Genomic DNA, 57,671 nt, shown 5'->3' with positions numbered 1-57,671 from the left:
CGGAATTCATGAAGCCCGCCTTCGTCGTGGTCTGCGCCTGGCTGTTTGCCGAACATGCGCGCCAGCCGGAGATCCCCGGCAATCTCTTTGCGATCATCCTGTTCGGCATCGTTGCGGCACTTCTTATCGCGCAGCCGGACCTCGGCCAGACCATCCTGACCACGGCCGTCTGGGGCGGGATGTTCTTCATGGCCGGCATGCCATGGATCTGGATCATGCTGCTCGGTATCGGCGGCGCCGGTGGCCTGCTCAGCGCCTATTACGTCTTCCCGCACGTCGCCGGCCGAATAGACAAGTTCATGACCGGCGAGGGTGATACTTTCCAGATCGACACCGCGCGCGAGGCGATCATCCGCGGCAGCTGGTTCGGCCAGGGACCGGGTGAGGGTATCGTCAAGCGCATCATCCCGGATGCGCATACCGACTTCATCTTCTCGGTCGCTGCCGAAGAATTCGGGATCGTCTTCTGCATGGCGCTCGTTGCGCTGTTTACCGTGCTGGTGCTGCGCGGCCTCTCGCATGCCTATCGCGAGCGCAACGACTTCAATCGCTTCGCCGTCGCCGGCCTCGTGCTGCAGATGGGCATCCAGTCGATCATCAATATCGGCGTCAATCTCGAACTGCTGCCGGCGAAGGGCATGACGCTGCCGCTGATTTCCTATGGTGGCTCGTCCATGGTGGCGATCTGCGTCACCGCCGGCTTCATCCTGGCGCTGACGCGGCATCGACCGGAAAAACGCGCGCAGGACCGGAGCCTCTTCCGCGTCCCGCACGGCATGCCGGCGGAGTAGAAGACTATGAGCAAAGGCATCGTGCTGCTTGCCGCCGGGGGAACCGGCGGCCATGTGTTCCCGGCGGAGGCTCTGGCCTTCAAGCTGAAGGAGCGCGGCTATTCGGTGCATCTCGTCACGGACAGCCGAGCCGAGCGTTATGCCGGAAAGTTCCCGGCCGAGGAGATCCATGTCGTGCCGTCGGCGACGATCGGCTCGAAGAACCCGGTTGCCGTGGCCCGCTCGCTGTGGACGCTCTGGAGCGGCATGCGGGCGGCAAAGAAACTGATCCAGCGGCTGCAGCCGGTCATCGTCGTCGGTTTCGGCGGTTATCCCACCGTGCCGCCGCTGCTTGCCGCTACCCGGCTCGGCGTGGCCTCGATGATCCACGAGCAGAACGCCGTGATGGGCCGCGCCAACAAGGCCTTAGCAACCCGTGTGCAGGCCATCGCCGGCGGTTTCTTGCCGGAGGGCGGTGCCGCCTTTCCAGACAAGACGGTGACGACGGGTAATCCCGTGCGCCCGGCGATCATTGCCGCGGCCGAGGTGCCTTACACGCCGTCGCATCCGGGTGAGGCCTTCAACCTTGTCGTCTTCGGTGGCAGCCAGGGCGCGCAATATTTTTCCAAGGCGCTGCCGACGGCGATCAGCCTGCTCGACGACGCGCTTCGCGTGCGGCTGCGCATCACCCAGCAGGTGCGTCCCGAGGACATGGAGATGGTCAGCGGCTGCGTCGCCAAGCTGGAGATGGGGGCCGATATCGCACCCTTCTTTACCGACATGGCCGAGAGGCTGGCCAGGGCGCATCTCGTCATCTGCCGTTCGGGCGCCTCGACGGTTTCGGAAATCTCCGTCATCGGGCGGCCTGCCGTGCTCGTGCCTTACCCGCACGCTCTCGATCACGACCAGGCGGCGAATGCCGCGGCACTCGCTGCGACCGGCGGGGCGAAGGTGATCGCCCAGTCGGAGCTTTCACCGGAGAAGATCGCGGCGATCCTGACGGCTGTCATGAACGATCCGGAAAAGCTTTCGCACATGGCCGCGGCGGCGAAACTCGCTGGGAAACCCGACGCCGCAAACTTGCTTGCCGACATGGTTGAGGCTATTGCCGCCGGACGGACAATTGCGGAATTCAAGAGGACACGCGCATGAAACTGCCGAAGACGATCGGTCTCGTCCATTTCATCGGCATTGGCGGCATCGGCATGAGCGGTATCGCCGAGGTGCTGCATAATCTCGGCCACAAGGTGCAGGGATCGGACCAGGCCGACAGTGCCAATGTCCAGCGCCTGCGCGACAAGGGCATCGAGGTGTTCGTCGGTCACCGAGCCGAAAACCTGGGTGAGGCCGAAGTCGTGGTCGTCTCGACGGCGATCAAGAAGAGCAATCCGGAGCTCATCGCCGCGCGCGAAAAGCTGCTGCCGGTGGTGCGCCGTGCTGAAATGCTGGCCGAGTTGATGCGCTTCCGCAATGCGATCGCCATCGGCGGCACGCATGGCAAGACGACGACCACCTCGCTGGTCGCCACACTGCTCGAAGCCGGCGGGCTTGACCCGACCGTCATCAATGGCGGCATCATCAATGCCTACGGCACCAACGCCCGCATGGGCGAGGGCGAGTGGATGGTGGTCGAGGCCGACGAATCCGACGGCACCTTCCTCAAGCTTCCGGCCGATGTCGCCGTCATCACCAATATCGACCCGGAACATCTCGACCATTACGGCAATTTCGACGCCGTGCGCGCCGCCTTCCGGCAGTTCGTCGAGAACGTGCCGTTTTACGGCTTCGGCGTCATGTGCCTCGACCATCCCGAGGTGCAGTCGCTGGTCGGCCGCATCGAGGACCGCAAGATCATCACCTATGGCGAGAACCCGCAGGCCGACGTGCGCTTCAAGAATGTCCGCATCGACGGCACGCGCTCGATCTTCGACGTCGAAATCCGCCGCCGCCGCACCGGCCAGGTGATTGAGCTCAAGGGGCTGGTCATGCCGATGCCCGGACGGCATAATATCTCCAACGCGACGGCGGCGATTGCCGTTGCCAACCGGCTCGGCATATCGAGCGCCGATATCGCCAAGGGGCTTGCTTCCTTCGGCGGCGTCAAGCGGCGCTTCACGCTGACCGGCGAATGGAACGGGGTGCAGATCTTCGACGATTACGGTCACCATCCCGTCGAGATCAAGGCGGTGCTGCGCGCTGCCCGCGAATCCTGCAAGGGGCGCATCATCGCGGTCCACCAGCCGCACCGCTATAGTCGTCTTGCGAGCCTGTTCGAGGAATTCGCCGCCTGCTTCAACGATGCCGACAGCATCTTCCTGGCACCTGTCTATGCAGCGGGGGAGGATCCGATCGAGGGTATCGATTCCGTGTCGCTGGTTTCGCGCATAAAATCCGGCGGCCATCGCGACGCCCGCTTTCTCACCTCGGCGGAGCTTTTGCCGCAGATGGTCGCGGAGGTTGCAAAGCCTGGCGATTTCGTGGTTCTGTTGGGGGCTGGGAGCATCACATCCTGGGCAGCGGCGCTGCCCAAGCAACTGGAAGGCCTATCGGGAAAGTCCGTATGAAACAGGTGAATGGGGAAAAGCTTCTCGCGTCTCTCGGAGAGGGTGTAAAGGATATCCGCGGCCGTATCACGCCGGATGCGCCGATGGACCGTGTCACCTGGTTCAGGGCCGGCGGCCTGGCCGAGCTGATGTTCCAGCCGCATGACATCGACGATCTCATCGCCTTCCTGAAGATATTGCCGGAAGAGGTACCGCTGACGGTGGTCGGCGTCGGCTCCAACATCCTGGTACGCGATGGCGGCATTCCCGGCGTCGTGCTGCGCCTGTCGGCCAAGGGGTTCGGCTTCGTCGAGCTCGCCGGCGAAAACCGCATCCTGGCCGGCGCCATCTGCCCTGATAAACATGTGGCGGCGATGGCGATGGACAACGGCATCGGCGGCTTCCATTTCTTCTACGGCATTCCCGGCGGCATCGGTGGCGCGGCGCGCATGAATGCCGGGGCCAATGGCGTGGAGACGCGCGAGCGGCTGATCGAAGTCCATGCGGTCGACCGCAAGGGCGACAAGCATGTGCTTTCCAATGCCGAGATGGGCTATTCCTACCGGCATTCGACCGCATCGACAGATCTGATCTTCACCTCCGTGCTGTTCGAGGGCTATCCGGAAGAGCGCGCGCAGATCCGCGCCGAGATGGACGCCGTGCGCAATCATCGCGAGACGGTGCAGCCGGTGCGTGAAAAGACCGGCGGGTCGACCTTCAAGAACCCCGCCGGCCATTCGGCCTGGAAACTGATCGACGAGGCAGGCTGCCGCGGCCTCGTCATCGGCGGAGCGCAGATGTCGTCGCTGCACTGCAATTTCATGATCAACATGGGGCAGGCGACCGGCTACGACCTCGAATATCTCGGCGAACAGGTGCGCCGCGAGGTCTTCGAAAAAGACGGCATCAAGCTCGAATGGGAAATCAAACGTCTCGGCGTCTTCATGCCCGGCCGTGAGGTGCACCCGTTTCAGGGTGTGACGAGCGAGTAACGGTTACTTCACCGCAAGCTTCAGGCCTTCGCGCGGCGTGACCAGGGGCGACCAGCCAAGCACGTCGCGGGCACGGGATATGTCGACCTGGAGGGAGCCACAAAGACGTTGGTAGACGGCGTCCTTTCTCGTGACTCTCGCGCCCATCTGCAACAAGGCGGGGGGAAAGGGGAGCAGCATCGGTTTGACACCCAGCCCTGCGGCAATCCCTTCGATAAGCCCCGGAGTCGAAAGATCTTCTCCATCGCCTGCGAGAAAGGTCTCGCCGGCTGCCCCGGGATGCTTCATCGCGGTGATGATCAGATCGACGAGATTTGGAAGCGCGACCAGTGTTCGGCGGTTCTTCAGCGACGCGAAGGGGAGCGGTATCCTCTTCCGGACAAGTCCGACGAGCAGGGAAAAATTGCCCCTCGCGCCGGGTCCATAGACGAGCGGCGGGCGAATGACGACGACCTCCATGCCTGTTCGAGCGGCGATTTCATGCAGCCCGATTTCAGTTTCCAGCTTCGAGATGCCATAGGGGTCGATCGGCATTGGCGTATCGTCGTGTCGGAAGGGCCTTTCGTTCTCCTCACCATTGACCTTGATGCTGCTAATGAAGACGAACCTCTTTACCCCCGCGCGGGCGGCCTGCTCGGCGAGGTTCAACGTGGCGGCGGTGTTGATCCGACGAAATTCCGCGAGCGGATCGGCTGCGCGGTCGTTCATGATGTGAACACGAGCGGCGAGATGGACAATGACATCAACACCTTCGAGAACTGCCGCCCAATCGGTTTCGCTTGTTATCTCGATGGGGAAATGCCGCACAGATGTCGGGAAGCTGGCGGTTGCAGATCGCGTCGTCACCACAAGCTCGCATATCCGCTCTCCGTGCAGTCTTTCGACGAGAGGCCCACCGACAAAGCCGGCTGCGCCGGTAATGAGGCATCGCATGATCTGTTCCCCGTTTTGCCGTGAGTGTTCCGGTTAACCGGAAGTGCTCACGGCATCAATAAAAAAGCCGCGACGGTGGCCGTCGCGGCTTGTTGTTGACTTGCTACTCGAGGTTCAGACTTCCTCGCGGCCCGACAGCCGGATGCAGACCAGCGAAATCACCGCCGAGGCGGCGAGGTAGTAGCCGACATAATCGAGGCTGTAATGGGTGGCGAGCCAGGTGGCGATATAAGGAGCAAGTGAAGCGCCGAAGATGCCGCCGAGGTTGAAGGTCATCGAGGCGCCGGTGTAGCGCACCATGGTCGGGAAGGGCGCGGCAAGGGCAGCGCCGATCGGACCGTAGGTGAAGCCCATCAAGGCGAGGCCGATGATCGAGCATAGGAAGGCGCCTGTGAGACCGCTGGTCAACAGCGTGGCGTAGAAGAAGCCGAAGATCGCGATGGCAATCGTCGTCAGCGTCAGGATGGTACGGCGCGAATAGAGATCGGAGAGCCAGCCGGAGAGCGGGATCGTCAGGCCGAAGAAGACGACGCCGACAAGCTGGACGACCAGAAACTGTTCTCTCGTATAACCGAGCCCACCCTTTTCCAAGGGTGTCGTGCCCCAGGAGAGCGTGAAGACTGTCATGAGGTAGAACAGCACGAAGGTCGCGACGGCAATGAAGGTGCCGAGGATCAGGCTGCGCAGATGACCGCGGAAGACCACCTCGATCGGCACGGCGACGCGCTCGTGCTTTTCGACGGCTTTGCGGAATTCCGGTGTCTCGGCAATCTTCAGGCGGACATAGAGGCCGACGGCGACGAGGGCGAGGCTGGCGATGAAGGGAATGCGCCATCCATAGTCGAGGAAATCCTCGTTGCTCATCGTTTCCGCCAGGATGAGGAAGAAGCCGGAGGAAAGGATGAAGCCGATCGGCGCGCCGAGCTGCGGGAACATGGCGTACCAGCTGCGCTTGCCGGGAGGAGCGTTTTCGGTGGCAAGCAGGACGGCGCCGCCCCATTCGCCGCCGAGGCCGAGGCCCTGACCGAAGCGGCAAAGCGCCAGCAATAGCGGCGCGGCGATGCCGATCGCATCATAGCCTGGCAGCATGCCGATCAAGACGGTCGAAAGCCCCATCGTCATCAGCGCGGCGACGAGCGTCGCCTTACGGCCGATGCGATCGCCGAAATGACCGAACACCACGGCGCCGATGGGGCGGGCGAAGAAGGCGATCGAGAAAGTGACGAGCGACTGCAGCGTTGCGGCGTTCGAATCGCTTGCCGGGAAGAAGAGATGCGGGAAGACGAGGACGGCTGCCGTCGCATAGACGTAGAAGTCAAAGAATTCGATGGTGGTGCCGACAAGGCTGGCGATGAGGACGCGAGCCGGGGAATTGACTTGCGCGCTGTTCGAGGCAGGAGTCGGCGATGCGGAGATCGCGTCTGTCATTTTCAATCCAATCAGTATTTTTATGAATCGCCTTGGGAGGCCGGCGGGTCTTAACGCAATTTCAGGCCTGAGAAAACGTCTCCTTGCGCCGCAGGTACCGCACGCATCTCCACCCGCTTCTCGATCCTTGCGTGAAGCTTGCCGCGGCAATGTCCGCGCGCTTGACCGGAATCGAATTGTAACGGATTCACTTAAACTCTTGGTTGAGGTTAAGGAGGCGCGCATGCAAAAGAGTTTAGTTGCCGAGTTTCTCGGCACGTTCTGGCTGGTCTTCGGCGGATGCGGCAGCGCCGTGCTGGCCGCGGCCTATCCCGAGCTGGGGATCGGTTTTGTCGGCGTGGCCTTTGCGTTCGGTCTGACCGTGCTCACCATGGCCTATGCCGTGGGCGGCATCTCAGGCGGTCATTTCAATCCCGCCGTCTCCCTCGGCCTAACTGTTGCCGGACGGTTTCCCGCGGCGCGCCTCGTTCCCTATGTCGTCGCGCAGGTTGTCGGCGCCATCGCCGCGGCGGCGCTGCTTTATCTCATCGCCAGCGGCAAGGCGGGTTTCGAACTCGGCGGCTTTGCCGCCAACGGATATGGCGATCATTCTCCGGGCGGTTATTCACTGCTTTCGGCGCTGCTGATCGAAGTGCTGCTGACCATGTTCTTCCTGATCATCATCCTGGGATCGACCAGCAGCCGGGTGCCTGCCGGCTTCGCGCCGCTTGCGATCGGCCTCGGACTGACGCTGATCCATCTCGCTTCTATCCCCGTGACGAACACCTCGGTCAATCCGGCGCGTTCCACCGGCCAGGCGCTTTTCGTCGGCGGCTGGGCGCTGCAGCAGCTCTGGCTGTTCTGGATTGCGCCGCTTGCGGGTGGGGCGCTTGGCGGACTCGTCTGGAAATTCCTCGACGACGCCGACTGACTACAGGACATCGAACTATCCCATTGAGCCCGCGCGGTTTTTCCGCGCGGGCTCTTCTGTTTCCACGGATCGGCGGGCACCTTCGCTCCGACACTCCCGAAGACGCGAAGGTTAAAAAATCATGGGCGCGGCAATATGGAGTTAACGAAAGTAAACACTTCATTAACCATAATGATGCTCTAATGCACCCAGGTCGGACAAAGGCCTGAAACGGCGCAGACAGCTTCGCGCAAGCGTCGATTTCGAAAATGAAAGTTATTTTTGGGGGTGTTGATGAGTCGCAAGCATGTCGCTGTCCTGATGGGCGGATTTTCCTCGGAAAGGCCCGTCAGCCTTTCCTCGGGAAAGGCTTGCGCAGAAGCCCTCGAGGCGGAAGGCTTCGACGTGACGCGCATCGACGTGGCGCGTGACGTTTCCGAGAAACTTGCCGCGCTGAAACCCGATGTCGTCTTCAATGCCCTTCACGGCCCGTTCGGCGAGGACGGCACCATTCAGGGCATCCTCGAATATCTCGAAATCCCTTATACGCATTCGGGCGTGCTTGCCTCGGCGCTGGCGATGGACAAGGCCAAGGCGAAGCGTGTCGCTGCCGCCGCCGGCATTCCGGTCGCCGAATCGCAGGTGGTCAACCGTTTCGCCTTTCCCTCGACGCATCCGATGAGGCCGCCCTATGTGGTGAAGCCCGTCCGCGAGGGGTCGAGTTTCGGCGTCGTCATCGTCACGGAAGATCAGGCGCATCCGCCGCAGATCGTCAGCTCGCCTGAGTGGCGTTACGGCGAGGAGGTGATCGTCGAGCGCTATGTTTACGGTCGCGAGCTCACCTGCGGTGTCATGGGCGAAACGCCGCTCGGCGTCACGGAAGTGGTGCCGCAGGGACACAATTTTTATGATTACGACTCCAAGTATGCGGCGGGCGGTTCAAAACACGTCATCCCCGCGAAAATTTCACCGAATATTTACCAAAAAATACAAACATTGTCCCTAAGGGCGCATCAGGCAATCGGTTGTCGCGGCGTCAGTCGGTCGGACTTTCGTTACGACGATCGTTTCTCCGAAGACGGCGAAATCATCTGGCTGGAGGTCAATACCCAGCCAGGTATGACCCCAACCTCGCTCGTGCCCGAAATGGCCGGTCATGCCGGCTATTCGTTTGGTCAGTTTCTCCGGTGGATGGTGGAGGACGCGTCTTGTTTGCGTTGACAGTCAAGAGGATTGGGCGCCCCAGCCATCATGCCGTGCTTCCGATCATGGAAGCCGAAGAGCGGTTCGTGCTGCCGCGTCCACTGCGCCGCGTCACGCGCTTCCTGATCAGCCTCTGCAGCGGCCGTATCCATATTCCTGTTCATACGGGCACGGTCTCGGCGCTCGCCTTCCTGGCTGCGACGGGGTTTTACGGTATGTCGCTTGGCGGTCACACCGAAGCTGTCGCGCAGGCGACGACGACGGCGGCGGGTTTTGCGATTGAGGACGTCAAGGTCTCCGGCAATTCGGAGACCTCCGAAATCGAGATCCTGCAGCTGATCGGCCTTGACGGCACGACCTCGCTGGTGGCCCTCGACGTCGATGCCGCCCGCCGGAAGATCGCGCATCTTCCCTGGGTCGAAAGTGTCGAGGTCCGCAAGATCTATCCGAAAACGATCGAGGTGAAGCTCAAGGAGCGCCAGGCCTATGCGATCTGGCAGCACGGGCAGGAGCTTTCCCTGATCGAGAAGAACGGCAGCGTCATTGCGCCGCTGCGCGACAACAAGTTTTCGGCGCTGCCGCTCGTCGTCGGCCGCGATGCCGAAACGGCAGCGGCTTCGCTCGACGACGCCTTCTCGAAGTGGCCCGACGTGAAGGCCCGCGTGAAGGCCTATGTCTGGATATCAGGCCGTCGCTGGGACCTGCACATGGACAATGGCGTCGTCGTCAAGCTGCCGGAAGATGGCATCGACCAGGCACTGGCGACGCTTTCGAAGTTCGACAAGGAGCACCAACTCCTGGAGCGGGACATTGCCGCAGTCGATCTCCGACTGTCCGACAGAACCGCCATCCAGCTGACGCCGGAGGCGGCGGTCCGCAGGCAGACGGCAGTGACGGAGCGTACGAAAGAATTGAAGAAGGCGGGGCAGAATATATGAGCTTGTTCGGTTCATCCCATTTCGGATTACCGCGCCTGAAGCCGCTTTCGTCGAAGCGGTCACATGTCGTTTCGGTGCTCGACATCGGCTCGACCAAAGTCGTCTGCATGATCGGCCGGCTGACGCCGCGCGAGGAAAGCCAGATCCTGCCGGGTCGCACGCACAATATCGAGATCATCGGCATCGGCCACCAGCGTTCCCGCGGCATCAAGACCGGCGTGATTGCCGATCTCGACGCGCTGGAAGGCGTCATCCGCCTTGCAGTCGACGCGGCGGAGCGCATGGCGGGACTGACCGTCGAGAGCCTGATCGTCAACCTGACGGCTGGCCGGCTCGGCAGCGACATCTACACCGCGACGATTGATCTCGGCGGCCAGGAAGTAGAGCTCAACGATCTGAAGAAGGTGCTGTCGGCCGCTTGCCAGCAGTCGCTGCGCCAGGACCGTTCGGTGCTGCATTCGCTGGCGACCGGCTTCTCGCTCGACGGCGAGCGCGGCATCCGCGATCCGCTGGCGATGTATGGCGATGCGCTCGGCGTCGACATGCATGTGGTGACGGCGGAGCGCTCGGCGCTGAAGAACCTCGAACTCAGCGTCAATCGTGCGCATCTGTCGGTCGAGGGCATCGTCGCCACGCCCTATGCATCGGGTCTTGCAGCTCTCGTCGACGACGAGGTCGAACTCGGCTGCGCGGCGATCGACATGGGCGGCGGCACGACGACGATCTCGGTCTTTGCCGAAGGCAAGCTCGTTCATACGGACGCCGTCGGCCTCGGCGGCCATCACGTCACCACCGACCTGGCGCGCGGCCTTTCGACCCGCATCGAGGATGCGGAGCGGCTGAAGGTCGTGCATGCCTCGGCACTTTCGAATTCCTCCGACGAGCGCGAGCTGATCTCGATCCCGCCGATCGGCGAGGACGATCGCGACCAGCCGTCGCAGGTGCCGCGGGCACTGGTTTCGCGCATCGTATCGGCCCGAATCGAGGAGACGATGGAACTGATCCGCGACCGTATCCAGCGCTCAGGCTTCAGCCCGATCGTCGGCAAGCGTGTCGTGCTGACCGGCGGGGCGAGCCAGTTGACCGGCCTTGCCGACGTGGCGCGGCGCATCCTTGCCCGCAACGTCCGCATCGGCCGTCCGATGGGCGTCTCGGGGCTGCCGACGGCTGCCAAGGGTCCGGCCTTTTCGACGGCCGTCGGCCTGATGATTTATCCGCAGGTCGCGGACATGGAGACACATGCGTCACAGAGCGGTCTGCTCATGTCGCTTGGAGGAAATAACAGCCGCATAGCCCGCATGGGCCAGTGGCTGAAGGAAAGTTTCTGAAATTGAGTAATTGGCCGGCGTGGCGATGCGGCCAGAGAGAGAAGGAACAGGTACCATGACCATCAAGCTGCAAAAGCCTGACATCACAGAGCTGAAGCCGCGCATCACCGTGTTCGGCGTTGGCGGCGGTGGCGGCAATGCCGTCAACAACATGATCACCGCCGGCCTCCAGGGCGTCGACTTCGTCGTCGCCAACACGGATGCGCAGGCGCTGACGATGACGAAGGCTGAGCGCATCATCCAGCTCGGCGTCAACGTCACCGAAGGCCTCGGTGCCGGCTCGCAGCCGGAAGTCGGCCGCGCGGCCGCCGAGGAGTGCATCGACGAGATCGTCGATCACCTGAACGGCACGCATATGTGCTTCGTCACCGCCGGCATGGGCGGCGGCACCGGCACGGGCGCTGCGCCCGTTGTCGCGCAGGCGGCCCGCAACAAGGGCATCCTGACGGTCGGCGTCGTCACCAAGCCGTTCCATTTCGAAGGCGGGCGCCGCATGCGTCTGGCCGAGATGGGCATCCAGGAACTGCAGAAGTCTGTCGATACGCTGATCGTCATTCCGAACCAGAACCTCTTCCGCATTGCCAACGACAAGACGACCTTCGCCGATGCCTTCGCCATGGCCGACCAGGTTCTCTATTCGGGCGTTGCCTGCATCACCGACCTGATGGTTAAGGAAGGCCTGATCAACCTCGACTTCGCCGACGTCCGCTCGGTGATGCGCGAAATGGGCCGCGCGATGATGGGCACCGGCGAAGCCTCCGGCTCCGGCCGAGCGCTGCAGGCAGCAGAGGCTGCGATTGCCAACCCGCTGCTCGACGAAACCTCGATGAAGGGCGCCCAAGGGTTGCTGATCTCGATCACCGGCGGTCGCGACCTCACCCTCTTCGAAGTCGACGAAGCCGCGACCCGCATCCGCGAGGAAGTCGATCCTGACGCCAACATCATCCTCGGCGCCACCTTCGACGAATCGCTCGAAGGCATCATCCGTGTCTCGGTCGTCGCAACCGGCATCGACCGGGCGATGAACGAAGCCGCCGAGCGGAACCTCCAGCCGGCAGCAAGGCCCGCTATCCGTCCCTCCGCGGCTGTTGCTCCGGCAGCGGCCGCAGTTCAGCCTGCCCCTGTGATGCAGGCACCGAAGGCCATGGATCCGATCGCGCAGACCATCCGCGAAGCCGAGATGGAACGCGAGCTCGAAATTCCGGCCCCGCGTGCTGCCGCACCGCTGCAGCAGCCCGTAGTACAGCAGGAAACCTTCCGTCCGCAGAGCAAGATCTTCGCGCCTGCACCGGAAGCTCCGGCAATGCGTCCGGCCCCGGTGCAGCAGCAGGCTCCGGCGCCTGTCATGAGCCAGCCTGTCATAAGCCAGCCGGTTCAGCAGCAGCCGGTCCGGCAGGAGCCGACCATCCGCCAGGCGCCCGAACCGGTGCGCATGCCGAAGGTCGAGGATTTCCCGCCGGTCGTCCAGGCCGAACTCGACCACCGCACGCAGCCGGCTTCCGCGCATGCGGCGGAGGAGCGCGGTCCGATGGGCCTGCTCAAGCGAATCACCAATTCGCTTGGCCGCCGCGACGACGACGCCGTTGCCGCCGATATGACCGCCGCACCGCCGGCCGCTTCGCAGCAACGCCGTCCGCTGTCGCCTGAGGCAAGCCTCTACGCGCCGCGTCGCGGCAATCTCGACGACCAAGGCCGGGCAGTTCCGCAGGCCCGGATGATGCAGGAAGACGACCAGCTGGAAATCCCGGCATTCCTGCGTCGCCAGTCGAATTGAGTGCGTGCTTCGGCACCGTTCATGCCCGGGATCAAGGTCCCGGGCATTGCTGTTTTTCAGCCCGTGATTCGCGAGCAATTTCAATTGCGTGACTTCGTAACAAAGCGAAAGAAACAGTGATTTGGATTGGAGCGCCGGCGCACGTAAGTATGGTGCAAGGAAACTGCACTAGGAGACCTTTCGACAGGCTCCTTGTGCAGAATGAACGATGACCGTGCCGATCGGACAGACCGCCGGTACGGAAGAATAAAGGCAGAATTTATGGCAATTGGCTTGCTGGGTTTCCAAACGACGGTATCGCGTCCGGTGACGCTTTCGGGCATCGGGGTGCATTCGGGCGATAACGTCTCGATCACCCTGAACCCGGCCGAATCGGACACCGGCGTCATTTTCCAGCGCCTGCATGACAATGGCGACATCACCGAACTGAAGGCCGTCTCCTCGCAGGTCGGCAATACCGACCTCTGCACCGTGCTCGGCTTCTCTCCCGCCCATTCGGTCGCGACGATCGAGCATGTCATGGCCGCCGTCTATGCGCTCGGCCTCGACAATGTGGTGATCGAAGTGCAGGGCTCCGAAATGCCGATCATGGATGGCAGCTCGCTGCCCTTCGTCGAGGCGATCGAGCAGGTCGGTCTCGTCTCGCTCGGCGTCAAGCGCCGCTATATCCGTATCACCAAGCCGGTGCGGATCGAGCATGGCGGCTCCTGGAGCGAATTCCGCCCCTATGACGGTACGCGCTTCGAAGTCGAGATCGATTTCGACTGCCCGCTGATCGGCCGGCAGAAGTGGGCCGGTGACATGACCGCCGCCGTCTTCAAGGCCGAGCTTTCCCGCGCCCGCACCTTCGGGTTCATGCGCGATGTCGAGCGCCTCTGGGCGTCGGGCCATGCGCTCGGCTCCTCGCTTGAAAATTCCGTCGTCATCTCGGACGACAACACCGTCATCAACGTCGAAGGGCTGCGTTACGCCAAGGATGAATTCGTCCGCCACAAGACGCTCGATGCCGTCGGCGATCTGTCGCTTGCCGGTGTCCAGTTCATCGGTTGCTACCGTTCCTATCGCGGCGGTCACAAGATGAATGCCAATGCGCTGAAGGCGCTGCTCGCCGATCCCTCCGCCTACGAGGTTGTGGAGACGTCGACGCCGCGCCAGCGTGTCGCTGCCCGCGAACTGATTGCAGTCAGCGCTTCGGAATTCGCTCCCTGGTCGGCATGACCTCCAGCATATTCTCAAGACCAGGCCGCCTCTTTCCCGGAGGCGGTTTTTTTATGTCCGGCCATGTCTGCGGCAATAGACCGATGCTTGGCCGCCACAGGTCGGGAAGAAGTTGAAAAGCCGATCATTCTGCGGCTGCTGCCACAAAAATGCGTTAATGCCTTATCATTGCGTTGCTCTTGATGCACATTTGTGGCTAGAAACGCCAGCGAGGCGTGGCTGCCGTGGAGAGAGCGGCAGCAGTGGGGTTCTTTCGAATGGGTTATGCAGGATCTGAAGGTATGATGAAGACAGCGCGCGCTTTGTTCGCATCGCTTCTGGTGCTCAGCGCAGGCGCCTCGATCTCCGGTTGCCAGTCGGATCCCGACATCGACATCACCAAGCTCGGTCTCGAAACCGATCCGCCTGACGTGCTCTACACCCAGGGTCTTGCCAATATGAAGGCCGGCAACATGGCGGAAGCGGCGCGCAAGTTCGACGCGATCGACCGCGAGAACCCGTTCTCCGAATGGGCGCGCAAGGCGCTTGTGATGAGCACCTTCGTCAAATACCGCCAAGGCCGTTTGGACGACGCGCTTGCTTCGGGCAACCGCTACATGTCGCAATATCCGAAGTCCCAGGATGCTGCCTATGTGCAGTATCTCATCGGTCTCACCTATTCCAAGCAGATCGTCGACGTGACGCAGGACCAGCGCGCCTCGGCCAAGACGATCGAGGCGATGCAGGCCGTCATCGACAATTATCCGAACTCCGAATATGTCGACGATGCACAGGCCAAGATCCGCTTTGCGCGCGACCAGCTCGCCGGCAAGGAAATGCAGATCGGCCGCTACTACATGGAGCGGAAGGAATATCTCGCCGCGATCTCGCGCTTCCGCATCGTCGTCGAGAAATATCCGAATACGAACCAGATCGAAGAGGCCTTAGCGCGTCTCGTCGAAGCTTATTACTCCATGGGCATCGTCGACGAGGCGCAGACAGCCGCTGCCGTTCTCGGTCACAATTACCCCGATAGCCAGTGGTATGCTGATTCCTACAAGCTGCTGCAGAGCGGCGGTGCCGAGCCGCGTGAAAACAAGGGCTCGTGGATCGCAGCAGCGGGCAAGAAACTTCTTCTCGGTTCCTGAGGCCAATGCTGATCCAGCTTTCGATCCGCGATATCGTCCTGATCGAGCGGCTGGATCTTGCCTTCGAGACCGGCCTCTCCGTGCTGACGGGCGAGACCGGGGCGGGCAAATCCATCCTGCTCGACAGCCTGTCGTTGGCGCTCGGTGGGCGCGGCGACGGCGACCTGGTGCGCCATGGCGAGGATAAGGGCCAGGTGACGGCGGTGTTCGACGTAGGCATGGAACACGGCGCCCGCATACTCCTGCGTGAAAATGGCATCGACGACGAGGGCGACCTGATTTTCCGCCGCCAGCAATCGGCGGACGGGCGCACCAAAGCCTATGTCAACGACCAGCCGGTCAGCGTGCAGCTGATGCGCCAGGCCGGGCAGATGCTGGTCGAAATCCATGGACAGCACGACGATCGCGCCCTTGTCGACACCAATGCCCACCGCACCCTGCTCGATGCCTTCGCCGGCCTCACCGACGAGGTTTCAGAGGTCTCCAGGCTCTATCGGCTGTGGCGCGACAGCGAGCGGACGCTGAAGAAGCACCGGGAGAAGGTGGAAAGCGCGGCGCGCGAAGCCGACTACCTGCGCTCGTCGGTCGAGGAACTCGAGAAGCTCTCGCCGCAGGATGGCGAGGAGGAAGAGCTCGCCGATCGCCGGCAGAAGATGATGAAGGCGGAGCGAATCGCCGGCGATATCGCCGAGGCGTCCGAATTCCTGAACGGCAATGCCTCGCCGGTGCCCCATATCGCCTCGCTGGTGCGCCGGCTGGAGCGTAAGAGCCATGAGGCGCCGGGACTGCTCGATGACACCGTGATGCTGCTCGATGCCGCGCTCGATCAGCTTTCCAACGCGCAGATGGAAGTCGAGGCGGCACTCCGCAAGACCGAATACGATCCGAGAGAGCTGGAGCGGGTGGAGGAGCGGCTTTTCGCGCTCAGGGCCGCCTCGCGCAAATATTCCGTTCCCGTCACCGAACTGCCGGCGCTTGCCGTGCGCATGATCGCCGATCTTGCCGATCTCGACGCGGGCGAGGAGCGGCTTGCGCGGCTCGAAGCCGAGGTTGGCCTCGCGCGGGAAAATTACGATGCAGCGGCGCGTTCACTGTCCGACAAGCGCCATCATGCCGGCACCGCACTGGCTGCGGCTGTCATGGCCGAGCTGCCGGCGCTGAAGCTCGAACGGGCCCGTTTCATGGTCGAGATCAGCACGGATGCGGGGGAGGCGGCGGCCGAAGGCATCGACGTCGTCGAGTTCCATGTCCAGACCAATCCCGGCACGCGGCCGGGCTCGATCATGAAAGTCGCTTCGGGCGGCGAACTCTCGCGTTTCCTGCTGGCGCTGAAGGTGGCGCTCGCCGATCGCGGATCGGCCCCGACGCTGGTCTTCGACGAAATTGATACCGGCGTCGGTGGTGCGGTGGCCGATGCGATCGGCCAGCGGCTGAAGCGGCTGTCGGAGCGGGTGCAGGTGCTGTCGGTTACGCATGCGCCGCAGGTCGCGGCACGGGCTGCGACGCATCTCTTAATCTCCAAGGGGCCGGTGGCCGACGGTTCGGAAAAGATCGCCACCCGCGTCGCGACGATGGCGCAGAAGGACCGTACCGAGGAGATCGCCCGTATGCTGGCCGGGGCTTCGGTGACCGAAGAGGCGAGGGCGGCGGCCAAGCGGCTGCTTGCCGGCAACGGCTGATTTTTCTTCCGACGTTCTTTCTGCCCGGGCCGGCGGGATGACAATCACCGCGCATAGCGATATGCGCTGAAGCTTCCGGATCGGCGGCGAGCTCAAGCCATGCGACTTTTCCATTTCAGCGACGATCCCGGTATCGTAGCGTTCGAACCGCGCCCGGTTCGCATTCCCTCCGCCCGCGCGCCCGGCCGGGAATGGCTGAACGGTCCGCTCGTCTGGGCGATCGATGCCGATCATGACTTTATGTATCTCCTTCCGCGTGACTGCCCCCGCATCCTGATATGGGCGAAACCCGAGACGCTGGAGACGGAGCGGCGGCACTGGCTCGGCGACTGGCGCGCCGTCGCCTACGCCGAGCGTCATTGGCTGGAAAGGCTCGAAGCGGAGACGATCCACCGTTATGAGCTGCCGACTGAGGGCTTCGAGAATCTGGATGATGCGGGCATGTGGGTGGCCCGCAGACGCGTTGTTCCCACCGAGCGCGCCGCCATCTCGCGGCTCGACCGGGAGTTTGCGCCGCGCGGCGTGGAGCTCAGGGTGGTCGATAGCTTGCAGCCGTTGAAGAGCCTCCGGAACACCGGCCTGCATGTCAGCGGCATCCGGCTGCGCAATGCCAGGGATTGGGAATAGGCCGGGCAACCGACCTTCCTTTCGCAGGATATGTGGTCTCCCTTTTCATCCAGAAATTTTGCTCTAAAACAATCCAGATTTCTGACCAGATTCTCTGGAGTGATGTTCCATGTCCACCGAAGGTTCCGCCGTCGACACGTTGACGATCGAAGAGGCTGCCGCCGAGCTCGAACGGCTGGCAAAGGAGATCGCACATCACGATGCGCTCTATCACGGCAAGGACCGGCCGGAGATTTCGGATGCCGATTACGACGCGCTGAAGCGCCGCAATGATGCGCTCGAGGCGCGCTTTCCCGAGTTGATCCGCGAAGACAGCCCATCGCGGCATGTCGGTGCAGCGCCCTCCGTCACCTTCTCGCCCGTCATCCACGCGCGGCCGATGCTGTCGCTCGACAACACTTTCTCGCAGGAGGACGTGCAGGATTTCGTCGCCGGCGTCTATCGCTTCCTCGGCCGGCTGCCCGACCAGTCGATCGCCTTTACCGCCGAGCCGAAGATCGACGGTCTCTCAATGTCGATCCGTTACGAGAACGGCAGGCTGGTGACGGCTGCAACGCGTGGCGACGGCACGACGGGGGAGAACGTCACTGCCAACATCCGGACCATCGCCGAGATCCCCAACGAGCTGCCGAAGGGCGTGCCCGCGGTCGTGGAGATCCGCGGTGAAGTCTATATGGCCAAGAGCGATTTCCTGGCGCTGAACCGGCAGATGGAGGCGGAGGGCAAGCAGACCTATGTCAATCCGCGCAACACCGCGGCCGGATCGTTGCGCCAACTCGACGCCAAGGTGACGGCGAGCCGCAAGCTGAAATTCTTCGCTTATGCCTGGGGCGAGATGTCGGAGATGCCCGCCGACACACAGTTCAGTATGGTTCAGACCTTCAAGGACTGGGGTTTTCCGGTCAATCCGCTGATGAAGCGGTTGAACTCGGTCGCCGACATCCTGGCGCATTATGACGAGATCGGCCTCGAGCGCCCCGATCTCGACTACGATATCGACGGCGTCGTTTATAAGGTCGACAGTCTCGAGCTGCAGGCTCGTCTCGGCTTCCGCTCGCGTTCGCCGCGCTGGGCGACGGCGCACAAGTTTCCGGCGGAGCAGGCCTTCACCGAGGTCGAGAAGGTCGAGATCCAAGTCGGCCGCACCGGGGCGTTGACGCCGGTGGCGCGGCTGAAGCCGATCACGGTTGGCGGCGTCGTCGTCACCAATGCGACGCTGCACAACGAGGATTACATCAAGGGTATCGGCAATAGCGGCGAGCGCATCCGACCGGAGGAACACGATATCCGCGAAGGCGATACCGTCATCGTCCAGCGCGCCGGCGACGTCATTCCGCAGATCCTCGATGTGGTGATGGAAAAACGCGCGGCCGACGCCCGGCCATATGAATTCCCGAAGACATGCCCGGTCTGCGGTTCGCATGCCGTGCGCGAGGTCAACGAGAAGACCGGCAAGATGGATTCGGTGCGCCGCTGCACCGGTGGCTTCATCTGCCGGGCGCAGGCGACGGAGCATTTGAAGCACTTCGTTTCGCGCAACGCTTTCGATATTGAAGGGCTCGGTTCGAAGCAGATCGACTTCTTCTTCGAAAACGAGGACGCGTCGCTGCAGATCCGCACCGCGTCCGATATCTTCACGCTGGAGAAGCGTCAGCAGCAATCGCTGACCAAGCTGGAGAATATTGACGGTTTCGGCAAGGTCAGCGTCGGCAAGCTCTATGCGGCGATCAACGAACGGCGCAGCATTGCGCTCCACCGCTTCATCTACGCGCTCGGCATCCGTCATGTCGGCGAGACCACGGCGAAGCTGCTGGCGCGCTCCTATGGCACCTATGCCGCCTTTGAGACGGCGATGAGGGAGGCCGAGACGCTTGCCGGCGACGCATGGAACGATCTCAACGCCATCGAGGGCATCGGCGAGGTCGTGGCACGGGCTATCGTCGAATTCTACAAGGAGCCGCGCAATGTCGAGGTGATCACCCGGCTTATCGAGGAGGTGACGCCCGAGGAGGCCGAGCAGCCGGTGACGGCGGGCAGCCCGGTCGCCGGCAAGACCGTGGTTTTCACCGGCTCGCTGGAAAAGTTTACCCGCGACGAGGCGAAGGCGAGGGCGGAAAGCCTCGGCGCCAAGGTGGCGGGATCGGTCTCCAAGAAGACCGACATCGTCGTCGCCGGCCCAGGTGCTGGCTCCAAGCTCGACAAGGCACGCGAGCTTGGCGTGCAGACGATGGACGAGGACGAATGGCTGGCACTGATCAGCGGGTGAGGGGCTGACGGCAAGCCGCCAGCCCGTTTGCTCATTGCCTGAGCCGCGCCATCGTATAGGCGTCGACATACTCCCCTGATCGAAAGCCGAAAGCCCTTAGCAGGCCTTCCTGTTCGAAGCCGAATTTCCGGTAGAGGCCGATGGCGAGATCGTTGTCGGTAAAGACGGTCAGTTCCAGCCGTTTGATATCGAACCAGTCGTCGGCGGCGTCGACCATCGCGCCGAGCAGGATCCGTCCGAAGCCGCGGCCGGTGAAATCGTCATGCACGCCCATGCCGATACTGGCGACGTGCTGCCGACGGCCGGAGAGGCGGTTGAGGCCGCCATTGCCGACGATCTTGCCATTTTGGGTGACGACGAGGTTGAGCGCGCCTGGCGACGGGTTTTCCATGTGCTTGCGAACCTCCTCGACCCGCTGGTAGGGCGGCCTCAAGGTGCCGGCCCTGTAGCCCGGCAGATTTATGAGATCCGTGATCTCCTCCGCATCGGACAGGCGGACGGCGCGCACCAGGACGCCATCCGGCAGGCGCGCTCGGCCGCGAGGTTCATTCTCTTCGTTTTCGGACATTCATGCTCTCCATCGGTGTCAGGAGGAGAGCCGGTTTCCGAAAACCCTGCTCGCCTCGGCAGGGTTTCGGGATGATGATCGGATCGCTGCTAACGCGCCATCGCTCCCGCGTACCCTTCAAGGGTCGTGGTGTGATGGATAAGCGCTGCCATAGTCACGGAACCGATCATGGCGGCAAGTTTCGATATGCGGGTTAAAAAGTCAACCATGCGTCGTGTCGAATTTGCGCGGCCGGAAGCGGGGCGGTATTCCTGTGCCTGAAGAAACGATTCGGGTTGCTGATTTGAAGACCATCGCGATTGACTTCGAGACGGCGAACGAACAGCGCGGCAGCGCCTGTTCCGTCGGCCTTGCCTGGATCGAGGAGGGCAGGGTGACGCGCGTCGAAGAGCGACTGATCCGACCGCGGGAGATGCGCTTTTCCGGGATGAACATCGCAATCCATGGCATCCGGCCGGAGCATGTCGAGGACGCGCCCGAGTTTCCCGAGGTGATGGACGAGTTCGAGGAGGATTTTCGCGGCGCGACGATGATCGCGCACAATGCTTCCTTCGATTTCAGCGTCTGGCGGGCGAGCCTCGATCTCTACCGGCAATCCTATCCGGAGCTTACCTATCTCTGCAGCCTGAAGATGGCCCAACGAATCTGGCCGCATTTCCTCTCGCACCGTTTGAACCTGATCGCCGAGCATCTCGGCCTGCGTTTCGTGCACCACAACGCTGCCGAGGATGCTGTGGTCTGCGCGGCCGCGGCGATCGAGATGGCGAAAGCCGTCAAGGCCAACGCCGTTCACGCCATACCGGCGCTGATCGGCATGAGGCCCGGCCGGCTGACGGCGCGGGCCTACGAGCCCTGTACCTGCCGGAAAGGCTGATCCCTTCCACGAGCCCCATTTCTTGCAAAGCATGGGTGCATGCTTATCTAAAATGCGGATTATTCAGGGAGCCGCCATGTCCAGACTGCGCAATCTTCTCCTCGCCGCCTTTTCCTTCTCCGTCCTTTCCGCAGGCGCTGCCTCAGCCGAAGTCGTCGGCAAGGTCGGGGTCGACTGGATCGGCAACGACATCATTGTCGAGGCGGTCTCCGACCCTGAGGTCAAGGGCATCACCTGTCACGTCACCTATTTCGATCGCAGCTTGATCGACCGGTTCAAGAACGGCAACTGGTTCGAGGACCCGTCCAATAATTCCATCGCCTGCCGGCAGACCGGGCCGATCGAGATCGGTAGTATCGATCTGTCCAAGGATGGCAGCGAGGTGTTCCGCCAGGGCATGTCGCTGATCTGGAAGACGCTGGTCGTCAACCGCATCTACGATAAGACGAACGACACGCTGATCTATCTCGCCCATTCGCGCGAACTGACCGACGGCTCGGCGAAGATGTCGATCTCGACCATTCCGCTCTATGGGCAGAACGTTGTCTGGAAGAATGGGAAGCCGCAATAGGGCTTCTGCGGTGAGATTTTTGGAAAGAGCGCTGCTTCCCTTTTTCTCTCATTGCAAAATCAAATAGGCCCGGACGAGCCGGGCCTTCGAATTCCAGATATGGATAGCCCTCAGGCGGCCTGCGTCAGTTCGTCGGCAATGACCGTGTCGAGATTCAAGAAGCAGACCATGGTCTTTTCGAGCGCGACGATGCCGCGGCAGAAGGCGCGCTGGGCTTCCGGGATGATTTCCGGCGGCGGCTGCAGATCTTCGCTCTTGATGGTCATCATGTCGGAAACCTGCTCGACCAGCAGACCGACCAGCTTGCCCGCAATGTCGGTGACGATGATCGCCGAGCGCTCGGAGGGCTCGGTCATCTTCATACCGAGGCGGCAGGCCATGTCGATGACGGGGATCACCGCACCGCGCAGGTTGATGAGACCCAGCACATAGGGCGGGGTGTGCGGCATCGGCGTCACCGGCGCCCAGCCGCGGATTTCGCGGATGGCCATGATGTCGATGCAGAACTCCTGATCGCCCAGGTGGAACGAAACGATTTCGAGATAAGCGCCCGACTGCTTGATGGCGTTGTTGTTCATGGTCAGAATTCTTCCCAGTTGTCCCCGACGGGAGAAGCGATGACTTTGGCGGCAGTGCCGCCGTTGAATGCGACCGCGATTTTACCGATCAGGCTGCGCGCGGGTGATTGTCTCGAATGCGAGGCGGCAGGTCCCTCTCGCGGCGTTTGCCGGGCGCTCATGCCCTCGCCAGTCTTGAACTGCATGACCAGTTGCATCAGGTTTGCCGCGTCGATGGCGAGCCTATGGCCTACCGCGTTCGTCTGCGTGACCTGATCCATCTGGCTGATGGATGTATTGATTTCGTTCAGTCCCACGGATTGTTCGCGCGCAGAGGTTACGATTGATTTAACATGTTCATGGATGCGCAAAACATCTTCGCCGATCTGGCGAAGCGCTTCGTACCAGCCGGCGCCGATCATTGTTCCGAAACCTGGAAACGCCGCGCCGTCGAGCGTCGAAAGCCGCTGGCTGGCCGACAGGCTCTTGCGCGCCGCTGAGTTGGTCACGAAATACCCCTTCCGAAAACCGCTCGGATTCGTGTTTGTCTTCCCTCATGCGGAGTCCGGGGTTTTCGCCACGCGGCAGACATCATGTCAGAACGGCAGAAGAGCGCCGCACGCGATTGCTAATATAGATACAACGGCTTAAGCCTTTGCTAACGATATCTATCTCGAAACTGCTTGTTCGGCTGAGAACACATCATCAAAACGTGTTGCTTTCGATTTTTAGCCGATCCGACCGAGGGCACGGCGTCGTCTCCGGTGAGACAATCGATCGCGGGTTAGAAAACATATTGTTGAATTGCGCCCGTCCGGTCGAGCCTATAATCACGCGGGGCAAGGGGCGGGCGGTACATATCCGCCTGGATCGAGGATCATGCCAATGAAGACATTCCGCATCGCCGTCTGGATCGGTGTCCTGATACTTGCCGGGTTTCTTGGCGGGTTCACGTACTATCTCAACAGATCGGGGAATGTGGTGGCGGAGGCTCCCTTCGGCGTTCCCTTCACCCTGGTCTCCCAAAGCGGGCAGCCGATCACCGAGCAGGCGCTGCGCGGCAAGCCGACGGCGTTGTTTTTCGGCTTCACCCATTGCCCGGAAGTCTGCCCGACGACGCTTTTCGAGCTGAACGGCTGGATGGAGAAGGTCGATCCGAAGGGCGACAAGCTGCAGGCCTATTTCGTGACCGTCGATCCGGAGCGCGACACGCCCGAGATCATGAACGAATACGTCTCCAACGTTTCCAAGCGCATCACCGGCATTTCCGGCGCGCCTGACAAGATCGCCGAGGTTATCAAGGGGTTCCGCGTCTACGCCAAGAAGGTGCCAGTCGACGAGAAGGATCCGAACGGCGACTATACGATGGATCACACCGCTTCGGTCTTCTTGCTCGATTCGGCCGGGCGCTTTTCCGGAACGATCGCCTATGGCGAAAACCCGGACACGGCGGTAAAGAAGCTGGAGAATCTCGTCAGCAAGGGGTGATGGTTTCAGCGTGATGGGGCGTTGGCTCGACCGATGGCGGGCAACGGAAACGGGAAAGACCGCCTATCGTGAGTGAAATCCGCCTTTACGTGACGACGACCGAAAGCAAGGCCGAAGAGATCCTCGACCTTCTGAGTGCGGTCTTCGGTGAAGAAGACTTTGCCATCGGCACCACCGAGATCGATGAGAAGAAGGATATCTGGGAAGCCTCGATCTATATGATGGCCGAGGACGAGGCGGAGGTGCATTCCCGCGTCGAGGAGGCATTGAGGACCTCTTTCCCTGATGCCCGGCTGCAGCGGGAAGTCATCCCGGATGTCGACTGGGTGGTGAAATCGCTGGAGGGGCTGAAACCCGTCAGGGCAGGGCGCTTCCTGGTGCATGGTTCGCATGACCGCGACAAGGTTCGCTCCGGCGACATCGCCATCGAGATCGATGCCGGCCAGGCCTTCGGTACCGGTCATCATGGCACGACGGCGGGCTGCCTCGAGGTGATCGATGCCGTGGTGCGCTCGCGCCCGGTCCGCAACGCGCTCGATCTCGGCACCGGCAGCGGCGTACTGGCGATTGCGGTGCGCAAGCTCAGGAACATACCAGTGCTTGCGACCGACATCGATCCGATCGCGACGAAGGTGGCGGCCGAAAACGTGCGCCGCAACGGCATCGCCTCGGGCATCGTCACCAGGACCGCGCCGGGCTTTCATTCAACGGCCTTTTCCGAGCACGGTCCCTTCGATCTCATCATCGCCAACATTCTCGCCCGGCCGCTGATCCGCATGGCGCCGAAGCTTGCGGCGCATCTTGCGCCTGGCGGGTCGGTCATTCTCTCCGGCATCCTTGCCGGGCAACGCTGGAAGGTGATTGCCGCCTATAGCGGCGCGAGGCTTCGCCATGTCAGAACCATCTGGCGCAACGGCTGGGTTACCATCCACTTCGACCGACCCTAATGCGCGTCGCATAGAATTTGATTCATGCGACGCGGTTAGATCCTTGTTTTTATGCAATGTCGTGATCCCCAAACTGCTGCACGGTTTGGGCGGCATGCGTCGCATCCCGAAACGGCAAAAGAAAAAGGCGGTGCCGATGGCACCGCCTTGGACCGGTCTATCCGGTCAATGCCCGCGAGCTCAAGGGGAGGAGCGCTCGAGCGGGCTCTACTGCATTCCAATAGGCCGGTCCGGGAGGGAGGAGACGGACTGGCTTTCAGGCTTAGAACGCGTAGCTGAGGGCGCCCTTGTGGCGCGTGGCCCGCTGGCCGGCGCCGAGCAGCTTGAGGCTGTCCTCGTTCTGCGGGCGGCGGGCGCCGATCACGTGACGCACGGTCTGGCGTTCGCCAGCCTGCACCGGGCTGCTATATGCGAAGCGCGAGAGAGAGGCGGTCATTTCAAGAATTCCTTTGTTTATAGGTTCATCGCGAACCGTTCGATGACGCCTATATAGCTATTCTGAAATGCGGAGGCAGAGGGTTTCGCTCATGGGAGCCATGCGGCCAATGCATAAAGCGTGCCAAATTAACTTTTGGCGTCACAGTTCTGTCAAAATGTTGAGCGGCCCCAGAGGTTTCGACTCGTTTGGTCGCTTTTTCTCCCCATCGGTTGAAATTTCGCTAACATGGCCAGCATCCCATTAACCGGATTCGTCTCAATCATTCGGGTTTCCAGCATGTTCCAGTCTTTCGAGGTTACCTCCACGCCGCAATTCGGCAGGGATCGTGTATCGGCGCTGCGGGCCGGTTTCGATTCGCTCGGCATCGACGCCTTCCTCGTGCCGCGCGCCGACGAGTTCAACGGCGAATATGTTCCTGCAGGTTCCGAGCGTCTCGCGTGGCTGACGGGCTTTACCGGTTCCGCAGGCATTGCGCTCATCCTGCGCACGCAGGCGATCGTCTTCGTCGACGGGCGCTATGTAACGCAGCTTGCCGAACAGGTCGACGGTTCGGTCTTTTCGGGCGGCGATCTCGTCAATGAGCCGCCGCATGTCTGGCTTGCGGCAAACGGCAGCAACGGCCTGCGGCTCGGCATCGACCCCTGGCTGCATGCGGGTGCCGAGGTGCGCCGTCTGGAAAGAGCCCTTTCGCAGATCGGCGGCACGCTGGTCTTCCTGCCGCACAATCCGCTCGACAGGCTTTGGAGCGACCGGCCGGCCGAGCCGCTCGGCGCGGTCAGCATCCAGAACGTCGCGCAGGCCGGCGTGCTGGCGAGAGAGAAGATCGCGACGATCGCCGCCGATCTTTCGAAGAAGAATCTTGCGGCGGTTTTGATCGCCGATCCCTCTTCTGTCGCCTGGACCTTCAATATTCGTGGAGCCGACGTGCCGCACACGCCGCATCCGCTGGCGCGCGCCATCATCCATGCTGACGGCCGGGCCGAGATCTTCCTCGACAAGCGCAAGACCGGCATCGAGCCGGAGGCCTATCTTGCGCAGATCTGCACGCAGCTGCCGCCCTCGGCGCTGGAGGAGAGGTTGGCTGCCGTTTCGAGGGATGGCGGCCGCGTGCTGATCGACCCGGATATCGCCTCCTATGCGCTGGCGGAGATCATCCGCAAGGCGGGCGGCGAAGTGGTGGAGGGCGCCGATCCCGCCAAGTTGCCGCGCGCAGTGAAGAACGACGTCGAGATCAACGGCTCGGCCGCCGCGCATCTGCAGGACGGTGCGGCGATGGTGGAGTTCCTCTATTGGCTGTCGCAGACAAAACCCGGCACGGTCAGCGAGATCGCTGCTGCCGAGCATCTCGAAGCGGCGCGCGCCCGCGTCGGCCAGAGCATGCAGAACCCGCTGAAGGACATTTCCTTCGACACGATTTCGGGAGCCGGCGAACATGCGGCGATCATGCATTACCGTGTGACGACCGAGACCAACCGGATGATCGAGGCCGGCGAACTCTTCCTGATCGATTCCGGCGCGCAATATATCAACGGCACGACCGACATCACCCGCACCGTCGGCATCGGCGCGGTGGCGGAAGAGCATCGGCGCTTCTTCACGCTGGTGCTGAAAGGGATGATAGACATCAGCACCGCGCGTTTCCCTAAGGGCACGCGCGGCTGCGATCTCGATCCGCTGGCGCGCATCGCGCTGTGGCGGGCCGGCGCCGATTTCGCTCACGGCACAGGCCACGGCGTCGGCTCCTATCTTTCGGTGCATGAGGGGCCGCAGCGCATCTCCAGGCTTTCGACGCAGGAACTGCTGCCCGGCATGATCCTTTCAAACGAGCCGGGCTATTACCGGCCCGGCAGCTTCGGCATCCGCATCGAGAACCTGATCTACGTGCGCGGGGCCGAAGAGATCGAGGGCGGCGATGCGCCTATGCTCGGATTCGAGACGCTGACTTTCTGCCCGATCGACCGCAGCCTCGTCATTCCCGAGCTGCTGACCCATGACGAACTGCACTGGTTCAACGACTATCATCGCCGCACCTGCGAGGCGCTGATGCCGCTCATCCATGATCACGATGTCAGGGCGTGGCTCGAAAACGCGACGCTGCCGCTGGAATACTAAGCTGGAATACTAAGATGTCTCGGCACCGGCCCCGGGCCGGTGCTCAGAACCCGCCGGCATGGCGCCAGATCATCACGACGATCCAGGCGGCGACCAGCATCCATGTGTGGGTGAAGCGCAAGCCGATGAAGAGGGCGACGATCAGCGCCAGCTTCGATTCCCAGCCGCCGATGAAGAAGGCGGGTGCAACCAGCGTCGTCAGCACGGCGGCCGGCACGGCATTCAGCGCCGCCTCCATGCGCGGCGGAATGCTCTTCATTCGGGTGATGAGGATATATCCGCCGATGCGGGTGGCGAAGGTGGCAGCTGCTGCGGCCAGGATGACGAGCGCCATGTGAAGATCGAATTCCATGGCTCAGACCTCGTGCACTTCGGATTGAAGGGCGTCGGCTTCGAGATCAGGCTCTTGCTGCGGCAAAGGCAGCACGGCGGCGAGCACGATGCCGACGGCGGCGCCGAGGCTGACATGCCAGGGCGAGCCGACATAGCGGTAGGCGAGCACGGAAGCCACCGCGCTGACGAGCGCCACCGGCAGGAAATTGTCTCGCTTGCGGAAGCCGAGGACGATGCCAAGGAAATAAGCCGGCAGCAGGATGTCGAGGCCGATGGCCTTGGGATCGCCAATGAAGCCGCCGAGCATGCCGCCGGCGACGCTGATCAGCACCCAGGGGACGTAGATGATGATGGCGAAGCCGAAATACCAGGCGAAGGTGAGTTGCCGGCCGGCCTCGCCGCGCTTGACCGCTTCGGCGAATTGCGGATCGACGAGCAGGAAAAAGGTGAAGAATTTCTGCACCGGCGTGAAATGGCCGATGTAGCGCGCCAGGGCCGCCGAATAGAGCACGTGGCGGAAATTGACGGCGAGGATCGACAGCACGATCAGCCAGGCGTGGACATTGTGACCGAAGAGTTCGATACCGACCATCTGGCTAGCGCCGGCGTAGACGGTGGCGCTCATGAAGGCGGTTTCGGAGAGCGACAAGCCGTTTTCGACCGCAAGCGCTCCGAAGAGAGCGCCAAAGGGCGCGGATGCCAGCGCAACGGCGGAGCCACCCCGCAAACCTTCAACAAAGTCGGCGCGATTCATGCGATCTTGTCCAGTTGGAATACAAGTTTTCCCTTATGGTCTATGGCTTGCAACAGCAATTGAATTTCCTTGATTGACCAATCGATTTTGCTGAACCATCAAAGTCCCGATCGCATTCGGCAAAGAGGCAATGATGAAGAAGATCGAATTTTCGAAGGAGGCGAAGGCGACGATCGTTGCCAGCATTCGCCGCTATTTCGAGGCCGAGCTCGACCAGCCGATCGGCGTGCTGCCGGCGGAATTCCTGCTCGATTTCTTCGCGGACGAGATCGGCGCCCATTATTACAACCAGGGCCTTCGTGATGCGCATGCGGCGCTTCTGAGGAAGATGGAGGACCTGGCCGAGGACATCTATCTGCTGGAGCGAGACGACAAGAGCAAAGGCACTGCTGCATAGTTTTAAGGCGTTCCTTGCGCATTTGAAGGGACGCGCGGCGCTGCAGCCGATAACGGGACGCGGCGGCGCCGCGCCCCGCAAAGATTGCGGAAGGCAGAAGGCATCAGCCCTCGCGCTTCATCCTCTCCCGGCGGGCGATTTCGGCCTCGGAGGGCTGCGCCAGTTCGAACGTGCCTGTCTTGATTGCGCCAGCACGCTCGTAGACGCTCATGATGACGCCTGTCGTCGATACCGTGTTGGCGGTGAGCTTCAGCGCCTCCGGCTTGGCGCCTTGACCGAACAGGCGTTTGCCCGGGCCAAGCACGAGCGGGAAAGTCAGAAGCCGCAACTCGTCGATCAGGTCATGCGCCAACAGGGTCTGCAACAGGCCGCTGCTGCCCTGTGTCAGGAGGACGGGGCCATCCAGCTGCTTCAACCGGGCGATTTCGGCAGCTGCATCGCCGCGCAGGGCGACGGAATTTGCCCAGGTGAGCGGCTCTGCGGAAGTGGTCGCGACATATTTGGTCACGGCGTTGAAGACTTTGCCAATCGGATCGTCTTTCCCGACGAAGGGCCAGTGCGCGGCGAAGATTTCGTAGGTCTTGCGGCCGAGCAGCAGTTCGAAGGGATCGGTAAAGATCCCGCCCATGAACTGGCCCATCGGCTCGTCCCAATAGTTGACGGTCCAGCCGCCCTGAGTGAAGCCGCCGGTCGGATCCTCCCGCGGCCCACCGGGCGCCTGCATGACGCCGTCCAAACTCACGAAGGCGGCAGCAACTAACTTTCTCATCTCTCAACTCCCATTGTTGGTGCGTTCAGAGCCAAGGACGGATTGACTTGCACCGATCCGACATTCGATGCGATTTTTTCGGGCGTTATCCGAGCTAAACTAGCCGGCTAGGACCTTGGCGCTGTCGATGATCGCGATGCCATGCGCCCGCATTTCCTCGATGGCGGCGGCGACGCCTTCGGGGGTGATGCCGCGGCTTGCATCCTTGATGAAGCGCACGCGGACACCAGGCATCATCTCCAGCGCGTCGAGCGCAGAGAATTTGACGCAATAGTCGGTTGCCAGTCCGCAGACGTCTAGGTCGGTGACGCCCTGGTCCTCGAGGAAATCGGAAAGGCCGGTCGAGGCGTCGCGGTCATTGTCGCGGAAGGCCGAATAGCTGTCGATATAGGGATTCTCGCCCTTCTGCTGGATCAGGTCGATCTCTTCGGATTTGAGCTCGGGATGCAGTTCGGCATCAAGCGTACCCTGAATACAGTGGTCGGGCCACATCATCTGCGGTTTGCCCGACAGTTCCCCCATCTCGAAGGGGGCGGCACCCGGATGGGCGGAGGCAAAGCTGCCATGGCCAGACGGATGCCAGTCCTGCGAGGCGACGATCAAATCGTATTTGCCGCTATCGATCAGTCTGTTTGCGACGGGAACCACCTTGTCGCCCTCCGGCACCGGCAGATTGCCACCCGGACAGAAGCCGTTCTGAATATCGACGAGCAGCAGCGCTTTCATCAAGGCCAATCCCTTCGCTTTATTGCAGTGCAAGACGCCAAGCACACTGAATGGATCAACTAGTGGATTTCCAGGCGCGGACGCGCAAGTGTTAATTCTGGCACTAGCGGTAGTAAGTCGTCGAAACAGAATGCTCTAATGCAATCATTGCGTTAGCTGGCGGCGGTTCTCGTGTTGAAATGGAGCGGAGGGATGGGAACGGCTCGTGCATGGTTTCCGGATCGCAGCCCGCGACGGTGGCAATTGCCGGCAAATCGATCTGCCTGCGTAGGACGCCTTTGTGCGGCATCGATGGATCGAGGCTCCCCCGGCAGAGCCCGGATCTTGGCCAGCTAGACCGCCGCCACGTCATCGGCTGCGGAATCACCTGCTGCGGCGGAAGCGCCGTAGGTATTGCGGTAGGCCTGAAGGGCCGTCTGCATGTCGCTCAACACCTTGGTGAGGAGCGGATCGCTATCACCTGAAGTCTTGATGCTGTTCGGATCGGCGGCGAGGAATTCGGACTCGGTCAACTTGCCGTCGCCATTCGTATCCATCGCTGCGAAGACGCCCTTGGAATCGTCGTCGCTCTGATCGCTGCCGTCGCCCTGATCGTCGCTGCCGTCGGTCTTCTGCATGGACAGCATCAGCGACAGGATATCGGCGGTGATCTTCTTGACGATATCGGTGCTGCTGTCGTCGCTGTCGGTCGACGTAGTGCCCGATGTCGATGACGGCGAGGCGGCGGCCAACTCGTCCGCCGAAATGACACCGTCGCCATTCTTGTCGAGGCTGGAAAGTGGAGACTGGTACTGGGTCACTGTGCTGCCGAGAGATGAAACACTGGTCACTTGAACCTCCTTTGAAAAGTTCGTCGTGAAGCCTGCCTTTCATGGGCGGGCAGCCTTTGGGCTAAGCTGATTTGCGCAAAGCGTCAAAGCGACGTTTTGACAGGGTAGAAGTGCGATTGACGGCGCGGGGCGACGCACGTTAACCTTTCGGTTACCAAAACTGTCTCATTGGAATTATTGGCTTTTTTTGGCGGCCCATGGGTTCTGGCGAGCGGAAGCACATGCGTGCGATAGCAGGAGATCGCGCCGGTGCGGCTTGCGGAAGGGGCGATGGGCGATATACCAGCTCTCCGCCGCTGCGGCATTTCGTCCGCCTTCTCGAAGCGCTACGCCAGGTCGATCTTGCTCCCTGCCGCGATTTCTGCCTTTCTTGCCTCAGCAGCAAGCCGGAGCGAAGCCATGTCCGAGCCCGATCCAGACGAAAAGATCGATGCGACGTTCCGCAACGGATCGCTGACGGCGGCCGGGATCATCCTCGGCTTCTCCCTTAATTTTATTAGTGTCTGGGTTTCCAATCCCAACGACTGGAGCCGCATCGATATTCCGCCGATGCTGTTTCTGACCATCGGCATCGCCGTCCAGGTGAAGGTCTTTGCCGATCTGCTCGCGCGCGATTCTCTCTTTGCCGTCAAATATGATCGGTCTCGCCGGCTCTTCCTGATTGGATTGGGAATCGTCGCCGCCGGAATCGGCATTGCCCTGATTAACGATATTCTCGGGCTCGGAAGGATGCGGATGCTCGGGTGAAGGTTTTCGCGCCGTGTTGATGCGAGGTCACACGCGCTCGACGAACCCGTCCAAGACCCGCTTCTGTCCGGCCCGGTCGAATTCGATCGTCAGCTTGTTGCCTTCGATGCCGGTGATGTTGCCGTTGCCAAATTTCAGGTGGAACACGCGGTCGCCGAGCGTGAACCTCGACGGTTCCGATGAGGTCGATTTCGCCACCAGCTCGCCTTCGATGGTGCGCCCCTTGGGGCCGCTCTCGCCGTAGCCGATACGTTCGACGGCGTGGCCGGAGCGGGTGCCCCAATTGTCGCGCGTGGCATCGGTCTTGTTGGCCTGGGCGCGTTTCCAGCCGGGAGTGGAATAGGAGTTGGCGAAGGGTTCGGCCTTGTCGAAGCGGGACTGGCCGTAGCCGCCGCGGCCGTACCCGCCGTAGCTCTGCTCCATTTCGGCGACCTCGACATGGGTTTCCGGCAGTTCGTCGAGGAAACGCGAGGGCAGGGTCGATTGCCAGAGGCCATGGATGCGGCGGTTGGAGACGAACCAGATGTGGCAGCGGTGCTTGGCGCGGGTGATGCCGACATAGGCGAGGCGGCGTTCCTCCTCCAGGCCGGCGCGGCCGCTCTCATCGAGCGAGCGCTGGTGCGGGAAGAGGCCTTCCTCCCAGCCGGGCAGGAAGACGGTGTCGAATTCCAGGCCCTTGGCCGAATGCAGCGTCATGATCGACACGGCGTCGAGGTTCTCGTTGGTCTCGGCATCCATCACCAGCGAGACGTGTTCGAGGAAGCCGCGCATCGACTCGAAGCTTTCCATCGAGCGGATCAGTTCCTTGAGGTTCTCAAGGCGGCCGGGGGCTTCGGCGCTCTTGTCGTTCTTCCACATGTCGGTATAGCCGGACTCTTCGAGGATCTGCTCGGCAAGTTCGGTATGCGGTGTGTTTTCAAGCAGTTCCTGCCATCGGCGGAAAGATTGAATCACGTCGAAGAGCGCCTTTCGCGCCTTCGGCTTCAGCTCGTCCGTCTCGATAATGTCGGCCGCCGCCGCAAGCATTGGTATATCGCGGGCGCGGGCATAGTCGTGCAGCGCACGTACCGTCGTGTCGCCGAGGCCGCGCTTCGGCGTGTTGATGATGCGTTCGAAGGCGAGGTCGTCGGAGGCTTGAGCGACCAGGCGAAAATAGGCCATGGCATCGCGGATTTCCAGGCGCTCGTAGAAGCGCGGGCCGCCGATGACACGGTAGTTGAGGCCGAGGGTGACGAAGCGGTCTTCGAATTCACGCATCTGGAAGGAGGCGCGCACGAGGATCGCCATGTCGTTCAGCAGATGCTTGCCGCGCTGGAGCTGCTCGATCTCCTCGCCGATGGCGCGGGCTTCCTCCTCCGAATCCCAGGAGGCGTGGACCTGCACCTTGACGTCGTCGGGATCGGAGCGGTCGGTGAACAGCGTCTTGCCGAGGCGGCCCTCATTATGGGCGATCAGATGGGCAGCGGCCCCGAGGATATGTTCGGTCGAGCGGTAGTTGCGCTCGAGCTTGATCACCTTGGCGCCGGGGAAATCCTTTTCGAAGCGCAGGATATTGTCGACCTCCGCGCCGCGCCAGCCATAGATCGACTGATCGTCGTCGCCGACGCAGCAGACGTTCTGCGGCTCGCCCTTGGGGCGCTGGGCGAGAAGCCTGAGCCACATGTACTGAGCGGTGTTGGTGTCCTGATACTCGTCGACGAGGATATAGCGGAAGCGGCCGTGATATTCCTTCAAGAGATCCGGGTTCTTGCGGAAGATCGCGATCGGATGCATCAGCAGGTCGCCGAAGTCGCAGGCGTTCAGCGTCGTCAGGCGCGCCTGATAGGCAAAATAGAGATCGCGGCCGCGGCCATTGGCAAAGGCGCGGGCGTCGCCCTCGGGGATATCGGCGGGGCCGAGACCCTTGTTCTTCCAGGTGTCGATCATGCCGGCGAACTGCTTGGCCGGCCAGCGCTTGTCGTCGAGGCCTTCGGCCTGGATCAACTGCTTGATCAGGCGGACGACGTCGTCGGTATCGAGAATGGTGAAATCGGAGCGCAGGCCGACGAGCTCGCCGTGGCGGCGCAGAAGTTTGACGCCGATCGAGTGGAAGGTGCCGAGCCAGGGCATGCCTTCGACGGCGCCACCGACGAGCAGCGCGATGCGCTCCTTCATCTCGCGGGCCGCCTTGTTGGTGAAGGTGACGGCGAGGATCTGCGAGGGGAAGGCACGGCCGGTGTTGAGGATATGGGCAATGCGGGTCGTCAGTACGCGCGTCTTGCCGGTGCCGGCGCCGGCCAGCACGAGGACGGGACCTTCCAACGTTTCAACGGCTTCGGTCTGCTCGGGGTTCAGCCCGGCGAGGTAATCCGGCCGCTTGCCACCGTCGCGAGCCGCCATGGCGCGCGCCGCGATGCCGCCGCCGGCGACGGGCGCCCTTTCGGCGGGTGCGGCAGGCGGCTGCGGCTTGCGCGCCATCTCGCCCGGCTCTTCGTCGAAGAAGGGCATATCGTCGAAACTATTGCTCATGGCGCGTAATGTAGTGATTCGGGAAGGAAAGACCAGAAAAGATGTTCTGCTTTCATTCCCGAGCCGCCGCTATCCCGGGCGGTAGGTTGCGGGCAGCAATGCCGCCGCAGAGCGCGGCCATGGTGGTCACGCGGGCGAGCGGGGCTAAAATTCGGTTCGCGGCCTGTCGGAACCGGCGCCGATGGGGCGTCCTTGGGTCATCGGACAGCAGTCCGGATCAACACCGTCAACAAGGAGGCCGTTTCATGCCGAAGGTCGTTTCAAATCTCTGGTTCGCCGAGGAAGCACGCGAAGCCGTCGAATTCTATGTGTCTGTTATCCCGGACTCCAGGATCGGTCGCACCACCATTTTGCCGGCGGAAACGCCGAGCGGGCCTCCCGGCAGTGTCGAATTGATCGAGTTCACGCTCGCCGACCAGGCCTTCCTGGCGATGAAGGCCGGCCCGCTCGATAGCTTCAATCATTCCTTCTCGATCGCGATTCTTGTGGAAAGCCAGGCCGAGATCGATCGGATATGGGAGGCATTTCTCGCCAATGGCGGCACGCCGGAGGCCTGCGGCTGGCTGAAGGACCGATGGGGTCTTTCCTGGCAGATCGTGCCGCGCATGCTGTCCGAAATGATCGCCGACAGCAACCGCGAGCGGGCCAGGCGCGTAACCGAAGTGATGCTCGGCATGGTCAAGATCGATGTCGCCGCGCTGGAGAAGGCATTCAACGGCTGAGTCGCGCGGTTAGCGTATGATCACGATGACGGGCGCATAGTCGCGATGCGTCCGTTTCCATCATGTCTGAAGCGGATCGGCACACACTGTCCTGCATCGACTTTGCGCAGATTGGCTGCCAATCGTCGATTTCTCCAGTGCTCGAATCACGGGCGACATTGCACACCTTTTTCATCTTTCTGTCACGTCGCGAAATGTGCTGATACCGCGATGGCACCCTTCTCCACTACAATAAGGAACAGTTTCGTAGAGTAAAAAAATAACCGGTGCATGCACGTTTTTGTGCATTGCCAGAAACAGCCGGTGAGCGTGGAATATACCTGCGAAACTATTGATTCTTAGGAATGTCGTGTCCATCTCCTTGGTATGACGACCTAGAGCCTGTGGCATTAACCTTGAATGGAGGGCCCATGCTGAGTGAATCCGTATTTGATGCGTTCACCCGCACCTATGATGCGCGTCGCGAAACCGATATGTCGATCGCGGAGTATCTCGACCTTTGCAAAAAGGAACCACTTGCCTATGCCAATGCGACCGAGCGCCTGCTCGCCGCGATAGGCGAACCGCAGATGGTCGACACCGCCAGGGACACGCGCCTCGGTCGGATATTCATGAACCGGACCATCCGGATCTATCCGGCCTTTGTCGGCTTCCACGGCATGGAAGAGACAATCGAACGCATCGTTTCCTTCTTCCGGCACGCGGCGCAGGGGCTCGAGGAGCGCAAGCAGATCCTTTATCTGCTCGGCCCGGTCGGCGGCGGCAAGTCATCGCTGGCGGAGCGGCTGAAGCTGCTGATGGAGCTTCATCCGATCTACGTGCTGAAGGCGGGTGACGAGATCAGCCCCGTTTTCGAAAGTCCACTCAACCTGTTCGACCCGGACACGATGGGATCGCTCCTGCAGGAGCAATACGGCATTCCGCTGCGACGCCTGAGCGGACTGATGAGCCCGTGGTGCCTGAAGCGGCTCGATGACTTTGGGGGCGATATTTCCCGCTTCCGTGTCGTCAGGGTACAGCCTTCGCGGTTGCGCCAGATCGCTATCGCCAAGACCGAGCCTGGAGACGAGAACAATCAGGATATCTCGTCGCTGGTCGGCAAGGTCGATATCCGCAAGCTGGAGACCTATTCCCAGAACGATCCCGATGCCTACAGCTATTCGGGCGGCCTCAACCGCGCCAATCAGGGCGTGCTCGAATTCGTCGAGATGTTCAAGGCGCCGATCAAGATGCTGCATCCGCTGCTGACGGCGACGCAGGAGGGGAACTATATCGGCTCCGAGAATATCGGCGCCATACCCTTCTCCGGCATCGTCCTTGCGCATTCGAATGAAGCGGAATGGCAAACCTTCAAGGCCAACAAGAACAACGAGGCCTTCATCGACCGTATTTGCGTGATCAAGGTGCCCTATTGCCTGCGCGTAACGGAAGAGCAGAAGATCTACGAAAAGCTGATCGAGGGATCGGAACTGGCCGATGCGCCATGCGCCCCCGCGACGCTTGAAATGCTGGCCCGCTTCTCCGTGCTTTCACGTCTGCGCAAACATGAGAATTCGACGTACTTCTCGAAGATGCGCACCTATGACGGCGAGAGCCTGAAGGAGACGGATCCGCGCGCCCGCAGTGTCCAGGAATATCGGGATGCCGCCGGCATCGACGAAGGCATGGACGGCATATCGACCCGCTTCGCCTTCAAGGTGCTCGCCTCCACCTTCAATCACGACACCACGGATATTGGCGCCGATCCGGTTCATCTTATGTATGTGCTGGAGCAGTCGATCCGCCGCGAGCAGTTTTCCGACGATGTCGAGAAGCGGTATCTGGAGTTCATCAAGGCCGATCTTGCGCCACGTTACGCAGAGTTCATTGGCAATGAGATTCAGAAGGCCTATCTTGAGTCCTATGCGGATTACGGGCAGAATTTGTTCGACCGCTACGTGGATTATGCCGATGCCTGGATCGAAGACGTGGACTTCAAGGATCCCGATACCGGCCAGCTTCTCGATCGCGAGCTCCTCAACCAGGAACTGACGAAAATCGAAAAGCCGGCGGGAATCGCCAATCCGAAGGATTTCCGCAACGAAATCGTCAAGTTCTGCTTGAGATCGCGGGCAGCCAACGGCGGAAAGAATCCGTCATGGACGAGCTACGAGAAGATCCGGGAAGTCATCGAGAAGCGAATGTTCTCGCAGGTCGAGGATCTTTTGCCGGTCATTTCCTTCGGTTCGAAGAAGGATTCGGAAACAGAAAAGAAACACAGCGAGTTCGTCTCGCGCATGGCTGCGCGGGGCTACACGGAGAGGCAGGTTCGGCGCCTCGTCGAATGGTACATGCGCGTCAAACAGGCAAGTTAATGTGGAGCCAATATGCACATTGTCGACCGTCGGCTAAATCCGCGCGGTAAAAGTCTGGAAAATCGGCAACGGTTTCTTCGGCGCATGAAAGGCGCCGTGCAGCAGGCGGTAAAGCGTTCTCTGCAAAACCGGAACATTCGCGATGTGCTCGACGGCGGTGAGATCAGCCTGCCGATCGATGGAATGGCCGAACCGAGCCTTCGAAGGGGCGACGGCGGCGTCGCCGACCATATCCTGCCGGGAAACAGGGCCTTTGTCGAAGGCGATATCATTCCACGGCCGCCGGGTAGGAAGGGTGGAAAACCAAAAGATGCAGGCGAAGGCGATGGCGAGGACGGCTTCCGTTTCGTGCTGACGCGCGAGGAATTCCTCGATGTGTTTCTGGATGACCTGGAACTGCCCGACCTTGCCAAGCGGCGTCTGACCGAAACCGAGGAGGAAACTCCGTCGCGGGCCGGCTATTCCGTATCGGGATCGCCGTCCAACATCGCCGTCGGTCGCACGACGAGGCTCGCGATGATGCGCCGCGTCGCGCTTCACCGTCCGCGTCGCGAAGAGATCGAAGCCCTGCAGCGACAGATCGAGGAATGCGAGGACGACGAAAGCCGCCTGACGCTTGAGGCAAAACTCAAATCCCTGACGGAAAAAAGCCGGCGCATTCCCTATATCGATCCGCTCGACGTGCGGTATCGCCGCTTCGAAAACGAGCCGAAGCCTGTGGCGAAGGCCGTGATGTTCTGCCTGATGGACGTCTCAGGCTCCATGTCAGAGCACATGAAGGACCTTGCGAAGCGGTTCTACCTGCTGCTCTACCTTTTCCTGTCGAAGCGATACAAGAAAGTGGAGATCGTCTTCATCCGTCATACCGACAAGGCCGAGGAGGTCGACGAGGAAACCTTCTTCTATGGTCCGGCGACGGGCGGGACGCTGGTATCCAGCGCCCTTGCGGCAATGCGCGGGATCATCGCGGCGCGTTTCGATCCGGCAGAGTGGAATATCTACGGCGCCCAGGCTTCGGACGGCGACAACGCCCATTCGGACGGAAACCTGACCGGGCAACTGCTGCGCGAGATTTTGCCGCTGTGCCAGTATTTCGCCTATATCGAGGTCGGCGAAGAGGGCGGCGACTCCTCAATATCCCGTTCACCGCTTTGGATGCTCTATGACGGGATCCGTTCCGAGCTTCCGCTTTCGATGCGCAAGGTCTGCCGGCGGAGCGAAATATTCCCTGTTTTCCATGATCTCTTCCAGAAACGTGACGCACAGTCGAGGGTGACGCCATGACCACAACGATGAGACCAAGAGAGCGGCTTTTGTTCCAGGGAGCCGACTGGGATTTCGCAACGCTCCAGCGCATCCACGACGCCTGCGAGGAGATCGCGCTTAACGAACTCGGCCTCGATGTCTATCCGAACCAGATCGAAGTCATCACCTCGGAGCAGATGCTCGATGCCTATTCCTCCACCGGCATGCCGCTCTTTTACCGCCATTGGTCTTTCGGCAAGCACTTCGCGCATCACGAAACCTTCTACCGCCGCGGGATGCGCGACCTTGCCTATGAGATCGTCATCAACAGCTCTCCATGCATCTCCTACCTGATGGAAGAGAACACGGCGACGATGCAGACGCTCGTCACCGCGCATGCGGCCTTCGGCCACAACCACTTCTTCAAGAACAACTATCTCTTCAAGCTCTGGACCGATGCGGAGGGTATCCTCGATTACCTCGATTTCGCCAAGGGTTATATCACCCGCTGTGAGGAGCGTTACGGCGAGACGGCCGTCGAGCGTACGCTCGACGCAGCCCATGCGCTGATGTCGCACGGCGTACATCGATACGCGGGCAAGACCACCATCGATCTTCGCCAGGAGGAGAAGCGGCAGCAGGAGCGCCGCGCCCACGAGGAGCAAATGTTCAACGACCTATGGCGCACGGTTCCGGTCGGCAAGGCCCGGAAGGCGGGTGACATCGGCCTGGAAAAGCGCCGCGCCGCCCTCGGTCTTCCGCAGGACAACATCCTTTACTTCCTTGAAAAATCGGCGCCGCGGCTGCAGCCGTGGCAGCGCGAGATCCTCCGCATCGTCCGCCACGTCGCGCAATATTTCCATCCCCAGCGGCAGACCAAGGTGATGAACGAGGGAACCGCCACTTTCGTCCACTACCAGATCATGAACCGGCTTCACGAGCGGGGGCAGATCAGCGACGGAAACTTCCTCGAATTCCTGAAGTCGCACGCCAACGTCGTGTTCCAGCCGAGCTACGACGACCGGCGGTTCTCGGGCTTCAACCCCTATGCGCTTGGTTTTGCGATGATGCAGGATATCGAGCGGATCGTCACGAAGCCGACGGAAGAGGACCGCACATGGTTTTCCGATATCGCTGGACGAGGCGATGCGATGGCGGTCCTGCGCGACATCTGGGCCAATTACCGGGACGAGAGCTTTATCAGCCAGTTTCTGAGCCCGAACCTGATCCGGCAGTTGCGGCTGTTCCATCTCTACGACGATCCTGAACAGACCGAGGGGGTGCTGGTTTCGGCGATCCATAATGAGCGTGGATACTTGCGCATCCGCCGCCAGCTCTCCCGCGAATATGATATCGGCTGGACCGATCCGGCAATCGATATCGTCGATGTCGATCTCGCCGGCGACCGCCGGCTGTTGCTGCAACACATCATGATGAATGGCTGCTATCTTCAGGAAAATGACACGAAGCTCGTCCTGCAGCATCTCGCCGATCTCTGGGGCTATGACGTATTGCTTCAGGAAATCGACAGTTCCAGCACGGTGGCGAGAGAACACACGGCGAGCCCGCGCAAGATCGTTCAATAATCACCCGTTGTGCTGACGGGCGATAACGTGAACAATTATCGGTGGCAACAAACACAAAGCCTTAGTAGTTTACCGCCGTTGCAATCGCCCACTTGATCTCGACCAGTTTCAGCCTTTGCAGCGATCTTTCCCGGGGCGGATGGCGCGGAGACGAGAGACCATGAGTGAAACGCGGCGCAAGCTGACGACGATCTTCTGTGCTGACGTGCAGGACTATACGCGGCTGATGGGGGCTGACGAGGAGGGCACGCTTGCGAGCCTGAAGCGCTGCCGAGAAGCGATGGGGCGCCTCATCGAAAGCCATGGCGGCCGCGTCATCAATACCTGGGGCGATGGGCTGATCGCCGATTTCCCGAGCGTGGTCGAAGCGGTGCGCGCGGCCGTCGACACCCAGAACGAACTCGCGGGGTTCAACGCCCGCCGTCCGGCCGACGGGCGCATGCTCTTTCGCATCGGCATCAATCTCGGCGACGTGATCGTCGAAGGCGACGACATCTATGGTGACGGCGTCAATATTGCGGCGCGGCTGCAGGCTTCGGCTGCGGCCGGCGGCATCGTCATTTCAAGCACTGTCTACGATCAGGTGCGCAACAAGGTGGCTGTTGGTTTCGAGTTTCTCGGACCGTTGATGGTGAAGAATGTCGATGAAGGCGTGCCGAGCTACGCGGTGAAGATCGGCGATGCCAGGGACGAGACGCCGCCTGCCGAACGATCCGGCCCCGCGCGTCCGCAGCCGCAGCCGGCGGTTATGGCGGCGGCAATCTCCGAGGCAAGGCCGGCACCGCGCGGGAGTAGGCTCTACGGCGTGCTCGCCGTCATCGCCGCTGTCCTGATCTGCATCAATCTGCTGTCATGGCAGGGCATTTTCTGGGCGCGCTTTCCCGTGCTGGCGCTGGCCGTCGTCGCGGCGCTCGCCTGGAATCGCGACCAGACGCTGTTCAACCGCAAGATCACCTCGCTGGCGATCGTGGCGCTCGGCATTGCCGGCATCAACCTCTTCACCTGGACGGGGCAGTTCTGGGCGATGTGGCCGATACTGGGGATTGCGGCCGTCATGGGCGTGCGATGGTCGATGCGCCGATAGACATCCAATCTGCATCGTCAGAGATTTGTGCAATATTTCGCCCGACAATCGGCGGTGTCAAAGACAGCGGCGAGTGTTCGATCAAGCAAAAGTGAGCGGTCGGGTTATTTCCATTCTTTGCTGATATTACAAATCGGTAATGCCGGCTGCTTATGCTTGCCGGTAAGCTGTAAACGCGCGATATTGTCGCATCAGACGGGAATCTTGATCCCGCAGCGCCTCTTTCGACCGACCCAGGTCCAACCTCGAGTCCCTCTGGAGACGTGAATGGCCTTTTGGAAGCAGTTTATACTGTCGCTCATCGTGATTGTTGCCGGCTTTGCCGCGTGGGTTTTCTTTGTGCCCGGCGCCGGCGATACGATGCGCGGTGCAGGTATTCCAGACAGCGTCGTTTCCAAGATCGCGCCGAAGGCTGAGGAGACGGCGGATGCCGACGCTCCTGCCCGGGCGCAAGGGCAGCAGCGCGGCGACGGACAAGGGCAGGGACAGAACCGCCGCAATGGCGGCGGGCGCAACAGCGCCATTCTCGTCGCGACGCAGGCTGTCGTCCAGGGCGTCGTCAACGACCGGCTGAACGCCATCGGCACGGGGGACGCGATCCGCTCGGTGGCGGTCACGCCGCAGGCATCGGGCACGATCCGCGAAATCCTCATCAAGTCTGGTGACAGGGTGAAGGCCGGGCAGGTGCTCGCCAAGCTCGACAGCGAGGAGCAGGTGATCGCCCGCGGCCAGGCTGATGTGGCGGTCAAGGCCGCCGTCGAGAAGTCCAATCTCTATCACAATATCAAGTCCAGCGTGTCGCGCATGGACGTCTTCGATTCCGAGATTGCCGAGCAGGGCGCGCGGCTGCAACTGCAGGCCGCCGAGCTCAATCTCGCACGGCGCAACATCACCGCGCCGATCGACGGCATCGTCGGCATCGTGCCGGTTAATATCGGCGACAACGTCACGACGAGCATCCCGATCGTCACGCTCGACGACCGTTCGGAAATCCTCGTCGATTATTGGGTGCCGGAGCGTTTCGCCAATACTGTGTTGGTCGGTCAACCGGTCGAGGCGATGTCGGTGGCGCGGCCGGGACAGGTCTTTTCCGGCGTGGTCGAAGCCGTCGACAACCGCATCGACGCGGCAAGTCGCACACTTCGCCTGCGCGCCAAGATCGACAATAGTTCGGATGAGTTGCGCGCCGGCATGTCCTTCAGCGTCAGCATGAAATTTGCCGGCGACAAATATCCGGCGGTCGATCCGGTCTCCGTGCAGTGGGATTCACAAGGGTCATTCGTCTGGCAGGTCAATGACGACAAGTCGCGCAAGGTGCGGGTCAGCATCGTGCAGCGCAACCCGGATTTCGTGCTCGTCAAAGCTGACATCAAGGACGGCGACAAGATCGTGACGCAGGGCCTGCAGCGTGTGCGTGAGGGCGGGGCTGTGCGTGTGAGCGCCGATGTCGCCGCGACTGCGGAGGTCGCCACCCAATGAGCGTGACCGAGATTCATCAGGACAGGGCCTCGGGCAAGCAGAGCTTCACCGCACTTTTCGTTCGCCGGCCGATCCTGGCGCTGGTGTTCAACACGCTGATGGTCGTCGCCGGCCTTGCCGCCTATGTCGGCGTCGAGGTGCGCGAACTGCCGGATGTTGACCGTCCCGTCGTCACCGTGCGCACCACCTTCGACGGCGCTTCGCCGCAGACGATCGACCAGGAGTTGACCAAGGTGATCGAGGGGGCGGTCGCGCGCGTCAGCGGCCTGAAGTCGATTTCGTCGACCTCTTCCTTCGGCCAGAGCCGGGTCACTCTGGAATTCTCGGATGCGATCGATCTCGCGGTCGCCGCCAACGACGTGCGCGACGCGATCGGCCGCATCACCCAGAACCTGCCCGACGAAGCGGACGCGCCGCAGATCGTCAAGGCGGATTCGGATTCCTCGGCGATCTTGCGACTTGCCGTCACCTCCACCAAGCTCAACATGGACGACCTGACGCAGCTCGTCGAAAACGAGGTGATCGATCGCCTCGCCTCCGTCGACGGCGTTGCCGACGTCGAGGAGTATGGCGACCAGGAGAAGGTCTTCCGCGTCGACGTCGACCAGGGCGCGCTCGCCAGCCGCGGGCTGACCATCGGCGACCTGACGAAGGCGCTCGACAATGCCGCACTCGACGTGCCGGCCGGATCGCTGAAGAGCAATACGCAGGATATCGTGGTGCGCGCCACCGCCAACCTGCAGACGCCTGCGGATTTTTCCAACGTGATCCTACAGGACCGCGTCCGGCTCGGCGACGTCGCGACGGTGATGCTCGGGCCGCGCGACGGCGAAACGGCGCTGCGCTCCAACGGCAAGCCGGGCATCGGCCTCGGCATCATCCGCCAGGCGCAGTCGAATACGCTGAACATCTCGACCGGCATCAAGGCGGCTGTCGACCAACTGTCGAAGACGCTGCCCGAGGGCACGACGATTGCCATCACCAGCGACGACGCCGTCTTCATCCAGGGCGCGATCCACGAGGTGGTGCTGGCGCTGGTGCTCGCCGCCGTCATCGTCACCGCCGTCATCTATCTCTTCCTGCGCGATTGGCGGGCGACGCTGATTCCGGCGGTCAGCATGCCGGTGGCGCTGATCGGCACGCTGGCGGCGATCTATATGGTCGGCTTCTCGATCAACATCCTGACGCTGCTCGCGATCGTGCTGGCGACCGGCCTCGTTGTCGACGATGCGATCGTCGTGCTCGAAAATATCGTGCGCCGGCGCGCCGAAGGCATGGGACCGCGCGCGGCCGCGGTGCTCGGCACGCGTGAGGTGTTCTTCGCCGTGATCGCCACGACGGCGACGTTGGCGGCGGTGTTCATTCCGCTCTCCTTCCTGCCGGGACAGGTCGGTGGACTCTTCCGCGAATTCGGCTTCGTGCTCGCCTTTTCGGTCGGGCTGTCGTCGATCGTGGCGCTGACGCTGTGTCCAATGCTTGCCTCGCGCATGCTGACGAAGCCGATGCTCGAAGATCACGGCGTGCTCGGCCGCTTCGGCGGGGCGCTTGCCAATCTCTACAAATGGGCTCTGCACGGCTGTCTCAACGCGCCCTTCGTCGTCATCCTGTTCTCGGTGATCTTTGCCGGTGCGGCACTCGTCGCCTTCTCGACGGTCAAGAGTGAGCTGACGCCCGAAGAGGACCGGTCGATGGTGATGATGCGGCTGACGACGCCGCAGGGATCGAGCCTCGAATATACCCGAGATAAGATGCAGCTCGTCGAAGAATATCTGCAGCCGCTGGTCGACAGCGGCGACATTCGCAACGTCTTCTCGATTTCCGGGCAGGGCGGTTCGCTGAACAGCGGCTTCATGGTGCTGACGCTTGCCCCCTGGGGCGAGCGCCAGAGGACGCAGGCGGAGATCGTCGGCGATATCAACCAGGCGGCCTCCAGGGTGCCGGCTCTGCGCGGCAATGCTATCTCATCGAACAGCCTGCGCATCCGCGGCGCGGGCAGCGGCGTGCAGATGGCGCTGATCGGCAATGATCACGAGGCGCTGACGGCGGCGGCCGCCAAGCTGGTGCAGGCGCTCGAAGCCACTGGCCAATACGATACGCCGCGCCTGACCAACGAGCCCAGCCAGGCGCAGGTGTCGGTGGCAATCGACCGCGAGCGCGCCTCGGATCTCGGCATCGACATAACCGGGCTTTCGACGGCAATCCAATCGCTGCTCGAAGGGCGCTCGGTGGTCGACGTCTTCGTCGACGGCGAATCCTATCCCGTGCTTCTGACCTCGACGACGCGGCCGATCGACGATCCGACCGACCTCGAGAACGTGTTCCTGAAGACCGGCGATGGAAAGATCGTGCCGATGTCGGTCATTGCCACGATGAAGGAAGGGTCGGTCGCGCCGCAGCTCAATCGCGAGCAGCAGCTCGCCTCCGTCGCGATCACCGCCGGACTCAGGAACGGTATATCGCTCGGCGATGCCGTCAGCCAAGTGACGGCTCTTGCCGAGCCGCTGCTGCCACCAGGCTCTCGCTTGCTGCCGCTAGCGGAAGCGGCGACTCTCGAAGAGAATTCGAGCGGCATGGCGCTGACCTTCGGCTTCGCCATCGTCATCATCTTCCTGGTGCTGGCTGCGCAGTTCGAAAGCGTGCTGTCCTCGCTGATCATCATGTCGACGGTGCCGCTCGGTCTTGCCTGCGCCGTCTTCGCGCTTGTTATCACCGGCTCCAGCCTCAACATCTACAGCCAGATCGGCCTGGTGCTGTTGGTTGGCGTCATGGCGAAGAACGGCATCCTGATCGTCGAATTCGCCAATCAGCTCCGCGACCGGGGCGAGGATGTGCGGTCCTCGATTGAGAAGGCCTGCGCGCTACGCCTTCGCCCTGTGATGATGACGATGATCGCCACCATCCTCGGCGGCGTGCCGCTGGTCTTTGCCCATGGCGCGGGCGCCGAAGCGCGTGTTGCGCTCGGCTGGGTGATCGTCGGCGGTCTCGGTTTCGCGACGCTGGTGACGCTGTTCATCACGCCGGTCGCCTATCTGCTGCTTGCCCGCTTCGCCAAGCCGCACGCCCATGAGGAGGCGCGCCTGCACGAAGAGATGTCGGTCGCCACGCGGCCGCGCGCTGCGCCCGACGACGAGCAGCTGCAGGCCGCCGAATAAGGCGTTCATCCGATTTCGAAGGCTGCCGGACTGCCGCGCAACCCTTTAAATTGGGACGGATTTAAGGATAAATTTTGCAGCAATTCAAAGTGCTACAGCGTCCTTTGCGAGTCTGAAAAGACGCGGGGCGCTGTAATCCGGCGGCGCTTCTCATGGTGTATGAAACCTTGCGAAATAAGATAAATTACTTCTGAAGTTTAGTCGTTTGTTAAGCATAAACGGTAATGATTGTTATCAGTAACCGACTGGTCTTCTTCGTTTCTTGGAGGCCGCAACGCGCTGGAATTCCAGCGACCCCGGACATGAGAGTCCGCGCGGACGGTTCATTTCTTGTGCAGTTTGCGTCCTGTTGTGTTTTTGGAGTTTAGTTCCGTGAGTATTTACCAGCGCGTCTCGGTGGATGCGGCGCTTCATGTGCTGCGCGATATCAACCGCAATATGGCGGTCACGCAAAACCACATCACCACCGGCAAGCGCGTCGCGGAGGCCAGAGACAATTCCGTCTACTGGTCTGTCGCGACCACTGCGCGAACCGACAACAAGGCGATTTCAGCAATCCAGGATGCGCTCGGTATGGCGGCGGCGACGATGGGAACGGCCTATACCGGCGTTCAGAACGTCATCGATGTCGTCTCGGAGATCAAGGCCAAGCTGGTTGCCGCGACCGAAGATGGCATCGACAAGAATAAGGTCAACGAAGAGATCAAGCAGTTGCAGGAGCAGTTGCGCAGCGTCTCCGAGGCGGCGACTTTCAACAGCGACAACTGGGTGGTTCTCGACAACAACGCGACGCCGACGCAGCCGCGCCAGATCCCGGCCTCCTTCATCCGCAATGCCGACGGCACGATCTCGGTCGGCATGCTGAGCTACCATATCGACACGACGCCGACCGGGAGCACCTCCTCCAAGGACGCGCGCTACCTGATCGACGATCGCGCCACCGGTTCGGGCGAATACGGCGTGCTGACATCGGCCTATTTCGCCACCGAGCTCGGCGCCTCGCAGAATTATGTGCTGATGGAGAGCAAGAACGGCACGACCACGGGGCAGGTGGTGATTTCGCTCTCGGACGTCACGACGAAAGGACAGGTCAGCGAAATGATCAGTGTCGTCGATGCGGCACTGACGCAGCTGACGACAGTCGGTTCAGCCTTCGGCGCGTTGGAGAAGCGCATCAACCTGCAAAACGACTTCGCCACGAAACTCCACGACAACATCACCGCCGGCATCGGACGGCTTGTCGATGCGGACATGGAGGAAGAGTCCAGCAAGCTCAGGGCGCTGCAGACGCAGCAACAGCTCGGCCTGCAATCGCTGAATATCGCCAACGCGACCTACGATACGGTCAGGCAGTTGTTCCAGAATTTCTAAGAGTGCGGTCACCCAGCCATCCGCCCTCGTGGTTCGAGACGGCCTTTCGGCCTCATGACCATGAGGGCTGATTGTCGCGCTGGCCGCAGAGGCTATCGTTCTGCCATACCGTCGCGCAGGCGCACTACTCGCTAAAACTGGTGATATCTGCGCATTCCCGCAACATCGCTTCTGTTTCGGCGCCTGAAATTCCCCTATCAAGGGAACATCTTCATTTTCTTGCCGCAATCCTTGCCATTTGCTCGGATCAGTCGAACGGAGACCGTCCTGTCCATGATCAAGAAATTCGTACTTCTAGCTATTGCCGCAAGCTATCTCAGCGCCTGCACGACGACCGATCCCTATACCGGTGAACAGAAGGTTTCCAATACGGCCGGCGGCGCCGCGCTTGGTGCCCTCGGCGGTGCGCTCGTCGGCGTGGCCGTCGGCGGCGGCGGTCACGGCAAGCGCAATGCGGCGTTGATCGGCGCCGGCGTCGGCGCTCTCGCCGGCGGCGCGATCGGTAATTACATGGACCAGCAAGAATCCGAGCTTCGCGCCCAGCTCGAAGGCACCGGCATTTCGGTGACCCGCAACGGCGACAACATCATCCTCAACATGCCCTCGAACATCACCTTCGACGTCGACCAGGACGCGGTGAAGCCGGGCTTCTATCCGACGCTGAATTCGGTGGCGATCGTGCTGCGCAAGTTCAACCGCACGCTGATCGACGTCAACGGCCATACGGATTCGACCGGCAGCCTGCAGCACAATCAGGACCTGTCGCAGCGCCGCGCGCTGTCGGTTGCCGATTATCTCGGCGGCCAGGGCATCGACCAGCGCCGCGTCTCCGCCGTCGGTTTCGGCCCGTCGCAACCCGTCGCCTCCAATGCGAGCGAGGCCGGCCGGGCGCAGAACCGCCGCGTCGAGATCCAGATCGCTCCGATCACCCAGGGCTGAACCGGATTTTCTGCCTTTGAAGCGGCCGGGCTTAGCCCGGCCGTTTTTGTTAATGCTGCATCGTCGCGCCCTTGGTGATCTTGTCGACGATCTTCATTTCGGCGCGCAGCGCGATGCCGACCACCTTCGCGTCTTCGGGAGCAAATTCGGCGAAGACGGCGCGATTGGCTGCGTCGTAGCCGGTCGCAAACATCTCCTCGATGAACAGCGAGCTGGTAATATCGCGATCCAGCGCGCGGCGGTGAACGGCTGACATCGTCGCCCCGTCGGCAGAGAGCACGATGATCGGCTGGATCGATAGCGGATTGTAGAGATTGCCGGCGCGGTCCCTATAGGCTTCGCCGATGATCTCCGGATGCCGGCCGGCGATGCCTGTCATCAGGAAGGCGGTAACGTTCAGCTTCTGCCAGCCGGCAAGATTGTTTCGCAGGACGACGGCAATTTTGGTATCAAACATCGGACGGTCTTTCACCTAACTACGGGTTATGGAGTATCGGGCGCGTTGAACCAGGATTTACATCCGCAGGTCTTCGAAGGTCTTGAACGTTTGTGCGTGGGACCGTCCGGCAACGCCATCCTGGCTGCGCCGGCCTTTCCCGGCATCGAGCGCATCGCGGCGCAGTTCTCCGGCAATGCCTTCGAGCCGCACCGACACGATACCTATGCGCTCGGCGTGACCCTGAAGGGGGTTCAGACCTTTCGCTATCGCGGCGAGCGGCGCTTCAGCCTGCCGGGGCAGGTGATCGTGCTGCATCCCGATGAGGAGCATGACGGCGGGGCGGGAACCGAGGACGGGCTGCAGTACCGCATGCTTTATCTGGAGCCGTCGCTGCTTCTTGAGTGCCTGGAAGCCGATGGCGTCGGCCTGCCTTTTGTCGATGAACCCGTTATCGGCGATCCCGCGCTGGCGGGCGTGCTGCTGGCAGCACTCGGCGAACTCGACCGCGAACTGGACGAGCTTTTCGTCGACGATTTCTTATCGCGGGTGACCGGCGGGCTGTCACGACATGCGCGCATGCCGCGCCGGCCGCTCGGCGGTGTCGCCTGGCGGCAGGCGCAGGCGGCGCGAGATTATCTTGAGGCGCATGCGACCCGGGCAGTGCATTCCCTAGAGCTGGAAGCGGTAACGGGGCTCGACCGTTTCGCGCTGTCGCGGCATTTCCGGGCGGCCTTTGCCACCAGCCCGCATCGCTACCTTTTGATGCGGCGGCTGCAGCGGGCGCGGGCGATGATCGGCGCGGGCGAAGGGATTTCCGATGTGGCGGCGGCGACCGGCTTTGCCGATCAGAGCCATCTCAATCGCCATTTCAAGAAGGCCTACGGCATGACGCCCGGCCAGTGGGCAGCGCTCGCGCATAACTCCGCGCCGCGCTCTAAAGCGCGTCGCGTCAATCCGGATTTATGCGACGCGCTTTAAGTCTTTGATTTATGCATGTCGTTATCCCAAAACCGCTGCGCACTTTTGGTGCGATATGCATCAAGCGGGATTTTCCGCAAGGCCGGAACGGCGCGCGATGAAACGGGCGAGCATCGGGCCGATCATCAGGATCACCAGGAAACGGCCGGTCTGCATCGCCATGACGAAGGGCACGTCGACATCGCTGGAGGCGGCGATAATAGCGACGGAATCGGCGCCGCCGGGGCTGGTAGCGAGATAGGCGGTCAGCGGATCTATGCCGGCGAAGACGTGAAGCGCCACCGCCATGCAGCCGCAGAGCGCCATCAGCAGCACGATGCAGGCCGATACCCTCGGCAGGGCGCGCGCCACGTGCTTGAGGATCGAGCGGGTGAAACGTAGGCCGATGCTCCAACCGACGAGCGCATAGGCGATGGCGAGCAGCCACATCGGCAGCTCGATCTTCAGGAGGCCCGTGCCCTGCAGCAAGGCGCCGAGAAAGAGCGGCACGATGATCGTGCCGCCCTGGAGGCGCAGGCGCCAAACGCCATAGGCACAAAAGGCCGCAAAAGCCATCGTCGCTGCAAAGTCCGGCCAGTCGATCTCGGGAAAGAGGACAAGCGGCGGCGGCTCGGCGCCGTCGGCTGCCACCCACAGGCGCGAGATCACCGAGGCGCCGACGGCGACGAAGACGACGCGCAGATACTGCATGAAGGCGACGAGACGGCCATCGGCGCCATAGGCTTCCGACATGATGACCATGGCGGAGGCGCCGCCCGGCGAGGAACCCCATACCGCCGTCGTTCCCGGCAGCACCTGCCAGCGCGTCAGCAGCCAGCCGAGGCCGGTGGCGATGGCGATGACCGAGAAGATGAACAGCAGGAAGAGCGGCGCGTCCTTCGCCATGGTGCCGAGAATGTCAGGGGTGATGGTGCGCGCCATCATCAGGCCGACGAGGACCTGGCCGAACTGCAGCGGCCAGAAGGGCACGCGAAGCTTTCCTTTGCCGACGGTCAGCGCCAGTGCGATTGCCGCGACCATCGGTCCGATCAGCAGCGAGGCCGGCAGGGCGAAGAGCTCGAGGAAGACGACGAGAGCTGTGGAAAGCGCGAGCAGCAGCGCCCATTTCGGCAGGCCGGCATCCCGCAGCAGGCGGCTTGCGTCGCTGAGTGACATGATCCCCGTGTCTTTCCTGGCCGGCGCCAAGCCCTGAGGCTGAAGATGGGAGGGGCTCCGGCATGACGAAGAAAGGCCGGCTACAAGAGCCGGCTGGCGCGGGTCCGGTATAGGCGGGTGGAAGACGAGCGGTCAATTGCGAAATTTGGCTACTCGACGCCTTAAGATGCGAATTTGATTCATGTTGCCGCGCTAACTCATTGTTTTTATGTATGTCGCCCTCCCAGGCCGCACGGTTTTGGGCGGGGTACCGTCACAAACGCACATGGCCGGCGAGAAAATCAAGCAGGGCGCGTACACGCGCCGGCAGTGGCCCGCCCTGGCCCATATAGAGGGCGTAGAACTCCTCGAGATCGCCGGGATTGGCCTCTTCGAGCACCGACACCAGGCGCCCGGCATCGATATCGGCGCGCACGGTGAAGGCGGCAAGGCGGGCAAGGCCGGCGCCTGATAAGGCGAGGTGGCGCATGGCTTCGCCGTCTCCCACCTGCACGCCGGGGGTGATCGGGATCATCAGCGTTTCGCCGTCCTCGCGCAGCGGCCAGCCCTCTACGGCGCGGGCGTAGGAAAAGCCGATGCGGCAATGGCGGCGGAGTTCGGCAGCCGAGCGCGGTTCGCCGTGGCGCGATAGATAATCCGGCGACGCGACGACGATCTTGCTGGTGGCGCCAAGCTTGCGGGCGATCAGGCTGGAATTCTTCAACGGGCCGGCGCGGATCGCGACATCGGCGCGTTCTTCCATCAAGTCGACTATCCTGTCGGTATGGGAAATATCCAGCGTCACGGCCGGATGAAGCGCCATGAAGGCAGGCACGAGCGGCGCCAGCACATGGTTGCCGAAGGAGCCGCTGGTGTTGATGCGGATGCGGCCCGAGGCCTGTTCGCCTGTCGAGGCCTGACGTTCGGCTTCGGCGATATCGGCAAGGATGGCGATGCTGCGCTCGTAGAAGGCGCAGCCTTCCGGCGTCAGTTGCAGCCTGCGGGTCGAACGGTTGACGAGGCGGGCGCCGAGGCGTGTCTCCAGTCGGGCGACGAGCTTGCTCACAGCCGACGGCGTCATGCGCCGGGCCGTAGCGGCGGCGGAAAAACCGCCACGTTCGACGACGCTGACGAAGACTTCCATTTCGCCGGAGCGATTGATGTCCTGACGACTCATGATGAATTCAAGTCACAAATGATTTGCTTTCAGGCAATCTATATCATCGAGAGACCAAGGTCTATCTCATAGGAAATACAGGAGACAGATCCATGGACTACAGAAACCTCGGCGCCTCCGGCCTCAGAGTGCCGGTCTTGAGCTTCGGCGCGGGCACATTCGGCGGCAGTGGCCCCCTGTTCGGCGCTTGGGGCAATACCGATGCGGAAGAGGCGCGGCGGCTGGTCGACATCTGCCTTGAAGCCGGTGTCAATCTCTTCGACACAGCCGACGTCTATTCGGCCGGCGCCTCCGAAGAGGTGCTCGGCCAGGCGATCCGCGGCCGGCGCGACGCTGTGCTGATTTCGACGAAGACGGCACTGCCAATGGGCGAGGGGCCGCAGGACTGGGGAACGTCGCGGGCGCGGCTGATCCGCGCGACCGAGGATGCGCTGCGCCGGCTCGGGACCGACTATATCGACCTCTTGCAGCTTCACGCCTTCGATGCCTCGACGCCGGTCGAGGAGGTGCTGTCGACGCTCGACGGGCTCGTTGCCGCAGGCAAGATCCGCTATGTCGGCGTTTCCAATTTTGCCGGCTGGGAACTGATGAAGTCGCTCGCCGCCGCCGAGCGCCACGGCTATCCGCGTTATGTCGCCCATCAGGTCTATTATTCGCTGGCAGGGCGCGATTACGAATGGGAGCTGATGCCGCTTGGCGCCGACCAGGGTGTGGGAGCCCTCGTCTGGAGCCCGCTCGCCTGGGGACGGTTGACCGGCAAGATCCGCCGCGGCCAGCCGCTGCCCAAGGCAAGCCGGCTGCACGAGACGGCGCAATACGGCCCGCCTGTCGACGACGAGAAGCTATTCGACATCGTCGAGGTGCTGGACACCATCGTATTAGAAACCGGCCGGACGGTGCCGCAGATCGCCATCAACTGGCTGCTTAACCGGCCGACGGTATCGAGCGTCATCATCGGCGCCCGCAGCGAGGAACAGCTCCGGCAGAACCTCGACGCGGTCGGCTGGAGCCTGTCGAGGGAGCAGATCGAAAGGCTCGACGCCATAAGCACTGTCACGGCGCCCTATCCCTATTTTCCCTATCGCAGGCAGGCGGGTTTTGCGCGGCTCAATCCGCCGATTGTCTGAGGTGCGGGGACTGCGGACTTGGCTATAGCAACCGGCCTATAACAAAGTAGGAATGAAATCTTCTGCCAATCTTAACTGGACAGCCGCTTTGACTTGCCGCATACCCAGCCTGACCTGCGGAACACGATATGGTTTCTGCGGAATGGCAGGGAGATCAAAGGGATGGCGCTGAAGGACGCGAAGGCGGGCACACGCAACGAGGCCGGAATTGCCGCGGTGCTTGGTATTCTCAAGCAGAGCTTCGGCGAGCGTTTTCAGACCGGCCATTCCTTCCGCGAACAACATGCCCATACGACCACTTATATCCCGCCGCAGCTGCCGGACGGTGTGCTCTTCGCCGAGAGCGCCGAGGACGTGAAGGTGGCGGTCAGGGCGTGTGCGACCCACAAGGTGCCGGTGATCGGCTTCGGTGTCGGCACCTCGCTGGAGGGTCAGGTCAATGCCGCCAATGGCGGTATTTCGATCGATTTCAGCCGCATGAACCGGGTGCTCGAGGTCAATCCCGAAGATCTCGACTGTACCGTCGAGCCGGGTGTGACACGCGAGGCGCTGAACATCCACCTGCGCGATACCGGCCTGTTCTTCCCGATCGATCCCGGCGCCAACGCCTCGATCGGCGGCATGGCCTCGACGCGGGCCTCCGGCACCAATGCCGTGCGCTACGGAACGATGAAGGACAACGTGCTTGCCGTCACCGCGGTCACCGCCAATGGCGAGGAGATCCGCACGGCCCGGCGCGCCCGCAAATCCTCCGCCGGCTACGACCTGACGCGGCTCTTCGTCGGCGCCGAGGGCACGCTCGGCATCCTGACCTCGGTAACGCTACGCTTGCAGGCGATTCCGCAGAAGATCGCCGGAGGGGCCTGTGCCTTTCCGAGTATCAAGGCCGCTTGTGATGCCGTCATCATGACGATCCAGATGGGCATTCCGGTGGCGCGCATCGAGCTGCTCGACACGGTACAGATGCGGGCCTGCAACGCCTATTCCAAGCTCTCCTACGCCGAAAGCCCGACACTGTTCCTCGAATTTCACGGCACCGACGAGACGGTGCCGTTGCAATCGGCAGCCTTTGCCGAGATCGCGGCGGAATGTGGCGGCGGCGAATTCCTGTGGACGGCCAATGCCGAGGAACGGACGAAGCTCTGGAAGGCGCGCCACGACGCCTATTGGGCCGCAAGGGCGCTGGCGCCTGGGCTTGCCGCACTTTCGACCGATGTTTGTGTTCCGATATCGAGGCTCGCCGATTGTGTTTCCGAAACGCAGGCGGATATCGAGGAGCACGGGCTGTTGGGGCCGATTGTCGGCCATGCCGGCGACGGGAACTTCCATGTGCTGCTGTTGTTCGACGACAAAAGTGCCGAAGACATCGCCAGGGCTGAGAGCTTCGTGCAGCGGCTCAACCAGCGAGCGCTCGACCTGGACGGGACATGCACCGGCGAACACGGGATCGGGCAAGGCAAGATGGCGTTTCTGGAACAGGAGCTCGGCGGCGCGGTGGATCTGATGCGACAGGTGAAACAGGCGCTCGATCCAGACGATATCTTCAATCCTGGCAAGATTTTCCACCATGGCTGAAAACGGAATATTCTCATGAACTTGGGCCTTGCCCCCGGCATGAATAGCGCTAGAACAGGATGATGTTGGGCCAGCTCAACCTGAAATCTGAATCCTGTTCTCAAATAAAGAGTTAGAGCATGATGTCGTCCGAAAACCGCTCACACTTTTCGGCATCATGCTCTAGTGTCGGCAACAGAATCCCAAATGGAGACGCTTTGCATTGGTAGGCCGGTTCCTCGTCTTTCTGGGGGGAGTGATCGTCGTAGTGCTGTTTGTGGCGCTGCTTGCGCCGCTGTTCATCGACTGGACGGATTTCCGCAAGAATTTCGAGGATCAGGCAAGCCGCATTATCGGTAAGAAAGTCACCGTCTACGGCACGGTAGATGCGCGCCTGCTGCCGTTTCCATCGGTGACCCTGCATGATGTGCGCGTCGGCCAGGAAGCGGACGGCACGCCGATCGTCAAGGTCGAGCAGTTTTCCATGGATGCGGAGCTCGCACCTTTCCTGTCGGGCGAAGCGCTGATCTTCGACATGCGCATCGTCAATCCGAAGGTGCGCTTGAGACTGCTCAAGGACGGCACGCTCGACTGGATGCGCGGCAGCCGCGCGGAAATACCGGCAAGGACCGTCGTTCTCGAAAACGTGCATGTCAGTGGCGGCGAGGTCGAATTCATCGACGACCAGTCGGGCCGCTCGCGTCGCATCACCGGACTCAATGCGGAAATGTCGGCAAAGTCGCTGGCCGGCCCCTGGCGCATCGAGGGCGACGCTGCGCTTGACGGCGAGCACGGCGGCTTCTCGATCTCGAGCAGCCAGCCGGACGACAAGGGCGTGCTGCGCATGCGCACGAGGCTTTCGCCGGACAAGCACCCTGTCAGCGTCGATCTCGACGGCGAGCTGAAGCTCGTCGACAGTAAGCCGAATTATCAGGGCCAGCTTTCGGCGGCGATCGAGATCCGCAACAGCGCCAAGCCCGCCAACAAAAAAGAGCAGCCGCCGCGCGTCAAGGGCCGCTTCGAGCTCACCAATGAACGCATCCGCATTCCCGAATACCGGATGGAGATCGGCCCGACCGACGATCCCTATGTCATAACCGGCGAGGCGACGCTCGATACCGGCAATGCACCGGAATTCCTGCTGACCGCCGACGGGCAACAGATCGACGTCAACCGTATCGGCAATCAGGGCACTGCCGGCAAGACGACGCGCGATGCGGCTGTTTCGGCGCGCCAACGGCTGAATTCGCTGATCGATATCGTCGGGCAGGTGCCGATCCCGCAGGTGCCGGGCAAGGCGAGCGTCAAGCTGCCGGCGATCGTCGCCGGTGATACGACGTTGCGTGACGTGCAGTTGGAGCTCGAGCCGGCCGGCACCGGCTGGATGATCGACAGCGCCACCGGCACGCTGCCGGGGCGCACGCAGGTGGAAGGCAAGGGCAAGCTCTTGCTTCAGGGTGAGGCCTCGTTCAACGGCCAGATCGTGGTGGCTTCCAGCCAGCCGACCGGGCTTGCCTCCTGGCTTGCCGGCTCGGTCGATCCGGCCATCCGGCAACTGCGGCAGGCGGGCTTTTCCGCCAATGTCAGCCTGACGCATGAATTGCAGCGTTTCGAAAATCTCGAGATTGCCGTCGGACCGGCGACGCTGAAGGGCCGGCTGGAGCGCCAGGCGATTTCCGGCCAGACGCCGACGCTGTCGGTGGCGCTGAACGGCGATACGCTCGATCTCGACGCGCTGCAGGCGCTGAGCGGGCTCATGACCGGCCAGGATGCCGGCGACAACGTGCTCGACCACAAGATCGCCGCCCAGCTTAAGGCCGACAAGTTCACCGCCTTCGGCGTCAGTGCCGACAATGTCGAGACCACCTTTACGATCGCCGATGGCGCGCTTGCCGTCGACCGGCTGTCGATCAAGGATATCGCAGGCGCCGAGCTGACGGCGACGGGCAGGGCAGAAGGCTCATTGCTCGACTACAAGGGCGCGGGTGAAATCACCTTCAAATCGGCCGATCCCGGCGGCTTCTTTACCATGCTGCGCGAGCACCTGCCGCATCACCCGGTGCTCGACCGGCTGGTGCGCAATGCCGGGTGGTACGGCAATACGGCGCTTCGCGGCGCGCTGACGCTCGGCGGCGACGAGGGCAACGCGCTGACGGTGACACTTGCCGGTGTCTCGAACGGCAGCCGCGTCAATCTCGACTACCGCATGTCCGACCTCTTGGCGCTGACCGGCAATGGCACGACGAGCCTTGAGGCAACGCTCGAAAACGCCGTGCCGTCCATCCTGTTCGGCCAGGCCGGGCTCGACCCGCTGCCGGTCGATGTCGGGGCCAATGGCCGCCTGACGCTGAAGGTGAAGGCATCGGGCAATGATCCCGCCGATGCGGCCCTGAGCTTTGCGACCGACCGGACCTCGTTCACCGCCAACGGCAAGGTCGATGTTCGGCCGGAGACCTTCATGAACGGCCAGATCGGGCTTTCGCTGGACAGTGCCGATATCGACCCCTATCTCATCATGAACGGCATCGCCCTGCCGCAGACCGGAACCGGGTTGCCGCTCGGCCTGCAGGTCAATGCCGCCGTCGACAGCGACAAGATCGTCTTTTCGGATCTCAAGGGGCATGCGGCCGACAACGAATTTTCAGGTGCGCTGACCTTTGACCGGAAGGCTGCGAAGACGACCGCGAGCGGCGGGCTGACGCTCTCCAAGGCCGATGCCGGCTGGCTCGGCGAGGCGGTGTTCGGCCAGATCGTCGATCCCGCCAACGGTCAGCTGACGACGGCGCCGCTGGGGCTGCCCATCTTCAAGGATCTCGACGTCAACGTAAAGCTGACGGCCAAGCAGTTCTGGCCGGGCCTGCCGGATACAGCGGTGTCGGACTTCACCAGCAACGTCGCCTACAAGGGCGACGAGTTGCAGCTCAACGACATGGCCGGCAACTGGGACGGTGGAAAGCTTTCCGGCAACCTGCTCTTCACCAATGCCAACGGCACC

The 57,671-nt window shown here is 62.0% G+C and carries 48 protein-coding genes and 1 pseudogene (2 of these 49 only partly in view); 34 read left to right on the top strand and 15 right to left on the bottom strand.

Features of this window, described 5'->3' with window-relative positions; all coding sequences use genetic code 11:
* The 4 genes in view from ftsW to murB are tightly spaced (at most 6 nt apart) and all read left to right on the top strand, a layout consistent with a single transcriptional unit that may run on beyond the window.
* A protein-coding gene (ftsW, locus tag ACD590_RS14175; RefSeq protein WP_018242862.1) for a putative lipid II flippase FtsW crosses the window boundary here: on the top strand, positions 1-791 show its 3' portion. It extends 364 nt beyond the left edge of the window; 791 of the gene's 1,155 nt are visible here — the last part of the coding sequence; its start codon lies off the left edge, out of view; the stop codon is at positions 789-791.
* Between the two features lie 6 nt (positions 792-797).
* A complete protein-coding gene (murG, locus tag ACD590_RS14170; RefSeq protein ID WP_439002804.1) occupies positions 798-1,922 on the top strand; it encodes an undecaprenyldiphospho-muramoylpentapeptide beta-N-acetylglucosaminyltransferase in 1,125 nt (374 codons plus the stop codon).
* A complete protein-coding gene (murC, locus tag ACD590_RS14165) occupies positions 1,919-3,334 on the top strand; it encodes a UDP-N-acetylmuramate--L-alanine ligase (protein ID WP_018446549.1) in 1,416 nt (471 codons plus the stop codon). Before murG ends, murC begins: the two co-directional genes overlap by 4 nt.
* Positions 3,331-4,305 carry a UDP-N-acetylmuramate dehydrogenase gene (gene murB / locus ACD590_RS14160; protein ID WP_018242859.1) on the top strand — a complete coding sequence of 325 codons (975 nt, stop codon included), beginning with the start codon at positions 3,331-3,333 and terminating at the stop codon, positions 4,303-4,305. Before murC ends, murB begins: the two co-directional genes overlap by 4 nt.
* A 3-nt stretch (positions 4,306-4,308) precedes the next feature.
* Here the strand turns inward: murB and ACD590_RS14155 are convergent, their stop codons facing one another.
* Both ACD590_RS14155 and ACD590_RS14150 read right to left on the bottom strand, forming a co-directional pair.
* Positions 4,309-5,238 carry a UDP-glucose 4-epimerase family protein gene (locus ACD590_RS14155; protein ID WP_439002803.1) on the bottom strand — a complete coding sequence of 310 codons (930 nt, stop codon included), beginning with the start codon at positions 5,236-5,238 and terminating at the stop codon, positions 4,309-4,311.
* Positions 5,239-5,352: 114 nt separating this feature from the next.
* Positions 5,353-6,666: an MFS transporter gene (locus ACD590_RS14150; protein WP_028732838.1), complete on the bottom strand. Its 1,314-nt coding sequence runs from the start codon at positions 6,664-6,666 to the stop codon at positions 5,353-5,355.
* On the opposite strand from ACD590_RS14150, the gene aqpZ reads away from it, so the two are divergent.
* The 10 genes from aqpZ (at position 6,566) to ligA (ending at position 19,715) form a co-directional block, all read left to right on the top strand.
* Complete coding sequence (gene aqpZ / locus ACD590_RS14145) at positions 6,566-7,576, top strand: aquaporin Z (RefSeq protein WP_439002802.1); 1,011 nt, start codon at positions 6,566-6,568, stop codon at positions 7,574-7,576. The genes ACD590_RS14150 and aqpZ overlap by 101 nt on opposite strands.
* A gap of 273 nt (positions 7,577-7,849) precedes the next feature.
* Positions 7,850-8,776 (top strand): D-alanine--D-alanine ligase, encoded by a 927-nt coding sequence (locus ACD590_RS14140; RefSeq protein ID WP_018446545.1) that lies wholly within the window; start codon positions 7,850-7,852, stop codon positions 8,774-8,776.
* Positions 8,764-9,696, top strand: a complete 933-nt coding sequence (locus ACD590_RS14135) for a cell division protein FtsQ/DivIB (RefSeq protein WP_018242854.1) — start codon at positions 8,764-8,766, stop codon at positions 9,694-9,696. Before ACD590_RS14140 ends, ACD590_RS14135 begins: the two co-directional genes overlap by 13 nt.
* A complete protein-coding gene (gene ftsA / locus ACD590_RS14130) occupies positions 9,693-11,024 on the top strand; it encodes a cell division protein FtsA (protein ID WP_003561012.1) in 1,332 nt (443 codons plus the stop codon). Before ACD590_RS14135 ends, ftsA begins: the two co-directional genes overlap by 4 nt.
* Positions 11,025-11,079: 55 nt before the next feature.
* Entirely contained in the window at positions 11,080-12,798 is a 1,719-nt protein-coding gene (gene ftsZ, locus ACD590_RS14125) for a cell division protein FtsZ (RefSeq protein ID WP_105006763.1), read from the top strand.
* Between the two features lie 261 nt (positions 12,799-13,059).
* Positions 13,060-14,016, top strand: a complete 957-nt coding sequence (gene lpxC, locus ACD590_RS14120) for a UDP-3-O-acyl-N-acetylglucosamine deacetylase (protein ID WP_439002801.1) — start codon at positions 13,060-13,062, stop codon at positions 14,014-14,016.
* Positions 14,017-14,273: 257 nt separating this feature from the next.
* On the top strand, positions 14,274-15,143 hold the full coding sequence (locus ACD590_RS14115) for an outer membrane protein assembly factor BamD (RefSeq protein WP_018242851.1): 870 nt from the start codon (positions 14,274-14,276) through the stop codon (positions 15,141-15,143).
* Positions 15,144-15,148: 5 nt separating this feature from the next.
* Positions 15,149-16,822, top strand: coding sequence for a DNA repair protein RecN (recN, locus tag ACD590_RS14110; RefSeq protein WP_439002800.1), 1,674 nt, complete (start codon positions 15,149-15,151; stop codon positions 16,820-16,822).
* A gap of 99 nt (positions 16,823-16,921) precedes the next feature.
* The gene (locus ACD590_RS14105) at positions 16,922-17,449 is read left to right on the top strand and encodes a DUF6886 family protein (RefSeq protein WP_439002799.1); all 528 of its coding nucleotides are present in this window, start codon (positions 16,922-16,924) and stop codon (positions 17,447-17,449) included.
* A gap of 109 nt (positions 17,450-17,558) precedes the next feature.
* A complete protein-coding gene (gene ligA / locus ACD590_RS14100) occupies positions 17,559-19,715 on the top strand; it encodes an NAD-dependent DNA ligase LigA (RefSeq protein ID WP_439002798.1) in 2,157 nt (718 codons plus the stop codon).
* Positions 19,716-19,746: 31 nt separating this feature from the next.
* Here ligA and ACD590_RS14095 read toward each other — a convergent pair whose 3' ends face one another.
* Complete coding sequence (locus tag ACD590_RS14095) at positions 19,747-20,283, bottom strand: GNAT family N-acetyltransferase (RefSeq protein WP_439002797.1); 537 nt, start codon at positions 20,281-20,283, stop codon at positions 19,747-19,749.
* Positions 20,284-20,566: 283 nt separating this feature from the next.
* On the opposite strand from ACD590_RS14095, the gene ACD590_RS14090 reads away from it, so the two are divergent.
* On the top strand, positions 20,567-21,157 hold the full coding sequence (locus ACD590_RS14090) for a 3'-5' exonuclease (RefSeq protein WP_028732831.1): 591 nt from the start codon (positions 20,567-20,569) through the stop codon (positions 21,155-21,157).
* A gap of 76 nt (positions 21,158-21,233) precedes the next feature.
* Positions 21,234-21,728: a CreA family protein gene (locus tag ACD590_RS14085; protein WP_018446537.1), complete on the top strand. Its 495-nt coding sequence runs from the start codon at positions 21,234-21,236 to the stop codon at positions 21,726-21,728.
* 110 nt (positions 21,729-21,838) lie between these two features.
* Here ACD590_RS14085 and ACD590_RS14080 read toward each other — a convergent pair whose 3' ends face one another.
* Both ACD590_RS14080 and ACD590_RS14075 read right to left on the bottom strand, forming a co-directional pair.
* The gene (locus ACD590_RS14080; RefSeq protein WP_017965084.1) at positions 21,839-22,306 is read right to left on the bottom strand and encodes a chemotaxis protein CheW; all 468 of its coding nucleotides are present in this window, start codon (positions 22,304-22,306) and stop codon (positions 21,839-21,841) included.
* Between the two features lie 2 nt (positions 22,307-22,308).
* Positions 22,309-22,686: pseudogene (locus ACD590_RS14075) on the bottom strand (methyl-accepting chemotaxis protein); the annotation flags it as partial.
* 484 nt (positions 22,687-23,170) lie between these two features.
* Between ACD590_RS14075 and ACD590_RS14070 the strand changes: the two are divergent.
* Positions 23,171-23,773, top strand: a complete 603-nt coding sequence (locus ACD590_RS14070; protein ID WP_026188469.1) for an SCO family protein — start codon at positions 23,171-23,173, stop codon at positions 23,771-23,773.
* A 68-nt stretch (positions 23,774-23,841) separates the two neighbouring features.
* The gene (locus ACD590_RS14065; RefSeq protein ID WP_113542724.1) at positions 23,842-24,720 is read left to right on the top strand and encodes a 50S ribosomal protein L11 methyltransferase; all 879 of its coding nucleotides are present in this window, start codon (positions 23,842-23,844) and stop codon (positions 24,718-24,720) included.
* A gap of 262 nt (positions 24,721-24,982) precedes the next feature.
* Here the strand turns inward: ACD590_RS14065 and ACD590_RS14060 are convergent, their stop codons facing one another.
* Complete coding sequence (locus ACD590_RS14060) at positions 24,983-25,156, bottom strand: hypothetical protein (protein ID WP_012758267.1); 174 nt, start codon at positions 25,154-25,156, stop codon at positions 24,983-24,985.
* A 279-nt stretch (positions 25,157-25,435) separates the two neighbouring features.
* Between ACD590_RS14060 and ACD590_RS14055 the strand changes: the two genes are divergently transcribed.
* Complete coding sequence (locus ACD590_RS14055; protein ID WP_032998409.1) at positions 25,436-27,271, top strand: aminopeptidase P family protein; 1,836 nt, start codon at positions 25,436-25,438, stop codon at positions 27,269-27,271.
* A 43-nt stretch (positions 27,272-27,314) separates the two neighbouring features.
* Here the strand turns inward: ACD590_RS14055 and ACD590_RS14050 are convergent, their stop codons facing one another.
* Positions 27,315-27,623 carry an AzlD family protein gene (locus tag ACD590_RS14050; protein ID WP_018242840.1) on the bottom strand — a complete coding sequence of 103 codons (309 nt, stop codon included), beginning with the start codon at positions 27,621-27,623 and terminating at the stop codon, positions 27,315-27,317.
* Positions 27,624-27,626: 3 nt separating this feature from the next.
* On the bottom strand, positions 27,627-28,358 hold the full coding sequence (locus ACD590_RS14045) for an AzlC family ABC transporter permease (RefSeq protein WP_018242839.1): 732 nt from the start codon (positions 28,356-28,358) through the stop codon (positions 27,627-27,629).
* Between the two features lie 133 nt (positions 28,359-28,491).
* On the opposite strand from ACD590_RS14045, the gene ACD590_RS14040 reads away from it, so the two are divergent.
* Complete coding sequence (locus ACD590_RS14040) at positions 28,492-28,755, top strand: DUF2164 domain-containing protein (RefSeq protein WP_026188468.1); 264 nt, start codon at positions 28,492-28,494, stop codon at positions 28,753-28,755.
* 103 nt (positions 28,756-28,858) lie between these two features.
* Here ACD590_RS14040 and ACD590_RS14035 read toward each other — a convergent pair whose 3' ends face one another.
* The 3 genes from ACD590_RS14035 to ACD590_RS14025 all read right to left on the bottom strand — a co-directional run bounded on the left by ACD590_RS14035 (position 28,859) and on the right by ACD590_RS14025 (position 31,080).
* A complete protein-coding gene (locus ACD590_RS14035; RefSeq protein WP_018242837.1) occupies positions 28,859-29,524 on the bottom strand; it encodes a dihydrofolate reductase family protein in 666 nt (221 codons plus the stop codon).
* 99 nt (positions 29,525-29,623) lie between these two features.
* Positions 29,624-30,250, bottom strand: coding sequence for a bifunctional nicotinamidase/pyrazinamidase (gene pncA, locus ACD590_RS14030; RefSeq protein WP_026188467.1), 627 nt, complete (start codon positions 30,248-30,250; stop codon positions 29,624-29,626).
* Between the two features lie 332 nt (positions 30,251-30,582).
* Positions 30,583-31,080 carry an EF-hand domain-containing protein gene (locus tag ACD590_RS14025; RefSeq protein ID WP_018242835.1) on the bottom strand — a complete coding sequence of 166 codons (498 nt, stop codon included), beginning with the start codon at positions 31,078-31,080 and terminating at the stop codon, positions 30,583-30,585.
* Positions 31,081-31,479: 399 nt separating this feature from the next.
* On the opposite strand from ACD590_RS14025, the gene ACD590_RS14020 reads away from it, so the two are divergent.
* Complete coding sequence (locus ACD590_RS14020) at positions 31,480-31,827, top strand: hypothetical protein (RefSeq protein ID WP_026188466.1); 348 nt, start codon at positions 31,480-31,482, stop codon at positions 31,825-31,827.
* Between the two features lie 27 nt (positions 31,828-31,854).
* Here the strand turns inward: ACD590_RS14020 and ACD590_RS14015 are convergent, their stop codons facing one another.
* Positions 31,855-34,335 (bottom strand): ATP-dependent helicase, encoded by a 2,481-nt coding sequence (locus ACD590_RS14015; protein ID WP_018242833.1) that lies wholly within the window; start codon positions 34,333-34,335, stop codon positions 31,855-31,857.
* Positions 34,336-34,580: 245 nt separating this feature from the next.
* Between ACD590_RS14015 and ACD590_RS14010 the strand changes: the two genes are divergently transcribed.
* From ACD590_RS14010 to ACD590_RS13970, 9 genes are all read left to right on the top strand, one after another.
* Positions 34,581-35,057, top strand: a complete 477-nt coding sequence (locus tag ACD590_RS14010; RefSeq protein WP_018242832.1) for a VOC family protein — start codon at positions 34,581-34,583, stop codon at positions 35,055-35,057.
* Between the two features lie 410 nt (positions 35,058-35,467).
* Positions 35,468-37,411 (top strand): PrkA family serine protein kinase, encoded by a 1,944-nt coding sequence (locus tag ACD590_RS14005; RefSeq protein ID WP_018242831.1) that lies wholly within the window; start codon positions 35,468-35,470, stop codon positions 37,409-37,411.
* A 12-nt stretch (positions 37,412-37,423) separates the two neighbouring features.
* On the top strand, positions 37,424-38,695 hold the full coding sequence (locus ACD590_RS14000) for a YeaH/YhbH family protein (protein ID WP_026230684.1): 1,272 nt from the start codon (positions 37,424-37,426) through the stop codon (positions 38,693-38,695).
* Entirely contained in the window at positions 38,692-40,242 is a 1,551-nt protein-coding gene (locus ACD590_RS13995) for a SpoVR family protein (protein WP_018242829.1), read from the top strand. The genes ACD590_RS14000 and ACD590_RS13995 overlap by 4 nt, the downstream gene beginning before the upstream one ends.
* A gap of 160 nt (positions 40,243-40,402) precedes the next feature.
* Positions 40,403-41,326: an adenylate/guanylate cyclase domain-containing protein gene (locus ACD590_RS13990; protein ID WP_018242828.1), complete on the top strand. Its 924-nt coding sequence runs from the start codon at positions 40,403-40,405 to the stop codon at positions 41,324-41,326.
* A gap of 267 nt (positions 41,327-41,593) precedes the next feature.
* Positions 41,594-42,805 carry an efflux RND transporter periplasmic adaptor subunit gene (locus ACD590_RS13985; protein WP_439002796.1) on the top strand — a complete coding sequence of 404 codons (1,212 nt, stop codon included), beginning with the start codon at positions 41,594-41,596 and terminating at the stop codon, positions 42,803-42,805.
* Positions 42,802-45,957: an efflux RND transporter permease subunit gene (locus ACD590_RS13980; protein ID WP_439002795.1), complete on the top strand. Its 3,156-nt coding sequence runs from the start codon at positions 42,802-42,804 to the stop codon at positions 45,955-45,957. Before ACD590_RS13985 ends, ACD590_RS13980 begins: the two co-directional genes overlap by 4 nt.
* A 372-nt stretch (positions 45,958-46,329) precedes the next feature.
* Positions 46,330-47,328 (top strand): flagellin N-terminal helical domain-containing protein, encoded by a 999-nt coding sequence (locus ACD590_RS13975; protein ID WP_018242826.1) that lies wholly within the window; start codon positions 46,330-46,332, stop codon positions 47,326-47,328.
* Between the two features lie 273 nt (positions 47,329-47,601).
* Positions 47,602-48,267: an OmpA family lipoprotein gene (locus ACD590_RS13970; protein ID WP_012758248.1), complete on the top strand. Its 666-nt coding sequence runs from the start codon at positions 47,602-47,604 to the stop codon at positions 48,265-48,267.
* A gap of 49 nt (positions 48,268-48,316) precedes the next feature.
* On the opposite strand, the gene ACD590_RS13965 is transcribed toward ACD590_RS13970, so the two are convergent.
* On the bottom strand, positions 48,317-48,724 hold the full coding sequence (locus ACD590_RS13965) for a DUF2000 family protein (protein ID WP_439002794.1): 408 nt from the start codon (positions 48,722-48,724) through the stop codon (positions 48,317-48,319).
* A gap of 45 nt (positions 48,725-48,769) precedes the next feature.
* On the opposite strand from ACD590_RS13965, the gene ACD590_RS13960 reads away from it, so the two are divergent.
* Complete coding sequence (locus tag ACD590_RS13960; RefSeq protein ID WP_439002793.1) at positions 48,770-49,684, top strand: AraC family transcriptional regulator; 915 nt, start codon at positions 48,770-48,772, stop codon at positions 49,682-49,684.
* A gap of 60 nt (positions 49,685-49,744) precedes the next feature.
* On the opposite strand, the gene ACD590_RS13955 is transcribed toward ACD590_RS13960, so the two are convergent.
* Together ACD590_RS13955 and ACD590_RS13950 are read right to left on the bottom strand one after the other, a co-directional pair.
* Positions 49,745-50,839, bottom strand: coding sequence for an AbrB family transcriptional regulator (locus tag ACD590_RS13955; RefSeq protein WP_028732819.1), 1,095 nt, complete (start codon positions 50,837-50,839; stop codon positions 49,745-49,747).
* A 253-nt stretch (positions 50,840-51,092) separates the two neighbouring features.
* Complete coding sequence (locus tag ACD590_RS13950) at positions 51,093-51,995, bottom strand: LysR family transcriptional regulator (RefSeq protein ID WP_439002792.1); 903 nt, start codon at positions 51,993-51,995, stop codon at positions 51,093-51,095.
* Between the two features lie 92 nt (positions 51,996-52,087).
* Here ACD590_RS13950 and ACD590_RS13945 point away from each other — a divergent pair, with 92 nt between their 5' ends.
* From ACD590_RS13945 to ACD590_RS13935, 3 genes are all read left to right on the top strand, one after another.
* On the top strand, positions 52,088-53,122 hold the full coding sequence (locus tag ACD590_RS13945; protein WP_439002791.1) for an aldo/keto reductase: 1,035 nt from the start codon (positions 52,088-52,090) through the stop codon (positions 53,120-53,122).
* 162 nt (positions 53,123-53,284) lie between these two features.
* The gene (locus tag ACD590_RS13940; RefSeq protein ID WP_247265832.1) at positions 53,285-54,697 is read left to right on the top strand and encodes an FAD-binding oxidoreductase; all 1,413 of its coding nucleotides are present in this window, start codon (positions 53,285-53,287) and stop codon (positions 54,695-54,697) included.
* Positions 54,698-54,899: 202 nt separating this feature from the next.
* Positions 54,900-57,671: the 5' portion of an AsmA family protein gene (locus tag ACD590_RS13935; RefSeq protein WP_439002790.1), read on the top strand. Its footprint extends 939 nt past the window's final position; the window shows 2,772 of its 3,711 coding nt (coding positions 1-2,772); its start codon is at positions 54,900-54,902; the stop codon falls past the right edge of the window.

The sequence above is a fragment of the Rhizobium sp. 862_C5_N1_2 genome (genome assembly GCF_051811205.1).
Taxonomy (GTDB): Bacteria; Pseudomonadota; Alphaproteobacteria; order Rhizobiales; family Rhizobiaceae; genus Rhizobium; species Rhizobium leguminosarum.
Note: the sequence above shows the minus strand (reverse complement) of the source record. Positions and strands in the feature narration are given on the sequence as shown.

Bases quoted from the DNA above. Each gene is read 5' to 3' on its own strand.
- murG (WP_439002804.1), top strand. From the start codon at position 798: ATGAGCAAAGGCATCGTGCTGCTTGCCGCCGGGGGAACCGGCGGCCAT.
- murC (WP_018446549.1), top strand. From the start codon at position 1,919: ATGAAACTGCCGAAGACGATCGGTCTCGTCCATTTCATCGGCATTGGC.
- murB (WP_018242859.1), top strand. From the start codon at position 3,331: ATGAAACAGGTGAATGGGGAAAAGCTTCTCGCGTCTCTCGGAGAGGGT.
- ACD590_RS14155 (WP_439002803.1), bottom strand. From the start codon at position 5,238: ATGCGATGCCTCATTACCGGCGCAGCCGGCTTTGTCGGTGGGCCTCTC.
- aqpZ (WP_439002802.1), top strand. From the start codon at position 6,566: ATGGTGGTGCCGACAAGGCTGGCGATGAGGACGCGAGCCGGGGAATTG.
- ACD590_RS14150 (WP_028732838.1), bottom strand. From the start codon at position 6,666: ATGACAGACGCGATCTCCGCATCGCCGACTCCTGCCTCGAACAGCGCG.
- ACD590_RS14140 (WP_018446545.1), top strand. From the start codon at position 7,850: ATGAGTCGCAAGCATGTCGCTGTCCTGATGGGCGGATTTTCCTCGGAA.
- ftsA (WP_003561012.1), top strand. From the start codon at position 9,693: ATGAGCTTGTTCGGTTCATCCCATTTCGGATTACCGCGCCTGAAGCCG.
- ftsZ (WP_105006763.1), top strand. From the start codon at position 11,080: ATGACCATCAAGCTGCAAAAGCCTGACATCACAGAGCTGAAGCCGCGC.
- lpxC (WP_439002801.1), top strand. From the start codon at position 13,060: ATGGCAATTGGCTTGCTGGGTTTCCAAACGACGGTATCGCGTCCGGTG.
- ACD590_RS14115 (WP_018242851.1), top strand. From the start codon at position 14,274: ATGGGTTATGCAGGATCTGAAGGTATGATGAAGACAGCGCGCGCTTTG.
- recN (WP_439002800.1), top strand. From the start codon at position 15,149: ATGCTGATCCAGCTTTCGATCCGCGATATCGTCCTGATCGAGCGGCTG.
- ACD590_RS14105 (WP_439002799.1), top strand. From the start codon at position 16,922: ATGCGACTTTTCCATTTCAGCGACGATCCCGGTATCGTAGCGTTCGAA.
- ligA (WP_439002798.1), top strand. From the start codon at position 17,559: ATGTCCACCGAAGGTTCCGCCGTCGACACGTTGACGATCGAAGAGGCT.
- ACD590_RS14095 (WP_439002797.1), bottom strand. From the start codon at position 20,283: ATGTCCGAAAACGAAGAGAATGAACCTCGCGGCCGAGCGCGCCTGCCG.
- ACD590_RS14085 (WP_018446537.1), top strand. From the start codon at position 21,234: ATGTCCAGACTGCGCAATCTTCTCCTCGCCGCCTTTTCCTTCTCCGTC.
- ACD590_RS14080 (WP_017965084.1), bottom strand. From the start codon at position 22,306: ATGAACAACAACGCCATCAAGCAGTCGGGCGCTTATCTCGAAATCGTT.
- ACD590_RS14070 (WP_026188469.1), top strand. From the start codon at position 23,171: ATGAAGACATTCCGCATCGCCGTCTGGATCGGTGTCCTGATACTTGCC.
- ACD590_RS14060 (WP_012758267.1), bottom strand. From the start codon at position 25,156: ATGACCGCCTCTCTCTCGCGCTTCGCATATAGCAGCCCGGTGCAGGCT.
- ACD590_RS14055 (WP_032998409.1), top strand. From the start codon at position 25,436: ATGTTCCAGTCTTTCGAGGTTACCTCCACGCCGCAATTCGGCAGGGAT.
- ACD590_RS14050 (WP_018242840.1), bottom strand. From the start codon at position 27,623: ATGGAATTCGATCTTCACATGGCGCTCGTCATCCTGGCCGCAGCAGCT.
- ACD590_RS14045 (WP_018242839.1), bottom strand. From the start codon at position 28,358: ATGAATCGCGCCGACTTTGTTGAAGGTTTGCGGGGTGGCTCCGCCGTT.
- ACD590_RS14040 (WP_026188468.1), top strand. From the start codon at position 28,492: ATGAAGAAGATCGAATTTTCGAAGGAGGCGAAGGCGACGATCGTTGCC.
- ACD590_RS14035 (WP_018242837.1), bottom strand. From the start codon at position 29,524: ATGAGAAAGTTAGTTGCTGCCGCCTTCGTGAGTTTGGACGGCGTCATG.
- pncA (WP_026188467.1), bottom strand. From the start codon at position 30,250: ATGAAAGCGCTGCTGCTCGTCGATATTCAGAACGGCTTCTGTCCGGGT.
- ACD590_RS14020 (WP_026188466.1), top strand. From the start codon at position 31,480: ATGTCCGAGCCCGATCCAGACGAAAAGATCGATGCGACGTTCCGCAAC.
- ACD590_RS14015 (WP_018242833.1), bottom strand. From the start codon at position 34,335: ATGAGCAATAGTTTCGACGATATGCCCTTCTTCGACGAAGAGCCGGGC.
- ACD590_RS14010 (WP_018242832.1), top strand. From the start codon at position 34,581: ATGCCGAAGGTCGTTTCAAATCTCTGGTTCGCCGAGGAAGCACGCGAA.
- ACD590_RS14005 (WP_018242831.1), top strand. From the start codon at position 35,468: ATGCTGAGTGAATCCGTATTTGATGCGTTCACCCGCACCTATGATGCG.
- ACD590_RS14000 (WP_026230684.1), top strand. From the start codon at position 37,424: ATGCACATTGTCGACCGTCGGCTAAATCCGCGCGGTAAAAGTCTGGAA.
- ACD590_RS13995 (WP_018242829.1), top strand. From the start codon at position 38,692: ATGACCACAACGATGAGACCAAGAGAGCGGCTTTTGTTCCAGGGAGCC.
- ACD590_RS13990 (WP_018242828.1), top strand. From the start codon at position 40,403: ATGAGTGAAACGCGGCGCAAGCTGACGACGATCTTCTGTGCTGACGTG.
- ACD590_RS13985 (WP_439002796.1), top strand. From the start codon at position 41,594: ATGGCCTTTTGGAAGCAGTTTATACTGTCGCTCATCGTGATTGTTGCC.
- ACD590_RS13980 (WP_439002795.1), top strand. From the start codon at position 42,802: ATGAGCGTGACCGAGATTCATCAGGACAGGGCCTCGGGCAAGCAGAGC.
- ACD590_RS13970 (WP_012758248.1), top strand. From the start codon at position 47,602: ATGATCAAGAAATTCGTACTTCTAGCTATTGCCGCAAGCTATCTCAGC.
- ACD590_RS13965 (WP_439002794.1), bottom strand. From the start codon at position 48,724: ATGTTTGATACCAAAATTGCCGTCGTCCTGCGAAACAATCTTGCCGGC.
- ACD590_RS13955 (WP_028732819.1), bottom strand. From the start codon at position 50,839: ATGTCACTCAGCGACGCAAGCCGCCTGCTGCGGGATGCCGGCCTGCCG.
- ACD590_RS13950 (WP_439002792.1), bottom strand. From the start codon at position 51,995: ATGAGTCGTCAGGACATCAATCGCTCCGGCGAAATGGAAGTCTTCGTC.
- ACD590_RS13945 (WP_439002791.1), top strand. From the start codon at position 52,088: ATGGACTACAGAAACCTCGGCGCCTCCGGCCTCAGAGTGCCGGTCTTG.
- ACD590_RS13940 (WP_247265832.1), top strand. From the start codon at position 53,285: ATGGCGCTGAAGGACGCGAAGGCGGGCACACGCAACGAGGCCGGAATT.